Source organism: Luteimonas sp. Soil_N_1 (assembly GCF_057656255.1).
On sequence record NZ_JBDGKS010000001.1, the window covers coordinates 1,699,241 to 1,754,513 of the forward strand.

54 protein-coding genes, 1 tRNA gene, 1 pseudogene and 1 riboswitch (2 of these 57 cut by a window edge) are annotated in these 55,273 nt (G+C 68.3%); of the genes and pseudogenes, 21 read left to right on the forward strand and 35 right to left on the reverse strand.

The annotated features are described in order from the left end of the window. Together AC3A4E_RS07900 and gcvP are read right to left on the reverse strand one after the other, a co-directional pair. A protein-coding gene (locus tag AC3A4E_RS07900; protein ID WP_487630953.1) for a putative bifunctional diguanylate cyclase/phosphodiesterase crosses the window boundary here: on the reverse strand, positions 1-930 show its 5' end (the start). Its footprint begins 1,158 nt before the window's first position; 930 of the gene's 2,088 nt are visible here — the first part of the coding sequence; it begins with the start codon at positions 928-930; its stop codon lies off the left edge, out of view. A 163-nt stretch (positions 931-1,093) separates the two neighbouring features. Next, positions 1,094-3,982, reverse strand: coding sequence for an aminomethyl-transferring glycine dehydrogenase (gene gcvP, locus AC3A4E_RS07905; protein ID WP_487630954.1), 2,889 nt, complete (start codon positions 3,980-3,982; stop codon positions 1,094-1,096). A gap of 85 nt (positions 3,983-4,067) precedes the next feature. Beyond that, positions 4,068-4,175, reverse strand: a riboswitch (glycine riboswitch). A gap of 336 nt (positions 4,176-4,511) precedes the next feature. On the opposite strand from gcvP, the gene AC3A4E_RS07910 reads away from it, so the two are divergent. Further along, the gene (locus AC3A4E_RS07910) at positions 4,512-5,762 is read left to right on the forward strand and encodes a multidrug effflux MFS transporter (RefSeq protein WP_487630955.1); all 1,251 of its coding nucleotides are present in this window, start codon (positions 4,512-4,514) and stop codon (positions 5,760-5,762) included. A 69-nt stretch (positions 5,763-5,831) separates the two neighbouring features. On the opposite strand, the gene AC3A4E_RS07915 is transcribed toward AC3A4E_RS07910, so the two are convergent. From AC3A4E_RS07915 to AC3A4E_RS07940, 6 genes are all read right to left on the reverse strand, one after another. Continuing rightward, entirely contained in the window at positions 5,832-7,844 is a 2,013-nt protein-coding gene (locus AC3A4E_RS07915; protein WP_487630956.1) for a M2 family metallopeptidase, read from the reverse strand. A gap of 173 nt (positions 7,845-8,017) precedes the next feature. After that, positions 8,018-8,542, reverse strand: a complete 525-nt coding sequence (locus AC3A4E_RS07920; protein ID WP_487630957.1) for a hypothetical protein — start codon at positions 8,540-8,542, stop codon at positions 8,018-8,020. Positions 8,543-8,551: 9 nt separating this feature from the next. Continuing rightward, the gene (gene minE / locus AC3A4E_RS07925; protein WP_055248846.1) at positions 8,552-8,815 is read right to left on the reverse strand and encodes a cell division topological specificity factor MinE; all 264 of its coding nucleotides are present in this window, start codon (positions 8,813-8,815) and stop codon (positions 8,552-8,554) included. Between the two features lie 2 nt (positions 8,816-8,817). After that, positions 8,818-9,627: a septum site-determining protein MinD gene (gene minD / locus AC3A4E_RS07930; protein WP_487630958.1), complete on the reverse strand. Its 810-nt coding sequence runs from the start codon at positions 9,625-9,627 to the stop codon at positions 8,818-8,820. 24 nt (positions 9,628-9,651) lie between these two features. After that, positions 9,652-10,434 carry a septum site-determining protein MinC gene (gene minC / locus AC3A4E_RS07935; protein WP_487630959.1) on the reverse strand — a complete coding sequence of 261 codons (783 nt, stop codon included), beginning with the start codon at positions 10,432-10,434 and terminating at the stop codon, positions 9,652-9,654. Further along, the gene (locus AC3A4E_RS07940) at positions 10,434-11,027 is read right to left on the reverse strand and encodes a GNAT family N-acetyltransferase (RefSeq protein WP_487630960.1); all 594 of its coding nucleotides are present in this window, start codon (positions 11,025-11,027) and stop codon (positions 10,434-10,436) included. Before AC3A4E_RS07940 ends, minC begins: the two co-directional genes overlap by 1 nt. 167 nt (positions 11,028-11,194) lie before the next feature. Between AC3A4E_RS07940 and AC3A4E_RS07945 the strand changes: the two genes are divergently transcribed. From AC3A4E_RS07945 to AC3A4E_RS07960, 4 genes and pseudogenes are all read left to right on the forward strand, one after another. Further along, positions 11,195-12,409, forward strand: coding sequence for a sensor histidine kinase (locus tag AC3A4E_RS07945; protein WP_487630961.1), 1,215 nt, complete (start codon positions 11,195-11,197; stop codon positions 12,407-12,409). 19 nt (positions 12,410-12,428) lie between these two features. Further along, on the forward strand, positions 12,429-13,070 hold the full coding sequence (locus tag AC3A4E_RS07950) for a response regulator (RefSeq protein WP_232137691.1): 642 nt from the start codon (positions 12,429-12,431) through the stop codon (positions 13,068-13,070). Between the two features lie 366 nt (positions 13,071-13,436). Then, positions 13,437-14,591 (forward strand): annotated as a pseudogene (locus AC3A4E_RS07955) (polyketide cyclase); the annotation flags it as partial. Between the two features lie 240 nt (positions 14,592-14,831). Further along, the gene (locus AC3A4E_RS07960) at positions 14,832-15,203 is read left to right on the forward strand and encodes a DUF423 domain-containing protein (protein ID WP_487630962.1); all 372 of its coding nucleotides are present in this window, start codon (positions 14,832-14,834) and stop codon (positions 15,201-15,203) included. Positions 15,204-15,225: 22 nt separating this feature from the next. On the opposite strand, the gene AC3A4E_RS07965 is transcribed toward AC3A4E_RS07960, so the two are convergent. The 7 genes from AC3A4E_RS07965 to AC3A4E_RS07995 are packed head-to-tail and all read right to left on the reverse strand — an operon-like array spanning position 15,226 to position 18,885. Next, on the reverse strand, positions 15,226-16,035 hold the full coding sequence (locus AC3A4E_RS07965) for a M15 family metallopeptidase (RefSeq protein WP_487630963.1): 810 nt from the start codon (positions 16,033-16,035) through the stop codon (positions 15,226-15,228). 31 nt (positions 16,036-16,066) lie between these two features. Next, on the reverse strand, positions 16,067-16,456 hold the full coding sequence (locus AC3A4E_RS07970) for a DUF3887 domain-containing protein (RefSeq protein ID WP_487630964.1): 390 nt from the start codon (positions 16,454-16,456) through the stop codon (positions 16,067-16,069). A 52-nt stretch (positions 16,457-16,508) separates the two neighbouring features. Then, positions 16,509-17,336 (reverse strand): CPBP family glutamic-type intramembrane protease, encoded by an 828-nt coding sequence (locus AC3A4E_RS07975; RefSeq protein WP_487630965.1) that lies wholly within the window; start codon positions 17,334-17,336, stop codon positions 16,509-16,511. Beyond that, positions 17,333-17,512, reverse strand: coding sequence for a DUF4177 domain-containing protein (locus AC3A4E_RS07980; RefSeq protein WP_487630966.1), 180 nt, complete (start codon positions 17,510-17,512; stop codon positions 17,333-17,335). Before AC3A4E_RS07980 ends, AC3A4E_RS07975 begins: the two co-directional genes overlap by 4 nt. Continuing rightward, positions 17,505-17,696, reverse strand: a complete 192-nt coding sequence (locus AC3A4E_RS07985) for a type II toxin-antitoxin system antitoxin (protein ID WP_487630967.1) — start codon at positions 17,694-17,696, stop codon at positions 17,505-17,507. The genes AC3A4E_RS07980 and AC3A4E_RS07985 overlap by 8 nt, the downstream gene beginning before the upstream one ends. Continuing rightward, positions 17,693-18,034 (reverse strand): hypothetical protein, encoded by a 342-nt coding sequence (locus AC3A4E_RS07990; protein ID WP_487630968.1) that lies wholly within the window; start codon positions 18,032-18,034, stop codon positions 17,693-17,695. Before AC3A4E_RS07990 ends, AC3A4E_RS07985 begins: the two co-directional genes overlap by 4 nt. Further along, a complete protein-coding gene (locus AC3A4E_RS07995) occupies positions 18,034-18,885 on the reverse strand; it encodes an SPFH domain-containing protein (RefSeq protein WP_487630969.1) in 852 nt (283 codons plus the stop codon). The genes AC3A4E_RS07990 and AC3A4E_RS07995 overlap by 1 nt, the downstream gene beginning before the upstream one ends. Before the next feature lie 119 nt (positions 18,886-19,004). Here AC3A4E_RS07995 and AC3A4E_RS08000 point away from each other — a divergent pair, with 119 nt between their 5' ends. The 6 genes from AC3A4E_RS08000 to AC3A4E_RS08025 all read left to right on the forward strand — a co-directional run bounded on the left by AC3A4E_RS08000 (position 19,005) and on the right by AC3A4E_RS08025 (position 23,663). Continuing rightward, the gene (locus tag AC3A4E_RS08000; protein ID WP_487630970.1) at positions 19,005-19,625 is read left to right on the forward strand and encodes a CDP-alcohol phosphatidyltransferase family protein; all 621 of its coding nucleotides are present in this window, start codon (positions 19,005-19,007) and stop codon (positions 19,623-19,625) included. Positions 19,626-19,680: 55 nt separating this feature from the next. Then, entirely contained in the window at positions 19,681-21,222 is a 1,542-nt protein-coding gene (gene phaE, locus AC3A4E_RS08005) for a class III poly(R)-hydroxyalkanoic acid synthase subunit PhaE (protein ID WP_487630971.1), read from the forward strand. Positions 21,223-21,224: 2 nt separating this feature from the next. Beyond that, positions 21,225-22,292, forward strand: a complete 1,068-nt coding sequence (gene phaC, locus AC3A4E_RS08010) for a class III poly(R)-hydroxyalkanoic acid synthase subunit PhaC (RefSeq protein ID WP_487630972.1) — start codon at positions 21,225-21,227, stop codon at positions 22,290-22,292. 28 nt (positions 22,293-22,320) lie between these two features. Beyond that, a complete protein-coding gene (locus AC3A4E_RS08015; RefSeq protein WP_232137678.1) occupies positions 22,321-22,521 on the forward strand; it encodes a PspC domain-containing protein in 201 nt (66 codons plus the stop codon). A gap of 2 nt (positions 22,522-22,523) precedes the next feature. Continuing rightward, positions 22,524-22,970 (forward strand): hypothetical protein, encoded by a 447-nt coding sequence (locus AC3A4E_RS08020; protein WP_487630973.1) that lies wholly within the window; start codon positions 22,524-22,526, stop codon positions 22,968-22,970. Between the two features lie 213 nt (positions 22,971-23,183). After that, a complete protein-coding gene (locus AC3A4E_RS08025; RefSeq protein WP_487630974.1) occupies positions 23,184-23,663 on the forward strand; it encodes a hypothetical protein in 480 nt (159 codons plus the stop codon). Positions 23,664-23,726: 63 nt separating this feature from the next. Here the strand turns inward: AC3A4E_RS08025 and AC3A4E_RS08030 are convergent, their stop codons facing one another. Both AC3A4E_RS08030 and AC3A4E_RS08035 read right to left on the reverse strand, forming a co-directional pair. Then, positions 23,727-24,530 (reverse strand): NRDE family protein, encoded by an 804-nt coding sequence (locus tag AC3A4E_RS08030; RefSeq protein WP_487630975.1) that lies wholly within the window; start codon positions 24,528-24,530, stop codon positions 23,727-23,729. Between the two features lie 198 nt (positions 24,531-24,728). Further along, a tRNA-Leu gene (locus tag AC3A4E_RS08035) sits at positions 24,729-24,814 on the reverse strand. A gap of 207 nt (positions 24,815-25,021) precedes the next feature. Here AC3A4E_RS08035 and AC3A4E_RS08040 point away from each other — a divergent pair. After that, positions 25,022-25,468 (forward strand): hypothetical protein, encoded by a 447-nt coding sequence (locus AC3A4E_RS08040; RefSeq protein WP_487630976.1) that lies wholly within the window; start codon positions 25,022-25,024, stop codon positions 25,466-25,468. Positions 25,469-25,493: 25 nt separating this feature from the next. On the opposite strand, the gene AC3A4E_RS08045 is transcribed toward AC3A4E_RS08040, so the two are convergent. The 13 genes from AC3A4E_RS08045 to AC3A4E_RS08105 form a co-directional block, all read right to left on the reverse strand. Further along, positions 25,494-27,332, reverse strand: a complete 1,839-nt coding sequence (locus AC3A4E_RS08045; RefSeq protein ID WP_487630977.1) for a DUF885 domain-containing protein — start codon at positions 27,330-27,332, stop codon at positions 25,494-25,496. 114 nt (positions 27,333-27,446) lie between these two features. Continuing rightward, entirely contained in the window at positions 27,447-28,052 is a 606-nt protein-coding gene (locus tag AC3A4E_RS08050) for a cysteine dioxygenase family protein (protein ID WP_487630978.1), read from the reverse strand. 9 nt (positions 28,053-28,061) lie between these two features. Further along, positions 28,062-29,204: a homoserine O-acetyltransferase MetX gene (metX, locus tag AC3A4E_RS08055; protein ID WP_487630979.1), complete on the reverse strand. Its 1,143-nt coding sequence runs from the start codon at positions 29,202-29,204 to the stop codon at positions 28,062-28,064. Between the two features lie 34 nt (positions 29,205-29,238). Then, the gene (locus AC3A4E_RS08060; RefSeq protein WP_487630980.1) at positions 29,239-30,252 is read right to left on the reverse strand and encodes a tetratricopeptide repeat protein; all 1,014 of its coding nucleotides are present in this window, start codon (positions 30,250-30,252) and stop codon (positions 29,239-29,241) included. Beyond that, a complete protein-coding gene (locus tag AC3A4E_RS08065) occupies positions 30,252-30,695 on the reverse strand; it encodes a cytochrome c-type biogenesis protein (RefSeq protein WP_487630981.1) in 444 nt (147 codons plus the stop codon). The genes AC3A4E_RS08060 and AC3A4E_RS08065 overlap by 1 nt, the downstream gene beginning before the upstream one ends. After that, positions 30,692-31,249: a DsbE family thiol:disulfide interchange protein gene (locus AC3A4E_RS08070; RefSeq protein WP_487630982.1), complete on the reverse strand. Its 558-nt coding sequence runs from the start codon at positions 31,247-31,249 to the stop codon at positions 30,692-30,694. The genes AC3A4E_RS08065 and AC3A4E_RS08070 overlap by 4 nt, the downstream gene beginning before the upstream one ends. Beyond that, positions 31,246-33,171 (reverse strand): heme lyase CcmF/NrfE family subunit, encoded by a 1,926-nt coding sequence (locus AC3A4E_RS08075; protein ID WP_487630983.1) that lies wholly within the window; start codon positions 33,169-33,171, stop codon positions 31,246-31,248. Before AC3A4E_RS08075 ends, AC3A4E_RS08070 begins: the two co-directional genes overlap by 4 nt. Positions 33,172-33,207: 36 nt before the next feature. Beyond that, positions 33,208-33,690, reverse strand: coding sequence for a cytochrome c maturation protein CcmE (ccmE, locus tag AC3A4E_RS08080; protein WP_487630984.1), 483 nt, complete (start codon positions 33,688-33,690; stop codon positions 33,208-33,210). Further along, positions 33,687-33,866 (reverse strand): heme exporter protein CcmD, encoded by a 180-nt coding sequence (gene ccmD / locus AC3A4E_RS08085; protein WP_487630985.1) that lies wholly within the window; start codon positions 33,864-33,866, stop codon positions 33,687-33,689. Before ccmD ends, ccmE begins: the two co-directional genes overlap by 4 nt. Continuing rightward, positions 33,863-34,621 carry a heme ABC transporter permease gene (locus AC3A4E_RS08090; RefSeq protein ID WP_487630986.1) on the reverse strand — a complete coding sequence of 253 codons (759 nt, stop codon included), beginning with the start codon at positions 34,619-34,621 and terminating at the stop codon, positions 33,863-33,865. The genes ccmD and AC3A4E_RS08090 overlap by 4 nt, the downstream gene beginning before the upstream one ends. 130 nt (positions 34,622-34,751) lie before the next feature. Then, positions 34,752-35,438: a heme exporter protein CcmB gene (gene ccmB, locus AC3A4E_RS08095; RefSeq protein ID WP_487630987.1), complete on the reverse strand. Its 687-nt coding sequence runs from the start codon at positions 35,436-35,438 to the stop codon at positions 34,752-34,754. Next, the gene (gene ccmA / locus AC3A4E_RS08100) at positions 35,435-36,076 is read right to left on the reverse strand and encodes a heme ABC exporter ATP-binding protein CcmA (protein WP_487630988.1); all 642 of its coding nucleotides are present in this window, start codon (positions 36,074-36,076) and stop codon (positions 35,435-35,437) included. The genes ccmB and ccmA overlap by 4 nt, the downstream gene beginning before the upstream one ends. Before the next feature lie 73 nt (positions 36,077-36,149). After that, positions 36,150-36,632 carry a DUF3293 domain-containing protein gene (locus AC3A4E_RS08105; protein WP_487630989.1) on the reverse strand — a complete coding sequence of 161 codons (483 nt, stop codon included), beginning with the start codon at positions 36,630-36,632 and terminating at the stop codon, positions 36,150-36,152. 72 nt (positions 36,633-36,704) lie between these two features. Here AC3A4E_RS08105 and AC3A4E_RS08110 point away from each other — a divergent pair, with 72 nt between their 5' ends. The 3 genes from AC3A4E_RS08110 (at position 36,705) to AC3A4E_RS08120 (ending at position 39,305) form a co-directional block, all read left to right on the forward strand. Beyond that, entirely contained in the window at positions 36,705-37,850 is a 1,146-nt protein-coding gene (locus AC3A4E_RS08110; RefSeq protein ID WP_487630990.1) for a pyridoxal phosphate-dependent aminotransferase, read from the forward strand. A 128-nt stretch (positions 37,851-37,978) separates the two neighbouring features. Beyond that, on the forward strand, positions 37,979-38,545 hold the full coding sequence (locus tag AC3A4E_RS08115; protein ID WP_487630991.1) for an SCO family protein: 567 nt from the start codon (positions 37,979-37,981) through the stop codon (positions 38,543-38,545). Between the two features lie 112 nt (positions 38,546-38,657). Then, positions 38,658-39,305, forward strand: coding sequence for a response regulator (locus AC3A4E_RS08120; RefSeq protein WP_487630992.1), 648 nt, complete (start codon positions 38,658-38,660; stop codon positions 39,303-39,305). 303 nt (positions 39,306-39,608) lie between these two features. Here the strand turns inward: AC3A4E_RS08120 and AC3A4E_RS08125 are convergent, their stop codons facing one another. Next, on the reverse strand, positions 39,609-42,887 hold the full coding sequence (locus AC3A4E_RS08125) for an Rne/Rng family ribonuclease (protein WP_487630993.1): 3,279 nt from the start codon (positions 42,885-42,887) through the stop codon (positions 39,609-39,611). A 402-nt stretch (positions 42,888-43,289) separates the two neighbouring features. Between AC3A4E_RS08125 and AC3A4E_RS08130 the strand changes: the two genes are divergently transcribed. Continuing rightward, positions 43,290-44,249, forward strand: a complete 960-nt coding sequence (locus AC3A4E_RS08130; protein WP_487630994.1) for an RluA family pseudouridine synthase — start codon at positions 43,290-43,292, stop codon at positions 44,247-44,249. Between the two features lie 18 nt (positions 44,250-44,267). On the opposite strand, the gene AC3A4E_RS08135 is transcribed toward AC3A4E_RS08130, so the two are convergent. Both AC3A4E_RS08135 and AC3A4E_RS08140 read right to left on the reverse strand, forming a co-directional pair. After that, a complete protein-coding gene (locus AC3A4E_RS08135; protein ID WP_487630995.1) occupies positions 44,268-45,173 on the reverse strand; it encodes a DUF6624 domain-containing protein in 906 nt (301 codons plus the stop codon). Further along, positions 45,170-45,511: a 4a-hydroxytetrahydrobiopterin dehydratase gene (locus tag AC3A4E_RS08140; protein WP_487630996.1), complete on the reverse strand. Its 342-nt coding sequence runs from the start codon at positions 45,509-45,511 to the stop codon at positions 45,170-45,172. Before AC3A4E_RS08140 ends, AC3A4E_RS08135 begins: the two co-directional genes overlap by 4 nt. An 83-nt stretch (positions 45,512-45,594) precedes the next feature. Between AC3A4E_RS08140 and AC3A4E_RS08145 the strand changes: the two genes are divergently transcribed. Together AC3A4E_RS08145 and AC3A4E_RS08150 are read left to right on the forward strand one after the other, a co-directional pair. Continuing rightward, entirely contained in the window at positions 45,595-46,188 is a 594-nt protein-coding gene (locus AC3A4E_RS08145) for an NfuA family Fe-S biogenesis protein (RefSeq protein WP_487630997.1), read from the forward strand. Positions 46,189-46,216: 28 nt separating this feature from the next. Continuing rightward, positions 46,217-47,824: a hypothetical protein gene (locus tag AC3A4E_RS08150; RefSeq protein ID WP_487630998.1), complete on the forward strand. Its 1,608-nt coding sequence runs from the start codon at positions 46,217-46,219 to the stop codon at positions 47,822-47,824. Positions 47,825-48,817: 993 nt separating this feature from the next. Here the strand turns inward: AC3A4E_RS08150 and AC3A4E_RS08155 are convergent. Both AC3A4E_RS08155 and AC3A4E_RS08160 read right to left on the reverse strand, forming a co-directional pair. After that, positions 48,818-49,243 carry a c-type cytochrome gene (locus AC3A4E_RS08155; RefSeq protein WP_487630999.1) on the reverse strand — a complete coding sequence of 142 codons (426 nt, stop codon included), beginning with the start codon at positions 49,241-49,243 and terminating at the stop codon, positions 48,818-48,820. 8 nt (positions 49,244-49,251) lie between these two features. Continuing rightward, positions 49,252-49,647 (reverse strand): c-type cytochrome, encoded by a 396-nt coding sequence (locus AC3A4E_RS08160; RefSeq protein WP_487631000.1) that lies wholly within the window; start codon positions 49,645-49,647, stop codon positions 49,252-49,254. Positions 49,648-49,891: 244 nt separating this feature from the next. On the opposite strand from AC3A4E_RS08160, the gene AC3A4E_RS08165 reads away from it, so the two are divergent. The 3 genes in view from AC3A4E_RS08165 to AC3A4E_RS08175 are tightly spaced (each overlapping or abutting the next) and all read left to right on the forward strand, a layout consistent with a single transcriptional unit that may run on beyond the window. Continuing rightward, positions 49,892-51,013 (forward strand): efflux RND transporter periplasmic adaptor subunit, encoded by a 1,122-nt coding sequence (locus AC3A4E_RS08165; RefSeq protein ID WP_487631001.1) that lies wholly within the window; start codon positions 49,892-49,894, stop codon positions 51,011-51,013. Continuing rightward, complete coding sequence (locus AC3A4E_RS08170; protein ID WP_487631002.1) at positions 51,013-54,519, forward strand: efflux RND transporter permease subunit; 3,507 nt, start codon at positions 51,013-51,015, stop codon at positions 54,517-54,519. Before AC3A4E_RS08165 ends, AC3A4E_RS08170 begins: the two co-directional genes overlap by 1 nt. Next, a protein-coding gene (locus tag AC3A4E_RS08175; RefSeq protein WP_487631003.1) for an efflux RND transporter permease subunit crosses the window boundary here: on the forward strand, positions 54,516-55,273 show its 5' end (the start). Its footprint extends 2,326 nt past the window's final position; the window shows 758 of its 3,084 coding nt (coding positions 1-758); the start codon lies at positions 54,516-54,518; its stop codon lies off the right edge, out of view. The genes AC3A4E_RS08170 and AC3A4E_RS08175 overlap by 4 nt, the downstream gene beginning before the upstream one ends.

A 55,273-nucleotide genomic window follows, 5' to 3' on the forward strand; every position in this document is an offset into this window, starting at 1 on the left:
GAACAGCAGGGCGAAACGGTTGCCGTTGCGCACTGCACGGCGGATCGCATGTTCGAGGCGATCCTCCAGCAGCAGCCGGTTCGGCAGCTTGGTCAGGTTGTCGTGCAGGGCGAGGTAGGTCAGCTCCTGGTTCGCCTTCTTGAGCGAATCGCTGAGCAGGGTGGTGCGTTCCTGCAGGCGGCGGTCGAGGACCGACGTCGTCAGTGCCATGCCGAGGATCGCGAACGTCGTCGCGCCGACCAGGCTCGCCAGCCATTGCGGCGAGATGCCGCCTGCGATCGCCGCGCCGCAGATGCTGCCTTCGGGAAAGCCCGCCGCGGCCATGCCGGTGTAGTGCATGCCGACCACGGCCACGCCCATCACGAGCGCCGCCAGGCTGCGTGCACGGACCACACCGGCACCCTCACGGCGCAGTGCGAATGCGATCCACAGCGCCGCACCGGCGGCGCTGACTGCGATCACGATCGACAGCGCGAACCAGCCCGGGTGATAGTCGATGCCCGGTTGCATCTGCATGGCTTCCATGCCGACGTAATGCATGGCGGCGATGCCTGCACCGAGGATCAGGGCCGCGATGCCGAGCTTGCGTGCGGGGAGATCGCGTCCCGACACCACGTGCAGCGCATAGGCCGAACTGCAGATCGCGATCAGCAACGAGTACAGCGTCACCGCGAGGTCGTAGCCCTGCGGGATCGGCAGCTGGAAGGCGAGCATGCCGAGGAAGTGCATCGACCAGATGCCGAATCCCATCGCCACCGCGCCGCCGATCAGCCAGCTGCGCGAGGTCAGGCCGTCGCTTGCGCTGATCCGGCCGGCCATGTCGAGTGCGACATAGGACGCGAACGCCGCGACGACGTAAGAGATGACAACGAGGAAGGGGTTGTAGGTGCCGACGAGCATGCGACTGGACCAGGCGGGGGGCTGCTCCATGGAAGCAACGCGCATGCCAACGTTCCGCAGCGGGAACGCACGCGGTAGCGCGGTGGAAACTGAACGGACTGCGCGCGGCGCAGGCGCGCGCACGCAGGCGCGTCAGCTTGTGACGCAACGCGCGGACCGACCGGCGTGACGCCGGTCGGTCCGATGCGATGGATCAGACGACGTCGGGCTCGCTGAAGGCTTCGGGTTCGTCTTCGGCCGAGCCGATCGGGATGCAGCTGCAGAACACGTTCTTGTCGCCGTGCACGTTGTCGACACGCGCGACCGGCGGCCAGTACTTCGTGTGGCGCAACGTCGCCAGCGGGAACGCGGCGAGTTCGCGCGGGTAGGCGTGGGTCCACTCGCTGGCGGTGACCTGCATCGCGGTGTGCGGTGCGTGCTTGAGCGGGTTGTCCTCGCGATCCAGACGGCCGTCCTCGATCGCGCGGATCTCGTCGCGGATCTGGATCATCGCGTCGATGAAGCGGTCGAGTTCGTGCAGCGATTCGCTTTCGGTCGGCTCCACCATCAGCGTGCCGGTGACCGGGAAGCTCAGCGTCGGCGCGTGGAAGCCGAAATCGATCAGGCGCTTGGCGACGTCCTCGGCGCTGATGCCGGTGACGTCCTTGATCGGACGCAGGTCGAGGATGCACTCGTGCGCGACCAGATCGTTACGGCCGGTGTAAAGCGTGGGGTAGTGCGGCGCCAGACGTTTGGCGATGTAGTTGGCATTGAGCAGCGCGACCTGGGTGGCGCGGCGCAGACCGTCGGCGCCCATCATCGCGATGTACATCCAGCTGATCGGCAGGATCGAGGCCGAACCATGCGTCGCCGCCGAGACCATGCCCACTTCACCGTCGCCGCCGAGCGCGCGCGGCAGATACGGCGCCAGATGCGACTTGACCGCGCACGGGCCGACGCCCGGGCCGCCGCCGCCGTGCGGAATGCAGAAGGTCTTGTGCAGGTTCAGATGGCTGACGTCCGAGCCCCACTTGCCGGGCTTGGCCACGCCGACGAGGGCGTTCATGTTGGCGCCGTCGGTATACACCTGGCCGCCGTGCTGGTGGACTATGTCGCAGATCGCGACCACGTCTTCCTCGAACACGCCGTGCGTGGACGGGTAGGTGATCATGATCGCGGCGAGACGATCCGAATACTTCTCGGCCTTGGCGCGGATGTCGTCGACGTCGACGTTGCCGTCCTTGTCGCAGCGGGTCACGACGACGGTCATGCCGACCATCTGCGCCGACGCGGGATTGGTGCCGTGCGCGGATTCTGGAATCAGACAGATGTCGCGATGGCCCTGGCCCTGCGCCTGCTGATAGGCGCGGATTGCGAGCAGGCCGGCGAACTCGCCCTGCGCGCCCGAGTTGGGCTGGAAGCTCACCGCGTCGTAGCCGGTGATCTCGACCAGCATCGCTTCCAAGCCGTCGATCAGCTCGGTGTAACCCGCGGTCTGGTCGGCCGGCGCCAGCGGGTGGATGTTGCCGAACTCGGGCCAGGTGACCGGAATCATCTCGGCGGTCGCGTTGAGCTTCATCGTGCACGAGCCCAGCGGGATCATCGTGCGGTCCATCGCCAGATCGCGATCGGCCAGCGTGCGCATGTAGCGCAGCAGTTCGTGTTCGCTGTGATGCGTGTTGAACACCGGGTGGGTCAGGAACTTCGTGTCGCGCGCGAGCGTCTTCGGCAGCGCGTCGGTGGTCGCGGTGTCGAGTGCTTCGATGTCGATCTCGGCGCCGAAGAGCTTCGCCAGCGCGACGACTTCGTCGCGGGTCGTGGTTTCGTCAAGGCTGATGCCGACCGACGACGCATCGATCGCGCGCAGGTTGAAACCGGCATCGCGCGCCTTGGCGTGCAGCGCATCGGCGTCGACGCCGGTCACGTGCAGCGTGTCGAAGAACGCATCGCCGACGGTGACGCCGGCCTTGCCGAGCGCGGCGGCCAGGATCGACGCGAAGCGGTGCGTGCGGCGGGCGATGCGGGTCAGGCCGTCGGGCCCGTGGTAGACGGCGTACATCGACGCCATCACCGCCAGCAGCACCTGCGCGGTACAGATGTTGGACGTCGCCTTCTCGCGGCGGATGTGCTGTTCGCGGGTCTGCAACGTCAGGCGGTAGGCCTGGTTGCCGGCGGCGTCGACCGATACGCCGATCAGGCGGCCGGGCATCGAACGCTTGTAGGCATCGCGGCAGGCCATGAAGCCGGCGTGCGGACCGCCGAAGCCGAACGGCACGCCGAAGCGCTGCGAGTTGCCGACCACGATGTCGGCGCCCCAGCGGCCCGGCGCCTGGATCAGGGTCAGCGCCAGCAGATCGGTCGCGACCGCGACGATGCCGCCGCGCGCGTGCACGGCGTCGGCGACTTCGGCGTGGTCACCGATGCGGCCGAAGGTGTTCGGGTACTGCAGCAGCACGCCGTAGGTGTCGGCATCCTTGGCATCGGCAGCGGGGCCGATCAGCAGTTCGATGCCGAGCCCGTCGGCGCGTGTGCGCAGCACGTCGAGCGTCTGCGGATGCAGGTCGTCGGCGACGAAGAACACGTTGGACTTCGACTTCGCCGAACGCTTGGCCAGCGTCATCGCTTCGGCGGCGGCGGTCGCCTCGTCGAGCAGCGAGGCGTTGGCGATATCCATGCCGGTCAGGTCGGTGACCATCGTCTGGAAGTTGATCAGCGCTTCCATGCGGCCCTGCGAGATCTCCGCCTGGTAGGGCGTGTACGCCGTGTACCAGGCCGGGTTCTCGAGGATGTTGCGCAGGATGACGTTCGGTGTGTGGGTGCCGTAGTAGCCCTGGCCGATGACGCTGCGCAGCACGGTGTTCTGCGTCGCGACGCCGCGGATCTTCGCCAGCGCTTCGACTTCGGTCATCGCATCGGGCAGGGCCAGCGGCGCGCGGGACGCGATCTTGCCGGGCACGATCGCATCGGTCATCGCGTCGAGCGAATCGTGGCCGACCACGCCGAGCATGTGGGCGATCTCGGCGTCGTTCGGGCCGATATGGCGTTCGACAAAGGCCGAGTGGTGTTCGAGGTCGCGCAGGGTCGGGGCGGTCATGGCGGGCATCCGGAAAAGGCGGGGCTCTGGAATGCCGGCGCACGCCTGCGTCGATCCGCTCGGGTCGATGCTGGCGCAAGACCGCCGGTCTTCCGCGTGCCCCTCTGTCCTTTTGCCTGAGAGTTTGGAAGCGATGCGCTTCGTGCCCCTTCGGCGCCGGATGCGCCCTTGACGGGCCTCCGGTCTCTCCAGAGTGTTGCCGCTGCAGCGGTACTGGGCCTGAGCGATTCCGGGCGGTTGCGCCTACGGCAGGGACGCTCACGAGGAGCGCCCGCTTCTCCCACTGCATACACGGCGCAGTATACCGGCCACTCCACTTACCCGCGCGTGCTGCGAAGGGCTGGCGGAACGCGCCGTTGCCGGGGCGTCGGCATCGACCGGCCTATGATGTCGCGCTTCTGAGCGGCGCCTGCGCCGCGCCCGGTCCGTGAATGCGGACGTCTGCCGGTGTCCCGATGTCCGAATCCTGTTGCCCTGCCGTCGCCTGCGCATCGGCGCCTCCCCATGCATTCGCTGCACGCGCGTGGCAGGTGTCCGCATGAGACAGCCGCGCATGCCGTCGATCCGCACGCTGGCCCTGCTGCTGGCGGGCCTGGCGATGTTCGGGCCGTTCTCGATCGACACGATCTTCCCGGCGTTCCCCGCGATGGGCAGCGATCTCGATGCCGACCCGGCAGCGATGCAGCAGACGATCGCGGTGTATCTGATCGCGTACGCGCTGATGAGCATCGTCCACGGGCCGCTGTCGGACGCGATCGGCCGGCGCGCGGTGATCCTCGGCGGGCTGGCGATCTTCGTGGTGGCTTCGGTGGGCTGCGCGCTGTCGACCGATCTGACCACGCTGCTGTCGTTCCGCGCGCTGCAGGGCCTGTCTGCCGGCGTGGGCCTGATCGTCGGTCGCGCGGTGATCCGTGACGTGCTGCAGGGCGATGACGCCCAGCGCCTGATGAGCCAGGTCATGATGATCTTCAGCATCGCGCCGGCGATCGCGCCGATCATCGGCGGCTGGCTGCTGGGCTGGGGCCGCTGGCCGCTGATCTTCTGGTTCCTGGTCGCGTTCTCGCTGGTGCTGCTGGTCGTGGTCTGGTTGTGGCTGCCGGAAACCCATCCGCGCGAACACCGGATCTCGCTCGCGCCGCGGCGGTTGCTGCGCGATTACGTGTCGATCGTCGCGAACAGTCGCTTCCAGCGCATCGCCGCGGCGGGTGCGTTCAATTTCTCGGCGCTGTTCCTGTACATCGCCTCGACGCCGGTGTTCGTCGTCGACGTGCTGGGCCTCAACGAGCGCCAGTTCGGCTGGTTCTTCGTGCCGATGATCAGCGGCATGATGATCGGCTCCTGGGTCTCCGGGCGCGCGGCAGGGCGGATCACCGGCACGCGGCTGGCCAACATCGGCTTCGCCTGCAGCGGCGTCGCGGTGGCGTTGAACGTCGCCTACAACCTGCTGGTCGATCAGCCCGCGATTCCGTGGGCAGTGATGCCGGCGATGCTCAATTCCTTCGGCATCGCGCTGACGTTCCCGATCCTGACCCTCGCGATCCTCGACATGTATCCGCGCCAGCGCGGTTCGGCATCGTCGTTGCAGGCGTTCACCGGTCTGGTGCTCAACGCGGCGGTCGCCGGTCTGCTGTCGCCCCTGGTCAGCCACCAGCCGCTGATGCTGGCGGTGACGTCGGCTGCCTTCATGCTGGTCGGCTGGATGTTCTGGCGCTGGGAACTCTCGCGCGGCACGCGACCGCCGGGGTGTCCGCGCGATCCCGCATCGCTGGAACCGACCGACCAGATGTGAGTCCGGTGGTCCGCTGAAACGAAGAAGGGCCGGCGAATGCCGGCCCTTCTTTGACTTCCACGCGGCGTATCAGCCCTGCGTCGGCGCCGGTGCGGCCGGCTGCGCGGCCGGTGCAGGTGCGGGCGACTGCGCGACGGCCGGCGTGGTCCAGCCGCAGGTCTTGCCTTCGTTCTGCTGGGTGAGCCACGTCTGCAGCGGTGCGAAGTATTCGAGCACGGGCGCGGCGTCCATCTGCTCGCCGCCGGTCAGTTCCTTCAGCGTCTGCTGCCACGGCTGGCTGTTGCCCTTCTCCAGCATCGCCCAGAACTTCTCGCCGGCGGCCTTGTTGCCGTAGAAGCTGCACTCGTTCAACGGACCGGTGTGGCCGGACGCATCGCACAGCGCCTTGTAGAACTGGAACTGCAGCACGTGCGACAGGAAGTAGCGCGTATAGGGCGTGTTGCCGGGCACGTGGTACTTGGCGCCTGCGTCGAAGAATTCCTCGCCGCGTGCGGTGGCCGGGGCGACGCCCTGGTACTGCGCCTTCAACGACCACCACGCGCTGTTGTAGTTCTCCGGCGTGATCGAGCCGTCGAACACGCCCCAGCGCCAGCGGTCGATCATCAGGCCGAACGGCAGGAACGACACCTTCGCCAGCGCCATGCGCATCTGCGAATTGACCAGCGATTCCTGCGACTGCTGCTGCTCGCCGACCAGGCCGATCGACTGCAGGTACTGCGGCGTCATCGACAGCACGATGGTGTCGCCGATCGCCTCGTGGAAGCCATCATGCGCACCGTTCTGGAACAGCGGCGGACGCCCGTTGTAGGCGAGGTAGTAATAGACGTGGCCGAGCTCGTGGTAGATCGTCGTGAAGTCTTCCTCGTTCGGCTTGGTGCACATCTTGGTGCGCACATCTCCGGCCATGTTCATGTCCCAGGCACTGGCATGGCAGACCACGTCGCGATCACGCGGCTTGATGAACTGGGTATTGGTCCAGAAGCTTTCGGGCAGCGCGGGCATGCCGAGCGAGGTGTAGAAATCCTGCGCGCGTTCATTCATGCGCTTGGCGTTGTCGAGCTGCGCGGCATGCGCGATGTCGGCGCGACGATCCGAATCGATCAGCGCGTTCTCCTTGACCATCCGCTCGTTGAGCTGCGCCTGATAGTTCTTCTCCAGCGCACCGGTGATGTCGAGGTCGCCGGCGTTAGGGTAGGGCTGCAGCACGTCCCACAGATTGCCCCAGTCCTGCTGCCACATGTTGCCCATCAGATGCGCCGGCAGCAGACCGCCGTCGACGGTGCCGCGGCCGGGATAGCGTGCCTCGAGGCGCGTGCGCGTGTAGCAGTGCAGCTGCTCGTACAGCGGCTTGACCTGGTTCCACAGGCGATCGGTCTCGGCGGCGAGTTCGGCCGGCGGCATGTCGTAGCCCGAGCGCCAGGCTTCGCCCGCATCGGCGAAGCCGAGATCGCGAGAGCCTTCGTTGACGAGTTCGACGAAACGCGTGTAGTCGGCGCGCATAGGCTGGGCGATCGTGTGCCAGCCCTGCCAGGCGTCGAGCTGCGCGTCGTAGTCGCGGCTGCTGCGCAGCACGTCTTCGAGCTGGCCCAGCTGGCGGCAGCTGCGCGCTTCGCCTTCGCCGGTGCAGTACTGGCCGGCGCCATAGGTGCCTTCCATCTTCGATGCGAGCTTGGTCAGTTCGGCGAGGTGTTCGGGATTGCGCGGCGGCGGCATCGACGCGCCGAGCTTGAGCAGGTTGATCGCGCGCGCGGTCTCGGGCGACATCTGCTGGCCTTCGAACTTGCGTGCCTGTTCGATCCAGCTGTTGAGTTGGCCGAGATAGCGTTCGTTGTATTTGGCGGCCAGCAACTGGCTGTCGGCGTTGATGTAGGTCGCCGACAGCCACTGCGAAGCGGTCAGCTCCGGCATCAACGTGCGCACTTCTTCGTTGACGCGGGCGATGAACTGGTCGGCGGTTTCGCCGGCCGGCGCCGCGGCAGTGCCTGCCGGCGTCGCGGTATCGGGGGATTCGGACCGGTTGCAGCCGGCGAGCGTCAGGCTCGCGGCCACGGCGAGGGCGAGCAGGGCGTGGCGTTGTTTCACGGACAGCTTCCGGTCAGCAAGGGAAGAGGGAGGCTAGTGCGCTGCCATCGGCGCTGCAAGTGTCGTTGTGCCCGGCGCGAATGCCGTATCGCCGTGTTCCAGACGTGCGTGACACGCGTCTGCGGGCTGCGACCGCGTGCGGACGGGCGCGTGCCTGTCGCGCCCCGGAGCACTCAGGAAACGGCCGTGTCCGGATGGTCCGCGACAGGCAGCAGATCGCGGGCGATCAGCCAGTCGCGCGCGTCTTCGGCATCGTGCTCGAACCAGGCGCGCGTCGACCCCAGGCGGAAGGTGTAACCCCAGGTGTCCATGTCCGCCATCAGGCGGTCGCGGCCGACGCCCGGCAACGCGTCGGCGAGCACGATCTGCAGATAGCAGGTCGCGTCTTCTTCTTCGACCGAATCGGTCGCATCGGTGTGCACCGCGGCGCGGCGTTCGGCCGGCAGCACGATCAGATGGCCGGCTTCGTGCAGCAGCGAATGCACCGGCGTATCGCCGCGTGCATGCACGTCGACGCCGATGATCCCGGCCTCCGGCGCGCCCCAGTAGCTGCCCGGAATCGGCGCGCCGTCCGGCACGCGATGCAGGGTCAACCCGTAGCGGGCGAGCAGGGCGGCGGGCGCATCGAAACCGGTGTCGGACAGGCACAGCACGTCCGTGCCCGCACCGGTTGCATCGGCGCTGCGATCCGCGTCCACCGGCAGGCCTCAGGCGGTGGCCTGACGCTCTTCGGGCAGCGCGACCGAGATGTCGAGCACGTCGTGGTCGCCATCCTTGACCAGATCCACCTTCACCGCTTCGACGTCGATGCTGACGTACTTGCGGATCACCTCGAGCAGCTCGCGCTGCAGCAGGGGCAGGTAGTCGGGTGCGCCGCGATTGGTCCGCTCCTGCGCCACGATGATGCGCAGTCGATCCTTGGCGATCGAGGCGGTGTTCTTCTTCGGCTTGAGGAAATCGAACATGCCCATGATCAGCCTCCGAACAGCTTGCTGAAGAAGCCCTTCTTCTCGTTTGTGGTGAAGCGCATCGGGCGCTCCTGGCCGAGCAGGCGTGCGACTGCATCGTCGTAGGCCTGGCCGGCGTTCGATTCGGCCGACAGGATCACCGGCTCGCCCTTGTTGGACGCGTTGAGCACGTCGCCCGACTCGGGAATCACGCCGATCGTCTTCAGGCCCAGCACTTCCTCGACGTCGGTGATCGACAGCATCTCGCCGGTCTCCACGCGCGCCGGGCTGTAGCGGGTCAGTAGCAGGTGTTCCTGCACGCGCTCGCCGTTCTCGGCGCGGCGGGTCTTGGACTGCAGCAGGCCGATGACGCGGTCGGAGTCGCGCACCGACGAGACTTCCGGGTTGACCACGACAACGGCGCGATCGGCGAAATACATCGCCAGGAACGCGCCCTTTTCGATGCCGGCCGGGGAATCACAGACGATGTATTCGAAACCGTCGTCGGCGAGTTCCTTGAGCACACGCTCCACGCCGTCGGTGGTCAGCGCATCCTTGTCGCGGGTCTGCGAGGCGGCCAGCACGTAGAGGTTGTCGAACCGCTTGTCCTTGATCAGCGCCTGCTTGAGCGACGCTTCGCCCTGCACCACGTTGACCAGGTCGTACACCACGCGGCGTTCGCAGCCCATGATCAGGTCGAGATTGCGCAGACCCACGTCGAAGTCCACGACCGCCGTGCGCTTGCCCTGACGGGCGAGGCCGATGGCGATGCTCGCGCTGCTGGTGGTCTTGCCGACGCCGCCCTTGCCCGAGGTGACTACGATGATTTCAGCCAAAACACATCTCCTGGTGTGTCGCCGTCACTCGAGTGCGGCGATCTTCAATTCGTCATGCTCCAGCCAGACCTGGACGGCCTTGCCATGGAGTTCGCGGGGAATATCGTCCAGCACTTTGTAGTGGCCCGCTACTGCGACCAGTTCGGCGTGGAAACTGCGGCAGAAGATACGCGCAGTCGCGCTGCCCTGTGCGCCTGCCAGTGCACGGCCGCGCAAGGGGCCGTAAATATGGATGGAACCGTCGGCGATGACTTCGGCGCCGGCGCCGACCGACGACAGCACGGTCAGGTCGCGGTTCTGGGCGTAGAGCTGCTGGCCCGAGCGCACCGCAGCGGCCTGGACCAGGCCGGGTTCCACGGCGGCGGGTGCCGGCGCAGCCTTCACAGGCACGGGCGCTACGGCCTCCGGTGCCGACGCCGCGCGCGGCGCAGGTGCGGGGGCGGCTTCGGTGCTTTCGTACTGGGCGCGGAACTTCGACAGCACAGGCAGATCCAGCGCTTCGGCCAGCGCGGCGTTGGCCGGGCTGCCCCAGGCCAGTGCCACGGGCAGCGCGCCGGCATCGCGCAGGGCGTCGATCAGGGCCTGCGCCGTGGTCTTGTCGGGCAGATCTGCCAGTCCACCGAAATCCAGGATCACCGCGGCCCGGTCGAACAGCTTGGGCGCGCGCGTCACGCGGCTGCGCATTTCCTCGGCCAGGCGTGCGACGTCGAGCGTGCGTACGCGCAGGTTGGCGATGCCGACCTGGCCGATCTTCAACTCGCCGGCCGGTTCGAAATCGGTAGCGGCGGGGGCAGGGGCGGACGCCATCAGGCCTGGGTCTCCTCGGTATTGCGGCCCGGCGCGCGGGGGCGGCCCAGCCAGGGTTCGTCGGGCAGCGTGCCGCCGTAGGTCTCGCGGACCCAGGCAAAGCTGCAGAGGTCCTTGACCAGCATGGACGCGCGGATGTCGGTCGACGGCATCACGTGCTGGCCGACCTCGCGGAAGCCGAAGCTGCCGTGGAACAGGCGCACCGGGTCGTTGTCGTGTTCGAGGAACACTTCGCAGGTCAGCAGCGGATGGCGGACTTCGGCATAGCTCTGCACGTCGGCATAGAACGCGCGGCCCACACCACCGCCGCGGCGGCGGCTGGCCACCACGATCCGGTCGATATAGAAGAAGTCGGCGTAATGGGACTCGAACCAGCGGAAGTTGCTGCTGTCGTGGCCGCTGCCTGCGCCGAACCCGATCAGGAACCCCACCATGACGTCATCGCGTTCGGCGACCCGGAAGTATTCCGCGTGGTCGTACAGGTGACGGAGGCGGACCGCGTCCAGCGGCAGGATCGAGGGACCGGCGGCGTTGTTGAGTTCGAGGATGGAATCCAGCTCGTGCTCGTGCACGTCGCGGACGACGATCGACATTCCAGACTCCAGAGGACTACCCGTGGCGCGCGGCATGCACCGTTTCCGACGCACCTGCCGCAGCACTTCGCAGGGAGGCGATTATTGCATGCCGATGCCGTCCAAGGGACCTCCGGCATGACTTCAGGCCCGTCCGGGACGTCCCTTGATGTGCCTAACATGCAGGCATGCTCCGTGATCTGAACTCCAATCGACTGCTGCGCGTCGCCGGCCTGTTCACCTGGGGCGTGATCGGCGTGCCGCTGCTGATGCTGTCGCTGGTGCCTGTCGACCAGTTGACCGGTGGCGGCGTGCGGATGGCACTCGACAGCTGGCCCAGTTGGCTTGCATGGACGGTCTTCGGCCTGAGCTACGCATGGCTGACCCGGAGACTGGGGGCGCGCCGCGTCAGCCTCTTCGATCAGATGCTGGTGCTGCTGCTGGCCGGCAGCGCGATCGCGATCAGCTATTACAGCCAGAGCGGTCTGGGCAGCATCCTGCTGATGGTGGTGGCCTGCGTGCTGCCATGGCTGCTGCCGCTGTGGCTGGGCGTGGCACTGCTGGTGGCCTGCGAGTTCGTCATCGTGCCGGTCTACGTGCGCGGTTTCGATTTCACCTGGGCCGAGGCGGTGCTGCAGGCCGCGCTGTATGTCGGCTTCACCGGTTTTGCCTTCGTCACCGGTCTGGTTGCGCGCCAGCAGGCGCAGGCGCGCGAGGAGCAGCGGCGGCTCAATACCGAGTTGCGTGCGACCCGGGCGCTGCTGGCCGAAAGCGTGCGCGTCAACGAGCGCGTCCGCATCTCGCGCGAGCTGCATGATCTGCTCGGCCATCACCTCACTGCGCTGAGCCTGAACCTGGAGATCGCCAGCCATCTGGCCAGCGGTCAGGCCCAGGAGCACGTGGGGCAGGCGCAGACGCTGGCCAAGCTGCTGCTCAGCGACGTGCGCGAGGCGGTGAGCCAGTTGCGCGATGACGATGCGATCGACATGCGCGCGACCCTGCTGCCGCTGGCCGAGCACGTGCCCAGCCTGCAGGTCGACATGCAGCTGCCGGTGCAGTTCGTCGTCGACGATCCCGAGCGCGCGCACGTGCTGCTGCGCTGTACGCAGGAAATCATCACCAATGCCGTGCGCCATTCCGGCGCCAGCCTGCTGCGCCTGCGCTACAGCCAGGACCGCGACATGATCCGTGTCGACGCACGCGACGATGGTCGCGGCGCGGAGGCGGCGCGCATCGGCAACGGCCTGACCGGCATGCGCGAGCGTCTGGCGGCCTACGGCGGCACCTTGCATGTGGAGACCGCGCCCGATCGCGGTTTCGTGTTGAAGCTGGAACTGCCGCTGGCGGATGCGACCGGGCTGCGCGATGCTGCGCGCCGGGGCGAAGCGCAGTCGCCGGCATGAATCCGCAATGGGAGGCACCATGATCCGAGTCTGCCTGGTCGACGACCAGACCCTGGTGCGCCAGGGCATCCGCTCGCTGCTCGCGCTCGACGGCGGCATCGAAGTCATTGCCGAGGCCTCCGACGGCCGCCAGGCGGTCGAGACCATTCCCGAGTGCAAGCCCGATGTGGTGCTGATGGACATGCGCATGCCGGCGATGTCCGGGTTGGAGGCGATCCAGGCGCTGTCGCGCGCGGGCACGCTGCCGCCGACGATCATCCTGACCACCTTCGACGACGACCAGCTGGTGCTCGCAGGTCTCAAGGCCGGCGCGAAGGGCTACCTGCTCAAGGATGTGTCGCTGGACCAACTGGTCGGCGCGATCCGCACCGTCGCCGGTGGCGGTTCGCTGGTGCAGCCGGCGGTGACCCAGCGCCTGCTGACTGGCCTGGAGCAGATGCGCAACGAGTTCGTCAGTCTCGACAAGCCGGATCCGCTGACCGATCGCGAGACCGAGATCCTGCGGCTGATGGCCGGCGGTTTTTCCAACAAGGAGATCGCCAACTCGCTGGGCGTTGCCGAAGGCACGATCAAGAACCATGTGTCGAACATCCTTTCGAAGCTGGGTGTCCGGGATCGCACCCGTGCGGTGCTCAAGGCCTTCGAACTGCAGCTTGTCTGAGTGCAGGTGACCCGGCCGGTGCAACGCACCGGCCGCGGAATTCGCGCGATCTGTCCGGCGCCGTCGTTCCGGATCGCTCCCGGCGCGTGTGATCGCATCGGACGGCAGCGGCCTCGCTGGAAGCGCACGTCTGCAGACTCGCAGGCAGCCCTGGACGCCGGTTCTGTTTCGCGTGCTTCACCCGTTTCCGACACCGGTTTCCTGAAGGTGCCGCGGCTGGCGTCACGGCCGACGTGCATGCGCCTGTCCGATGCGCGGGACAGCGCATCGCATCGATGCTCGATTGGACTCGCCCGGCCACACGCAACTTGATACGATTGCCGGTCTGTGCCGCCTCAGGCCGGATTTGGTCCTGGAGAACTCTGAATGACCCGTCTGCTCGAACTGCTGATCTCTTGCGTCATCGTCGCCGTGCTGTTCCTGGTGGTGGCCGTTCTGCTTCCCTCCAGTCGCACGCTGACCGAATCGGTGGAGACCAACCGTCGCCAGACGATCGTGTTCGACACGGTCAACGCCGTCCGCCGGTTCAAGGACTGGTCGCCGGTCACTGCGTACGACCCGAATGCCCAGCTGACGACCTCCGGTCCCGACGCAGGTGTCGGCGCCAAGATCGCCTACGACTCCAGCATCAAGCGCGTCGGCGCGGGCAGCTGGGAGATCACCGAATCCGAGCCGGGCACGCGCGTGGTGTACGCCGTCACCGACCCGACCCGCGGTGACAACAAGAAGATGACCTTCGCGCTGAAGCCGACCGGTCGCAACAACCGCAACATCGAGATCACCCAGACCTACAACGTCGATTACGGGTGGGATCTGCTCGGCCGCTTCGCCGGTCTGTACGTCAGCCGCAACGTCGGTGACGGCATCAAGCTGGGCCTGGGACGTCTGTCCAACCTGCTGGCTGCCGTGCCGAACGTCGACTACCGCGCCGAAGGCACCACGCTGACCGATCTCGCCGAGGCGGATCGTCCGGCAGAGAACCTGCTGGTCGTCAGTGCCGGCGCCGTCGAGCGCAACAACCAGATCATCCAGGACTCGATGAAGGCCAACCTGGAGTGGATCAACCGCACCATGGCCGCCAACGAGCTGGAAGCTGCCGGTCCGCTGCGCATCATCACCACCGAACTGGGTCGCGAGAACTACACGTTCGACGTCGCCATGCCGGTCCGCAAGCGGGGCACCGGCCCGGCCGCGCCCGCCGCACCGGCGGCAACCGCCGACGGCGAGGGTGAAGAGACTGCCGCTGCGGCGCCGGTTGCTGCGTCCACCACCGATGCCGTGGAGCTGACCGGTCTGGAACTGCTCGGCCCGGTGAAGGCCGTGTTCCTGCCGCGCGCACGCGTTGCCAAGGCCAGCTACACGGGCTTCATGGCCGAGCTGGACAACGTCCGCAATGCCGTTCGCGCCTGGGCGCTGACGCAGGGTCTCGAAGTGACCGACCGTCCGTACGAGAGCTACCGCAACGGCGTCGATGCGGCGTTCACCGAGAACGGCGAGTTCGAAGTGTTCTGGACGCTGCGTGATCCGAACGCGGCACCTGCCGCAGCGGCACCGGCGGCAGCGCCGGCGCCGGCCGAAGCCCCGGCGCCCGCCGAGGCGGCCGAGGCACCTGCGGCGGCTCCGGCCGAGTAAGCAGGCGCACCCGCGCTGGTTGTGCATCGCACGCCGCATCCTCCGGGATGCGGCGTGTGTCGTTTCAGGGTCGCCGTTCTTTCAGCGCGCGGTCCGCATCGCGCCGCAAGCGCGGCATCGGAGCAGGCAATGGGCATCGGATCCGGACGCAATGCACGGCACATCGGTGGGCTGGTCGCGGCTGGCGCGCTGCTGGCCGGCGTGTCGGTCGGCCTGTCGGCCTACGCTGCACACGCGGCCGATGGCGATGCGCGTGCCGCATTGCAGACCGCGGCGGTGTTCGCCTTCGGCCATGGCATCGCGCTCGTGCTGCTGGGTCGCGCCGTGCGGGGCTCGCTCGAACTGGCCTCTCTTGTCGCGTTGCTGATCGGCACGCTGCTGTTCGCCGGCGCGCTGGTGTCGCGCCACCTGTTCGACGGGCCGGCGTTCTTCGCGCCCTGGGGCGGCATGCTGACGATGCTCGGCTGGCTGCTGCAGGCCGTGGCCGCATTGCGGCGCTGATCGCGGCCAGGCAGCCGGGCAGTCAGTCGGCTGCGGGCCGGTACCGCCAATGCCACGGTTCGTAGACGATGCCGTGCGGGTTGTCGCGCGGATAGCTCATCGTGAAGCCGTGATCGGCAGCGTGGCGCGTCAGCCACTCGAACGCTGCCGTCTTCTCGAAAGATGCCTCGGCAGCCGGCTCACCCGGCGCGCTGATATCCAGCGCGCTGCCGGCGTGGTGTTCGCTGTAACCGGGCGCCGCATTGACGGCGAGGATCGCGTCGAGCGTCAGGCCGCGCGCGCGTTTGCGATCGAAGATGCCCAGCTGGTAGTCGTGGCTGCGATAGCCGGACACTGCATCGAGCGCGACATCGTCGCGTGCGGCTGCGGCCTGCAGCGCCTGCCAGGCGCGGGCGGTCCCCGCCTCCAGCCACAAGGGCCGGCGATAGCGGTCGAAACCGGCCAACGCCAGCCACGCGGGCTCGGCGACAAGGTCCAGGCCGGTGCGTGCGGCGTATTCGTCGGCGTCGAGACCCAGTGCTTCGAGCCGGGCCTCGACCTGCGACACGGGCAGGTCGGCGGCCGGCGCATGCGGGGCGTGCAACGCGCCCGCATCGATCAGGTCCAGCGCATCATCGATGCCGGTCTCGCGCTGCCAGCGCGGCAGCAGGCCGATGACGCCGTCGGGCAACACCGCGGCGAGATACGCGCCATCGCGCTTGCGTCGCAGCACCTGTGTCGAACGCGACAGCACCCGTGCATCGCGATTGCTGCGCGCACGCAGCAGTCGCGCGGGCCAGAGTTCGACGTCCGGCGTGTTGAACAGGCAGCGGGATAGCGGATTGGCGTGCATGCCTGCAGCTTAGCCGCGCCCGCCTGCCACGTCAGGGGCGCGCGGCGGCCTGTGCGAAATGCAGGCCGGCAACACGACCCTCGGCGTCGATCGCGACGGTCGCATCGAGACTGGCCTGCGCGCGATGGATGCGGGTGACCACGACCGTCATGCCCTGCTGCTGCGTGACCTGCGGTGCATCGCGTGAGGTGACCGGACCAGCGGCCTCGATCTGCGTCTGCACCTGCCGCAGCGCGTCGGCATCGAGCGCAGCGGTCATCTGCGGATCGAACGTGGCGGTGACCGCTGTGTAATCGCCGGCATCCATCTGTTCGAGCACGCGCGTGGCCGTGGCTTCGGCATCGCCGGTGGCGGTCTGGGCGATCGCGCTGCCCGTCGTGGCGCAGAGCAGGGCGGCAAGCAGCAGGGAACGGATACGCATGATGGAGTCCTTTCGTTGGCGGTTGAAAATGGAATGTGACTGACGTGCCCGTCTAGAGCACGCCCTGCGGCAGCAGCAGCGGCACCAGTGCATGCAGCACGAGATCGGCAGCGAAATGCGACAGCACCGCCATCTCGAAGCCGCGCTTCCAGTACAGCCAGCCGAACACGACGCCGCCGATGCCATTGAGCAGGAGGGTGCGCACGACGACGCCCGCATCGAGGCCCCAGACCATCGATGCGGTCGGCAGATGGCCGAGTCCGAACAGCAGCGCGGCGATCAGGATCGCGGCCCATGCGACACGCGGCGATAGCGTGCCGTCGAAGCCGGCACGCCTGCGCAGCAACCAGGTCGCGGCCCATGCGATCAGCGTCATCAGGAACAGGCGCAGCTGCAATTCTTCGACGATGCCGCCGTAGAACGACGCCATCAGACCGTACAACGCACTGCGTGCGCCGGTGATGTCAGTCATCTGGACGTCGGTGTCCGGCAACAGCAGCGGATCGAACACGCGCGACAGCACGAGGATCGCGATCGCCGCGGCGGCACCGAGACCGATCGCCTGCAGGGGTTTGCGATCGCGGATCCGCGCATCGCCATGGCGGCTGACCCAGTACTGCAGCAGCGGTGCGCCGAGCCCGACGCGGTGTCCCATGCGCAGACCGCTCCAGGCGAGCAGCGCACAGAGGATGAACATCGACATCGCCTGGATCGCGACCAGCGCCGGCAGCGCGATCGCGCCGCCGCCGGTCATGCGCCCGGGATCGATCTGCAGCAGATACGGGATCACCGCAAGCGTGGCGACCGCGCCGGCAGCCGCGAGCAGCACCGCGATGCGCAGGTCCTGCCTGGGACGCGGTGTGGTCAGGGGCGCGTTCAATTGCGGCGCTTGAGGAACAGCAGAGTGGGGCCGACCGGTGGGGCGTGCACTGCGTTGACCAGTTCCCAGCCCTGCAGGCCCAACGACTGCAGGCGTTCTTCGATGGCCGCCGGCTTGATGCCGCCCAGCAGACTCACCTTGATTTCCTCGACCTTGTACTGCCAGCGCTCACTCATGATCTGTGTCCTTCGAAACTTCGGATTCGGATGCCGGCGCGATGCGGCCTGCGCGTCGCAGCGCATCGCGCAGCAGGAATTCGATCTGCGCATTCGCACTGCGCAGATCGTCGTCGGCCCAGCGCTGCACGGCCGCGAGGATCGCGGCATTGATGCGCAGCGGATAGGCCTTCTTGTCGCTCACCCGCGACCGCCTCGCGCGCGGCGCTTGGCGCTGGCCACGGTGAAGATGCACGCGGCCGCGAGGCCGTTGACTGCGAGAAACATCACCACGATCAACGCGAGCAGGCGCCGTTCCTGATCACCCCACAGCGCAAGACCGAGCGCGGTGGCCAGCATGGCCAGACCGATCATGCGCAGCAGGCGGGCGAGCGTGTTGTCGAGCACGGCCTTGTCGCGCACGGTCATGCCGCTGCTGCCACCCGACAGCGGCAGACGGCCCTGCACGAGCCAGCGCGCCGATACGAAGGCCGGCACCGCCATCAACGCGAACACCAGTGCGGCGAGATGGTGCGAGGCCATCAGTACAGCGAGCCCGTATTGACGATCGGCTGGGTGCCGCGATCACCGCACAGCACGACCAGCAGGTTGCTGACCATGGCCGCCTTGCGTTCCTCGTCCAGTGTGACGACGCCGCTCTTCTGCAGTTCCGACAGCGCCATTTCGACCATGCCGACGGCACCGGCGACGATGCGCGTACGTGCGGCAATGACTGCGTTCGCCTGCTGGCGCTGCAGCATCGCGTGGGCGATTTCCGGCGCGTAGGCGAGATGGCTGATGCGCGCGTCGAGGACATCGACGCCGGCTGCGGTCAGGCGCTCGTCGAGGTGTTCCTTCAGGCGATCGGAGATCTCGGTGGGATGGCTGCGCAGCGAGATCTGGTCGTCCTCGTGCTGGTCGTAGGGATAGCTGGTCGCCATCGCGCGCAGTGCCGCTTCGGACTGGATGTGCACGAAGCTTTCGTAGTCGTCGACGTTGAACACGGCTTCCGCCGAATCGACGACGCGCCAGACGATGACCGCGGCGATCTCGATCGGACTGCCTTCGAGTTCGTTGACCTTGAGCCGGCCGCTCTCGAAGTTGCGCACACGAAGGGACACTTTCTTCTTGGTGAAGAACGGGTTGTTCCAGCGCAGGCCGGCGTCCTTGACGGTGCCGACGTACTTGCCGAACAGGCTCAGCACAGCCGCCTGGTTCGGCTCGATCATGTAGTGGCCGATCAGGGTGAACGCGGTCGCCAGTGCGATGAGGATCGCGACGACCGGCAGCACGCCGCCGATGGTCAGGAACGCCCAGGCGCACAGCGCGAGCACGAGCAACTGGGCCAGCAGGACCGGAATGCCGGGCAGGGATCGGATCGGGTTCTCTTGCATCGCGGCATCCTCGGATGGGTTTTCAATGTGATATCTAATTGATATCGTCATGTCAACACTCACGCGGTCGCATGCGCCGTCCCGGCACCATCGCCCGACGCCGTTCTCCTGGAGCCCCGATGTCCCGACCCCGCCACTTTTCGATGCTCCGCGACTTCCAGCTGGCCGACTGGTTCACGCTGGGCAATGCCTTCTGTGGCACCGGCGCGGTCTTCGCGGCGATGCGGTATCTGCAGGACGGCAGCGTGCGTGATCTGCTGCTCGGCATGGCGCTGATCCCGCTGGCTTTCATCTTCGATGCGCTCGATGGCCGCATCGCGCGCTGGCGCAAGGTCGCCTCGACCCTGGGACGGGAGCTCGATTCGTTGGCCGACGTCATCTCCTTCGGCGTGGCGCCGGCCGCGCTGGCCTACGCCTGCGGCATGCAGGGCGGGTGGGACGTGCTCGTGCTCGCCGGCTTCGTCTGCTGCGGGGTCAGCCGCCTCGCGCGCTACAACGTGACCGCCGAGACCCTGTCCCAAGGCAGCGACAAGGTGAAGTTCTTCGAAGGCACGCCGATTCCGTCGAGCCTGCTGCTGGTGGTCCTGCTCGCGGTCGCCGCCTGGCAGGGCAGCATCGGCGAAGCGCTGTGGCTGGGCGAAGTGCGCCTCGGACCGTGGCTGCTGCATCCGCTGGTGCTGGTCTTCGCCGCGTCCGGCGCGATGATGGTCAGCAAGACGCTGCGCATTCCCAAGTTCTGACCCGTTGGCGCCGTGCGGCGTTGCTATGATCGAACGCGGTTCGCAGGAGTCGACGATGTTCAACATGGGACAGGGACCGGACGCGCAGGTCGCGGATCTGGAGCGCCTCGCGCGCCGCTACTGGGACGCGTGGCGTGACGCCTTGCAGCGCACGATGCCGGGCAACGACTGGAATCAGATGGGTGCCGCTGCAGCGGGCGCAGGTGCGCCGCCGTGGGGTGATCCGTCGCAATGGTTCAAGGGCGCCCCACAGCCGTCCGATGCCGGCACCGATGCATTGCGGCATCTGCAGTCGATGGCGGGGCCCTGGCTCGAACAGATGCAGCGCGTCGCCGCGGGATTCGTCGGCCGTGAGGCATCGCCCGAAACGATCACCGCCGCCTGGCGCGAGGCGATGGGCGGCAACCCTGTCGGGAAGATGTTCGGCAGCCTGCAGGGGCCGGGCATCGAAGGCTGGGAGACCTGGCTGCAGCGGCTCAAGCCCTTTCTCGACGCCGCCGGCGCGAGCCAGGCAATGGGCGGCGGTGGTCGCGACGCGTTTTCGTTGCCGACCTTCGGTCTGACCCGCGAACACCAGGAGCGCTGGCAGCACCTCGGCCGCGCGTTCGCCGAGTACCAGCGCAGCCAGCAGGACTACCAGACGTTGCTGATGCAAGCCTCGACGGCCGCGTTCGGGATCTTCGAACGCAAGCTCGCCGCGCGTGATCCGGCGACGCCGATCGAAACGCCACGCGCGCTGTTCGACCTGTGGATCGACGCCGCCGAAGAAGCCTATGCAGACGTTGCGCTGTCGCCGGCGTTCCGCAAGGCCTATGCCGACATGGTCGGTGGCCAGATGCGTCTGCGTCAGGCCGTGCAGCGCGAGGTCGAACAGGCCTGCCGTGTGCTCGACCTGCCGACGCGCACCGAACTCGATGGCGCGCATCGCAAGATCGCCGATCTCGAGCGTGCGCTGCGCCGCGTGCGGGATCGCCTCGATGCCGTGGATGGTGCGGGCGCGCATGCAACCGCCTCGTCGACTGCGCCGCCGCGTCGCCCTGTGGGGCCAACGCGTGTCGTGACGCCGGCGCCCGATCCGGTGGCGTCCAGGCCGCGTGCTGCGGCAGAGGACCCAGCGCCGGCACAACCGGTTGCGAAGCGGGCAACCGCGAAACGGGCGCCTGCGAAGAAGTCGGCGGCGAAGAAAGTTGCGGTCAAGAAGACTGCAGCCAAAAAAGTCGTCGCGAGGAAGGCCGCGACCAAACGCGCCGTCACCAAAGCACCTGCCAAGAAAGTCGCACCGGCTAAGAAGGCACTCGCGAAGAAAACACCTGCGAAGACGGCCGTCTCGAAGCCCGCGCCGGCTGCGAAGTCGCGTTCGGCAGCCAGCACCCGCGGTCGCATTCCTGCCGCGGCCACGAAAACGTCCGCGCGCAGCACGCGATCCGCCCGTCGCGCGACGCCGGCACCTGCGACACCGGCCCGCGCGTCGCGCAAGACAGCACGGTCGCCGACACGCGTCGCCAGCCTGCCCAACCTCGGTTTCATCTCGCCGATTCCGATCGCACCCGAGCCGCTGCAGGGCAAGGGCGGCAAGCCGCGTAAAGGGAAGCGCTGACCATGACCGGACCACTGCACATCACGCCCGATCGCATCGCCGACGAAGCCGCACGCGTCCAGCAGAAGCTGGGCGCCGGCCTGCGCACGCTGCGCGAGGTCGGGGACTTCGATTACGGCGCGACGACCAAGCAGGAAGTCTGGCGCGACGGCAAGGTCGTGCTGTACCGCTTCATCGGCGAGAAGGCGCCGACCGCGCGCGTGCCGCTGCTGATTGCTTATGCGCTGGTCAACAGGCCGTATATGGTCGACCTGCAGCACAACCGTTCGATCGTGAAGGGTCTGCTGGAGCGCGGCGAGGATGTCTACATCCTCGACTGGGGCTACCCGGACCGCTCCGATCGCTTCCTGATGCTCGAGGACTACATCGAACGCTTTCTCGGTGGCGCGGTGGATCACCTGCGTCGCAGCGCGGGGCTCGATGCGATCAACCTGCTCGGTATCTGCCAGGGCGGCACCTTCGCCCTGAGCTACGCCGCGCTGCATCCCGAGCGCGTGCGCAATCTGATCACGATGGTCACGCCGGTGGATTTCCACACCGACGACAACATGCTCGCGCACTGGACGCGCGATCTCGACGTCGATCTGTTCGTCGACACGCTGGGCAACGTGCCGGCCGACATGATGAACGCGTGTTACCTCACGCTGAAGCCGTGGCGCCTGCTGGTGCAGAAATACGTGGGCGTGGTCGACATCCTCGACGATGCGCCGGCGCTGGAGGATTTCCTGCGCATGGAGAAGTGGATCTTCGATTCGCCGGACCAGGCCGGCGAAACCTTCCGCCAGTACATCAAGCAGTTCTACCAGGGCAACGGTTTCGTCAATGGCGGCATCGTCATCGGCGATCGCGAGGTGCATCTGGGGCTGGTCGAAATGCCGGTGCTCAACATCTTCGCCGAGCAGGATCATCTGGTGCCGCCGGACGCGTCGCGTGCGCTGCGCGGGCTCGTCGGCACGCAGGACTATTCGGAACTGTCGTTCTGTGGCGGGCATATCGGCATCTACGTGTCGGGCCGCGCGCAGACACAGGTGCCTTCGGCGATCCACGACTGGCTGGCGCAGCGCGCATGACGCGCCTGTGTCCCGGGTGCGCGCGCTGATGGCGACGTCGCCCACCTTGAGCCGCACGCGAGAGGATCGCGTGCTCGCCGGCGTCGTCGGCGGCATCGCCCGTCGCTTCGACTGGAATCCGACCGTGGTGCGCGCGCTGTTCGTCATCATCTCGGTGGTGTCGGCCGCATTCCCCGGCCTGTTCGTCTACCTGCTGCTGTGGATGCTGATGCCGGAAGGCGAGGGCTGAGCGTGCATCCGGCGGTGCGCGTCGCGGCACTGGTGCTCGGCGCAGTGTGGACGGTGCCCAACACGCTGATCGGAATCGTCGGCGGCATTGCGGGGCTGCCGTTCGGTGCGCACTGCCGCTGGCGTCGCGACGACCTCGCACTGGTGTTCGACCGCTGGCCCTGGGGGCCGGGCGGGGCGATCACGTTCGGCAACGTGATCCTGCACACCGGGGATTCGCTGGACGTGCGCTGCACGACCTATGCGCACCGCGCGGCCTGGTGCGAAGACGCGCCGATCCAGCTGGCCGATCACGAACGCGCGCACGTCTACCAGTACATGGTGCTCGGGCCATTGTTCCTGCCGATGTATCTGCTGTTCGGCGGGGTGAGCGTACGCAACCGCTTCGAGCGTGCCGCCGATCGCTATGCCCTGACCGGGCGCGGCTGGTGGCCGTGGCCGCGTCCCTGAGCGTGCCGATGGACGGTCGCCGGTTCTGACGGCTCTGTAACGGATCCGGCGCTACGTTCAAGGCGTCGAAGCGGAATCCGGAAGGCGCTACGCCAACTGCAAACGCTCCGGCACGGGAAGGCCCGGCCAGCCGGAGAAATCCGGCAGACTGGGCCTTTCGCATATCCGGCGTTCCGACAGGCCGGTGTGTCCACGAGGTCTCTGGAGTGTTCGATGCGCTACGACCGTGATGCCGTATCCCCGTGGTCCTTCTTCCTGCCGGTTGCGCTCGCCGTGCTGGTGGGCAGCCTCGTTGCCGACGCCATCGGGCATACCCTCAGAGATCGCTTCGCAGCGACACCCGTCGCGGTGGTCGAAACACCGGTTGCAGTGGCCGCTCCTGTTGCAACGCCGACAGTGGAGGCCGCAGTCGCGCCCGAAATCTCTCCACCGGTCGCGCCTTTGCCGCAGGCTGTCGAAGCGCCGCACCCCGACGCGGCCCTGCTCGCGGAGCCGGCCGGCACCGGTGCATCGCCGGCGATCACGGAGGCTGCAGACGCAGGCGTCCGCCGGCTGTCCGGTCCGATCACGGCGCGGCAGGCAGGCGAGAGCGAAAGCTGCATCAACAACACCGTGGCCACGCGCAGTCCGAACGGTTGGGAGCAGGCGCTCGAGAACGATGCCCCGGTGCGTTGCGAGGCATCGTCGAACTGATGCGGTGTGTGCGGGCCGCATGACGATAGTCGCCGGCAGCTTCCGTACGAGGTTCTTGACCGTCTAGCGCACGCGTGTCCGCAGGTGCTCGTGTGAGGTTCCAGCCAGTTGGCCGGACGGCGCGAAACGTCGTTCGTCGAACCGGATGCCGTCCCGGTCGACGAGAACCACGCTGCTGCAGCGTGTGCCGTAGACCGCGTCCTCGATGAAGGGCGGCGACAGCCTTCGTTCGAGGACCAGGCCAACGCCGGTATCCGGCAACGCGGCGTCGGGCGCGGCCTGCGTGTCACGCAGGCCGGCGAACAAGCCGTCCACGGATCGGACGAGTGGTTGCACAGGAGCGGAAGCACCTGCAGCTGCATCCAGCCAGTCCTCGAGCGTCCGTGTCGCTGCCAGGCTTTTCGGCCACGCGGCATCGAATGCGCCATTGGACATCGCGTGCAGTCCGGGCACGACCGGTGCGGCCGCGAAGCGGGGATGGTTGCTGGCGAACCAGAGGGCATCCCCGTCCCAGACCAGCAGGTTGAAGGGGCCGTATTCCGATGCGGTCCGCGCGAGCGCGTGTGCGAAGTCGCCTGCGGACACGTCGCCGCGTGTGAAATCGCGCACGAGCCAGCCGCGCGAACGGTCTGCGGCGGGGCGCGCAGCGGTACCGGTACGCACGTTGGTGACGGCCGCCAGTCGGCGCCGTGTCGATGCCTGCAGCCAACTGCCGCCCTGCACGAGATCGCGGCCGCCATAGACATCCGGTGCATCGGGATCGAATCCGGCTGGCGCGGTCGGCCGCGCATGGAACTCGTCGCGGTTGGCGATCAGTGCCAGCGGCAGATCCGGGCGGGTGTTCCAGGCAACGGAGATCAGACACATGCGCACATGCTAACGGAGCGAAGGCGGCGCAATGCGCCGCGGGCAGCAAGGCGCACGTGCCATCGCATCGGCTGCAGACGGTGCCGGGTAATCGCATCCGGCGCGGGCGTCAGGCGCATGTACGGCTGTCGGTTTCCGTTATTGCAGACGTTCCCGGAAGCCCCACACGACAACGGCCCGCATGCGCGAGCCGTTGGCTGGTACCGGAGGCGGGACTCGAACCCGCACGCTTTTAAGGGCGGCGGATTTTGAATCCGCTGCGTCTACCATTCCGCCACTCCGGCGCGGACGCGGGAGTATAGCGGAACCGGGCTCCAGGGCGCCTTTGCGTTCTCCGAACATATGCGCCTGCATCATGCGCGGGCCGGCGCGTGGCCGGGAGTGGGGGAGAAGACATGCACGATCGAACGCTGCCGCAGCCGACGACGCTCCGGTGCCCTGCGCACCCGCGCGCATCGACCGGGTGGGCGCGACGGGTGCGGATCCTGTCGGTGGCAGTGCTGCCGCTGGTCATGGCCGCCTGCACGAGCGGACCGGACCCGCGTCCGGTCGATGCCGAGCCGGTCGCCGAACGCGAACTGGCCCTGCCACCGTCCGGCGCCACCGTCCCCGCACAACCCGGTGGGCAGGTCACTCTGGCCCAGGGCGTGTTCCGGGTGCACCTGAGCAATATCCGCTGCGTACGCGCGCCATGCCCGAACGGCTACATGGTGTCGAACATCGAGGGCCGCCCGGCTGCGCTGCGGCCCGACGTGCCGCAGCCGGTGTCGCGGATGCCCGAACAGGTGCGTTTCGACGCCGCATCGGGCGGCGCCATCGAGGACGGTCTGGTGGACCGGGCCCACGTCGGTGACGGGGTCGTCGTCGAAGGCCGAGCCTGGCTGATCGAAGGCGGCCGCACGCTGCGGGTCGAAGTGGCGCGGCTGCTCGACGACTGAAGCGGGTCCGGACGACGCGGTGCGCTCAGCCCGCGTCAGGTCCGTTTTCGGTCTTCGACGCGTCGATCCAGGCGTCGACCGCGCCCGACACCACGTCCAGTGGCAGCGCACCGTTCTCCAGCAGCACGCCGTGGAAGGCGCGGAGGTCGAGGCGCCGACCCATCGACTGGCGCGCGTGTGCGCGCAATGCGAGCAGGGTGTGCAGGCCGACGGTATGCGCGCAGGCGCGTCCGGGCCTGACCAGTTGGCGCTGGGCCTCGTTGCGGGCCTCCGCCTCCTGCATGCCGGCGACCTCACGCAGATAGGTCGTCGCCTGGGTCAGGGTCCAGCGCTCCGAATGCAGCCCGGTGTCGACCACCAGACGCGCGGCGTGTACCAGTTCGGCGCGCAGTCGGCCAAGGTCGCCGCGGGGGTCCTGGTCGTAGACACCCATTTCGACGGCAAGCCGTTCGGCATACATCGCCCAGCCTTCGGTGAACGCCGTGGGCGCGAGGCTGCGGCGCAGCCGCGGCAATGCGAGCTGCGCCTGGGCAAGGCCGACCTGCAGATGATGGCCGGGCAGACCGTTGTGATAGACCAGCGTCGGCAGTCCCCCGTCCGGCAACGCGCGGATCCGGGCCGGGTCGAGCACCAGTGCGCCGGGGCGGACGCCGCCACCCGGTGGGACGTAGTAGACAGCCGCAGTGCCGCCTGCGTCGGGCGCCGCCAGCCGGACCTCGAGCGGCTGTGCGGGCAGCGCGGTGAAATAGCCGGGCAACAGGGCGCCGATTGCGTCCAGCCGCTCCTGGACCGCGACCCGGAGGGATTCGTCGTCCGCGGCCATCGTCACGCCGGTGGCGGTAACTGCGGCGGGATCCTCTGCCGCGTCGACGGGTTCCCGGGGGAGGCGGTCGCGTTCGATGGCCGCCATCTCGTCACGGATGCGCTGGACTTCCGCATGCCCGAGCGCGTGCAGCTGCGCGGCGTCGAGACCGACACCGGTGTTCCAGCGCAGCGCAGCGGCGTAATAGGCATCGCCGTCAGGAAGTGCCCAGACGCCGTCGTTGCGGTCCTGGGTGGCGATCGCGGCCTCGATGCGTGCGAGCAGGCGGCCGTAGGCCGGCAGGGTCGCGTCCTCGACCGCCGTGCGTGCCTCGTCGAGCAGTTCCCGGCGCAGCGCGTCATCGATGCCGCTGGCGCCGTCGAGCTTGCGGATGAAGGGCTGCAGGAACGGACTGTCGTCGACGCCGGCGCGGGCCAGATCGCGGATCTGCAGCGCTGCGCCTTCCAGCGCAACGCGGGGTGGGACGACGCCGTGGCGTGCCTGCTGGTCGAGATTGTCGCGGACCTGGTCGAGCTTGGTCGCTGCCGCATGCAACCGGGCCACGTAGTTGCGCGCCTCGGCGGCGCTGGTGACGGGCTGTGCGCTTGCGAAGAAGCCGGGCAGGGTGGTCGGGATGCTCGACAGCTGGTCGACCGCATAGGGATTGCTGCCGAGCGGCAGCCATGCCGGCGCCCAGTCGAATGCAAGCAGGTCAGCCTGGCTGCGATAGAACCAGTGCGCCATCTCGAGCGTGCGCTGCTGCTGGGGCGCGAACGCGTCGTCGTCGATGTCGTCCAGCGCGGACAGGTTCGCTGCCAGCGCGTCGCGCAGGGCGGCGCGGTGCAGCAACGAGGCATCGGTCAGGCGCCCGGCGGTGACGCGCGCATCGGGGCTGTCGATGCCGAGCACCGTCATCGCTTCGGGATCGTGGGCCAGAAGCGCGTCGAACTGGGCGTCGACCAGCGCATCCACAGCGCGACCGTCGGCGTCCGGCAGGACGGGAGACTGCCCGCAGGCAACCAGCAGGGTCGCCAGAGCGACAGTCAGTAGCGAACGGGTCATCGGCCTCGCGGGGGGAAACGGAGAGCGCGGTCACTGTAGCCGCTGCGGTCGCGGGATGCGCGCTCCTGTTCACGTTTTCAGGGATGCGGGCATCCGCCCCCGTCCCACATGCGATCAGTCGACGGTGTCGACGGCGAGTGCAGCGTCGTGGCGCAGGTACCAGTCGCCCGCATCGGGCCGGAAGCGCGCGCAGTGCTCGATCGGACCCTGGTAGATGTGCAGCGACACGGCCACCGCGTCGTCGCTCGCGTTGCGGATCGTGTGGTACTCGTGCGGCGGAATCAGGCTGCCGGCGCTGCCGACACCGGCCTGCATGCCCGAGGCCGCGCGGAAGCGGAAACGTGCGCCTTCCGATTCGAGCAGTTCGTACTGGGCGATCTCCAAAGTGCCGCGCCAGATGCCTTCCACGCACCACAGACCGTCGTGGTCGTGGATCGGCGTGCCCTGTCCGGGCGCCCAGGTCATCGCGACGATGCTGTAGCCGTGCGCGGGGCTGCGATAGAGCTCGCGGCGGGCGTAGTGACCGTCGACCGGCATGTGTACGCAGGCGGGCAACTCGACTGCGGGGTCGCGGATCAGCGCGCACATCGCGGTCCGCAGCGCGGCGGTGACGGCGTGGTCGTCACCGGCGGCAATGGCTGCGTCGACGGCGGCCACGACACGTTCGCGACCCGGGAACGGCACGTCGGGCAGACCGGCGGTGTGGGGTTGGGGACACATCGTCCGAGTCTAGCCCGCGCGGGCGGCGGCTGCAGGTGGCAGCGCAGCAAGAAAATCCGCCACCGCAGGCCCGAAACGCGCGATGTCGACGAGAAACGCGTCGTGCCCCTGCGGCGATTCCAGCGGCAGGAAGCTCGCGTCGATGCCGCCGGCGCGCAGGCCATCGGCGATCTGCTGTTGCTGCTGCAGCGGGAACAGGATGTCGGTGTGCACGCCGATCGCAAGCGCACGTTCGACGCGCAGTGTCGCCAGGCCGTCGTCGGTGCTGCCGCCGCAGCTTTCGCCGATGTCGAACCAGTCCATCGAGCGGCTGAGGTAGAGATAACAGTTGGGATCGAAGCGGCGCACGAAACGGCGTGCGTGACCTTCGAGATAGCTCTCGACTTCGAACTCGAGGCCGAACGGCTCCTCGTCCTCGCGGCGATCGGATTCGAGTCGCACGCGGCCGAAGCGGCCGTCCCATTCCAGCGCCGAGCGATAGGTGATCACGCCGAGCTTGCGCGCCATGCGCATGCCGCTCTCGGGGTACGCGGCATCGGTGTAGGCGCCGTTCTGCCACATCGGATCGAGGCGGATCGCTTCGCGCTGCAGCGAGCGGATCGCGATCGAGAACGGCAATGCGCGCGCGGCGCCGCAGATGTTGATGTGCGTGCGCGCGAGTCCCGGAAACCGTGCGAGCAACGCGAGTGCGGTCATGCCGCCCATCGAATTGCCGATCACGCAGGCCAGGCGTTCGATGCCGAGCGCGGCGACGACGTGCGCGGCGGCGTCGGCGCCGTCTTCGACCGACAGTTCCGGAAACGCGAGCCGGTACGGCGCGCCGGTATCGGGATTGTTCGACGCGGGGCCAGTGGAGCCCTTGCAGCTGCCGAGCGAGTTCACGCAGATCACGAACCAGCGGTCGGTATCGATCGGCTTGCCGGGGCCGAGCATCGCCTCCCACCAGCCGGGTGTGTCGTCATCGGCGTGGCTGGCGGCATGCGCATCGGGCGACAGGCCGGTGACGATCAGGATCGCGTTGCCGCGTTCGGCGTCGGGCGTGCCCCAGGTCTCGTAGGCCATGCGTGCGCCACGGAGCGCGCCGCCGCGCTTCATCGGGAACGGCGAGGGCAGGTCGATGAAGCGGCTGCCCGGCGGGATGAATTCGGTCATCGCGCCAGTGTAGCGACTCGGTGTGTTGCGACGGTCAGGGCGCCGCGGCGGCGGGCACGACGAGCTCGACAGGATCGCGCGCCGGCAACGTGACCCGCACCGGTGCGGATTCGAGGTCCCCGTCGCTGCGCGATGCGTCACCGCTGCGCGAGATGCGCGCGATGATCTCGACAGAATCGAATGCCGACAGCGGCTGGGTCGGCATCGGGCTGTCGCCGTCGCCCAGCACGATGTCGAGCGGCAGTGCCGAGACCGGATGGCGCTGCACCGCGACCGGCATCGGCGGACCGCCGGGCTGGCGGGCAATGACGAAGACCGTCGCGTCGCCGGGCAGCGTGGCGCCGGCGGGATCGAGTCGTACGCGAACGCGTAACGCATGCGTGCCGGGTGCCGGGGCTGCGGTGGTCCCCGATGCGTCGTCGGCAGGCATGCCGGCGGCAGTGCGCGCGACAGCGATCTGGGTGCGCAGTGCGTCGGCGGCGGTGCCATCGAGCAGGGGCAGCAAGGGTGTCCAGGTCGCGACCGCGCCCGTATCGTCGCCGGCCTGACGCTGGGCGATGCCCAGATACCAGCGTGCGTGCTGATGCTCGGGGTTGCGCGCGAGCACATCGCGCAGTGTCTGCACCGCAGCGGCATCGAAGCGTCGATCCGGCGCCGCGCGTGCGCTGGCCTGCGCGGCTTCGACCTGCACAGCGTCGTCCTCGGGCAGCAGCCTGGCCGCGCGTTCGATCGCGTTGCGCGCGTCGGCGTAGCGTTCCAAGCCTGCGTATGTGCGCCCCAGCAGCAGCCAGCCTTCGGGCTGCCGCGGGTCGCGCTGGAGATCGGTTTCCAGACGCACGATCGCATCGTCGAGCGAATCGGGTGCTGCGAGCTCGGCGGGATCGAGCGCCTGCGGCGTGCCGACCAGCATGTACATGCCGGCCACGAGCACCGGCACCAGCAGGGTCACCGCGATCGCGACCCGCGACGCGCCACGGCGTAACCCCCAGGTCAGGGCGACGACGGTCGCCAGCGTCAGCACGATCGCGAGCACGACGAACAGCAGCATCACCAGGTCTCCGTGTCGTCGGGCGGCAGCGGCCCGGCTTGTCGGCGCGAGGCGACGACGCGCCAGATCACCACGCCGCCGGCGCCGAGCAGCAGCAGCGGGCCGAACCACAGCAGCCATGTCGACGGGCCGACCTGTGGGCGATACAGCACGAACTCGCCATAGCGCGCGACCAGATGCGCCTTGATCGCCGCATCGTCGTTGCCTTGGCGCATCAGCGTCAGCACTTCGCGGCGCAGGTCATGGGCAATCTGCGCGTTGGAATCGGCCAGCGACTGGTTCTGGCACATCACGCAGCGCAGCTCGGCGACGAGGCTGTGGAAACGGCGTTCTTCGGCCGTGTCCTCGAAACGCAACGGCGCGGCGTCGACGGCGACCTGCGCGCGCGTGACCTGCGGCCACGTCAGGCACAGCAGCAATGCGAGCACCGCGGCGCGGATCACTGCGCCTCCAGTCGTTCGACGAACGGCATCAGCTGCTCGCGGATCGTCGCATCGGTCATCGGGCCGACGTGCTTCCACAGGATCGTGCCGCCGCCATCGACGAGGAAGGTTTCCGGCGCGCCGTAGATGCCCCATTCGATCGCGGCCTTGCCGTCGTAGTCGGCGAGCACGAGGTCGTAGGGATTGCCGAACTGCGCGAGCCAGCGCGTCGCGTCTTCGGGCTCGTCCTTCCAGTTGAAGCCGATCACGCGCACGCGGCCGGTCCTGGCGAAGGCGTTGACCACCGCGTGTTCCTCGCGGCACCCCGGACACCAGCTGCCCCAGACATTGAGCAGGTACGGCGCGCCGCGCAGATCGGTCTGCGTGACCAGGCGTTCCGGTGCGCCGAGCACCGGCAGCTGGAATGCCGGCGCCGGTTTGCCGATCAGGGGCGAGGGCAGGGCGTCGCGATCCGGACTGCGGCTCAGCCACACGCCTGCGGCCAGCAGCGCGAGGATCACGCCGAATACCGCCAGCGGCAGCCAGCGGGCGCGCGATGCGCGTGGCGCGCTCATGCGGTCTTCTCGCGACGCGGCCGGCGGAAGCGGCGATCGGCGGCGGTGACGAAACCGCCCAGCGCCATCAGGAACGCGCCCGCCCAGACCCAGCGCACGAAGGGTTTGATGTGCACGCGCACCGCCCATGCATCGCCACCCAGTGGCTCGCCGAGCGCGACGTACACATCGCGCAACACGCCCGGGCGGATCGCGGTCTCGGTCATCACCTGGCCGCCGCTGGCATAGGTGCGCTTCTCGGGATGCAGTGTGGTCACCAGCCGGTCGTCACGGAACATGCGCACCGTGCCGCGATCGGATTCGTAATTGGGGCCGACGTGATGCGCGACGCCGTCGAGCACGAAGGCATCGCGGCCGATCTCCAGCGACTGCCCCGGCAGCAGCGCAACCTCGCGCTGCACGTTGAGTGCTTCGACGAGCAGCGCACCGACCAGGAACACCGAGATCCCGAGGTGTCCGAGCACCATGCCGGTCATCTCCGCGCCCATCCGGCCACTCGGCGCACGCAGACGTGTCCAGACGAATCGTGCGGTGCCGCCCGCCACCCACACCGCACCGGCCACGCCCATCGCGACCTTCCACGGGCCCTGCGGCGCGGTGAAGAATGCGAGCGTCGCCGCGATCAGCGCGAGTACCGCCCACGGCAGCAGCATGCGCAGTGGCCGTGACATGTCCTCGTTCTGCCAGCGGGTCAGCGGACCGAACGGCAGCAACAGCACCAGCGGTGCCATCAACAACAGGAACAACAGGCCGAAGTAGGGCGGACCCACCGAAATCTTGCCGAGATTCAGTGCATCGGCCAGCAGCGGATACAGCGTGCCCAGCAGCACCATCGCGCAGGCCGCGACCAGCAGCAGATTGTTCGCGAGCAGCAGCGTTTCGCGCGAGGTCGCGGCGAACGGTTTGCCGTCGCGACCATCGGGTGCGCGCAGCGCGTAGAGCAGCAGCGAACCGCCGACGACGAGGCCGAGGAACACCAGGATGAAGAGCCCGCGCGTGGGATCGGCGGCGAAGCTGTGCACGCTGGTCAGCACCCCGGAGCGCACGAGGAATGCGCCGAGCAGCGACAGCGAGAACGTCGCGATCGCCAGCAGCAGCGTCCAGCCGTGGAAACTGCCGCGCTTCTCGGTCACCGCTTGCGAGTGGATCAGCGCCGCACCGGCGAGCCACGGCATGAAGCTCGCGTTCTCGACCGGATCCCAGAACCACCAGCCGCCCCAGCCGAGTTCGTAATACGCCCACCACGAACCGAGCGCGATGCCGATCGTCAGGAACGCCCACGACACATTCGTCCACGGCCGCGTCCAGCGCAGCCAGTGCGCGTCGACCTTGCCGTCGAGCAGGGCGGCGATCGCGAACGCGAACGGCACCATGAAACCCGAGTAGCCGATGTAGAGCATCGGCGGGTGCACGATCATCCCCGGATCCTGCAGCAGCGGATTCAGATCGCGCCCTTCGAGCGGCATCGGCAGGATGCGTTCGAACGGATTGCTGGTGAAGATCAGGAACGCGAGAAAGCCCAGGCACACCGCGCCCATGATCGCGAGTACGCGCGCCAGCACCACGTCCGGCAACGAGCGCGAGAACCACGCCACCGCCGCGTTCCAGCATGCGAGCACGAACACCCACAGCAGCAGCGAACCCTCGTGGCCGCCCCAGACCGCGGTGAAGCGGTAGACCATCGGCAGCAGCGAGTTCGAGTTCTCGGCGACGTAGCGCACCGAAAAATCCTGTTGCACGAACGCGGCCGTCAGCGCCACCCATGCGAGAAACGTCAGTGCCCACTGCGCATACGCGGCCGGTCGCGCGGTCGCCATCCACGGCGCGAGACCGCGCTGCGCACCGAGCAGCGGCAGCACCGTCTGCAGCGTCGCGGCGACCAGCGCCAGCAACAACGCGATCTGGCCGAGCTCAGGGAGCATCGGCGACTCCGGCATGCGCGCCACGCACGACTTCGATCACTGCGCGGCGTCCGCGTCGGCCGGCGTCACGATGCCGTGCTTGTCGTGCGCAAGGCCCATCTTGTCGGCGACCTCCTTCGGCACATAGGTCTCGTCGTGGCGCGCGAGCACCTGTTCCGCAAGGAAGGTGTCGCCATCCATGCGCCCGGTCGCGATCACCGCCTGGTGTTCGCGGAACAGGTCGGGCAGCAGCCCGGTGTAACGCACCGGCAGTTCGGCATCGCCATCGGTCACGCGGAAGCGCGCTTCCATCGAGCCTTCGGCGCGCGAGAACGAACCACCGGCGACCATGCCACCGAGCCGGAACCGCGCCTCGCCCGACGACACCGCGGCGCCGGCGATGCCGCCCAGCACCTCGTGCGGTGTGTACAGATAGGACACGTTGCGCTGCAGGGCGAACGCGATCAGCGTCATCGACAGCGCGCTGGCCGCGACGATCGCGACGACGAACAGCAGACGGCGGCGGCGGACCGGATTCATCGGGTCAGCTCCGCGGCGTCATCGGCGGCCACCGTCGTCGCCGCGGCGCGACGCGCCGCCACGAGGCGCACCGCGCGCAGCAGCTGCGCGGTGCGGATGCGCGGCGCGACGAAATCCCAGGCCAGCACGGCGGCGAACACCGCATAGGCGGCGACGACGTATTCGATATAGGTCATGCGCGATCTCCGGTCGGCGCGGCCAGCGCCCGCACCCAGTCCTTGCCCGCTTCGCGGCGCAGGTTGTCGGCGCGTGCGCGCGCCAGCAGCGAGCCGACGAACCAGAACTTGGTGCCGACCACCATCCACAGCAGCGGCCACAGCATGCTGCCGTCGATGCTCGACTCGCCGAACACGCGGATCGTCTGGCCCTGGTGGAGCGAATCCCACCACACCACCGAGTAGCGGATCACCGGCAGCAGGACGACGCCGACGATCGCCAGCAGTCCGGCCGCGCGCGCGGCGGTGCGGCGGTCTTCGATCGCGTGGTAGAGCCCGATCACGCCCAGATACAGGAACAGCAGAATCAGTTCGGTGGTCAGGCGCGGATCCCAGTCCCACCAGGTGCCCCACATCGGCCGGCCCCAGATCGAACCGGTCGCGAGCGTGATCACGGTGAACGCGGCGCCGATCGGCGCGCAGGCCATCGCCAGGATTTCGCAGAGCTTGATCCGCCAGACGAGTGCGATCGCGGCGTAGATCGCCATCGCCGCAAACACGGCCAGGCTCATCCACGCGCTCGGCACATGGATGTAGAGGATGCGGAAGCTGTCGCCCTGTTGGTAATCGGCGGGCACCACGTACAGCGCGCCGTATAGGCCGACCGCCATCGTCGCCAGGCCGAGGCCGAACCCCCACGGCGCCCAGCGCCGCGCGAAGCGGTCGAAGGTGGGGGGCGAACCGAGTTGATGGAACCAGAGGAGGACAGAGTTCATTTAGGCGTGCGGGTCGCTGGCTTGCGGTCTCGGAGCGCGCATGGCGGGCATGCGGTCGCGGGCGTGGCGCGGCGTTGCGGGACGGATTGCACGTCGGCGACGGGGCCCTCCAGACCCGTCGCGGGGCCGGTCAATTGAGTGCGATGCGGATGGCGGTCGCCGCAGCGACGGGTGCCAGCACGAGCGCGGCGGCAAGGCCCGCGGCGAGCAGCAACAGCCCGCCGGATGGATCATGCCCCTGCGCCGCGATCGCGACGCTGCCGGCACCGAACACCAGCACCGGAACGTACAGGGGCAGGGCAAGCAGTGCCAGCAGGATACCGGAACGGCGCATGCCGATGGTCAGCGCGGCGACCACCGCGCCGAGCAGGCTCAGCAGTGGCGTGCCGAGCGCGAGACCGGCCAGCAGCACCGGCAGCTGGGCGCGCGGCAGGCCCAGCAGTTCGGCCAGCAGCGGGGTGGCGACCAGCAGCGGCAGGGTCGTCGTCGCCCAGTGCACGGCCGTGCGTACCAGCACCAGCCAGGCCAGCGGCACGGGGCTGAGCATCCATTGTTCGAGCGAGCCATCCTCCGCATCGCCGCGGAACAGGGTGTCGAGCGCGAGCAGGCCCGCGAGCAGCGCCGCGACCCACAACACGCCGGGCGCCACGGCGCGCAGCGTCCCGGGTTCGTTGCCCAGCGCCAGCGCGAACAGCACCACGACCAGCAATGCGAACAGCGCCGGCTGCAGGGCATCGCCGCGCCTGCGCCACAGCAGACGCAGGTCGCGGGCGATCAGCGCGGACGCGCTGCCGGGCAGGGTCGGGTGCGCGCTCATGCGGCCGCGTCCAGCACCAGTTCGCGGGTGCGCACCGCCGGCGCGGCGTAGGCGCCGTGCGTGGTCACCAGCGCCGCGCCGCCGTCTTCGAGCTGGGCGCGGACCATGCGGTTGACCAGTTCGATGCCCTGCAGATCGAGATTGGCGTAAGGCTCGTCGAGCAGCCACAGCGGTGCCGGCGACATCCACAACCGCGCCAGCGAGAGTCGTTTCTTCTGCCCGGCCGACATCTGCCGCACCAGCAGATGCGCATGCCCGGCCAGTCCGACCAGAGCGAGCGCGCGTTCGGCGGTCTGGCTGGCGCGGCAGCCCTGCAGGCGCGCGAGGAACTCCAGGTTCTCGATCGCGTCGAGATCGGCCTTCAGACCAGGTAGATGGCCCAGATACGCCATCGTGCCGGCGCGCATCGCGCGGGCGACCGGGGCGCCGCCGACCTCGACCGTGCCGCCATCTGCTTCGAGAAGGCCGGCCAGCACGCGAAGCAGCGTGGTCTTGCCGGCACCGTTGCCGCCCTGCACCAGCAGGGCCTCGCCAGCAGCGACGTCGAAATCGAGCGGTCCGAACACCGGTCGCGCGTCGCGCAGGAAGCACAGACCGCGGGCGGCGAGCAGTGGCGGGACGGAAGCGGACTCGGACATGCGGCAGCGATGGGCCCACGGGCGCGACCCCTTCGGTCGCGCGGCCATCCTATCCGCAGCGACGCGGTTTGCGTCAGCGCAACCAGTCGACGTGCTGGTCGCCTTCCAGGCCGACCGGACGCGCCGCATCCATGCGCAACCGTACCGGCGTCTCGCGCGGCCACCACAGCGTGCCGAGCTGGCCGTAACGACGCGCCATGTCGTCGAACGCGCCGGCCTCCATGCCGAACACGATCCAGCTCGGCTCGCGCCAGCTGCGGTCGGAGGCGCTGGCGAACGCGGGCATGTGCGGCAGTCCAAGCGCTCGGAGTTCGGCCTCCAGCGCGCGATCGGCGCGGCGGTTCTCGGTGGACGCGCGCATCTCGGACATCGGGTTCCAGGCCGACAGGCACCCGTAGCCCGGGGCGTCGGGATACCGCAGGTCCAGACCCGGCGTCGGCAGGCCGATCACGATGTCGTGCCAGTCGTCCCGGTGCTGCCAGCGATACCGGGCATCGAGATAGGCATGCAGCAGCGCGACCAGCCGGGTGTCGTCGATGGGATGCTGGTGGTTCATTGGCGGCGGTTTATCCCTGTGGTTCCCGTCCGTACACTCGTGGCCCCCCAGATTGCCAACGGAATCCAGGCGATGATCCGGACCAAGCTCCCCAAGGTCGGCACCACGATCTTCACCGTGATGTCGCAACTGGCGGCCGAACACGGCGCCGTCAACCTCGGGCAGGGCTTTCCCGATTTCGACGTGCCGCAACGCCTGGTGGACGCACTTGCCGCGGCGATGCGTGCCGGGCACAACCAGTATGCGCCGATGACGGGCATCCCGGCGCTGCGCCAGGCGATCGCGGAGAAGACCGAACGCGTCTACGGGCATCTGCCCGACGCCGATGCGGAGATCACTGTCACCAGCGGCGCCACCGAAGCCCTCTTCAACGCGATCCACGCTGTGGTGCGCGCAGGCGAGGAGGTCATCGTTCTCGACCCCGCCTACGACAGCTACGAGCCGGCGATCGAGCTGGCCGGCGCGGTGGCCGTGCACGTCCCGCTGGATCCGGTGACGTTCGCGCCCGACTGGCAGCGCGTGCGCGATGCGGTCACGTCGAAGACGCGGATGCTGATCGTCAACAGTCCGCACAATCCGTCCGGCGCGATGTTCGGCGCGGCCGACATGCAGGCGATCGCCGAGCTGCTGCGCGATACGGGCATCTATCTGCTGTCGGACGAGGTCTACGAGCACATCGTGTTCGACGGCGCACGCCACGAGTCGGCGCTGCGCTGGCCGGAACTGCGCGAGCGCGCATTCGTCGTGTCGAGCTTCGGCAAGACCTACCACTGCACCGGCTGGAAGCTCGGCTACTGCATCGCGCCGCCTGCGCTGAGCGCGGAGTTTCGCAAGGTGCACCAGTACAACGTGTTCTGCACCTTTGCGCCGGCGCAGCATGCGTTCGCGGAGATGCTGCGCGAAGAACCGGAACACTACGAGCAGCTCGGTGCCTTCTACCAGGCCAAGCGCGACGCCTTCGCCGCGCAGCTCGCCACCACGCGGCTGCAGTGCCTGCCGGTGCCGGGCGGTTATTTCCAGCTGGTCGACTATTCGGCGGTCAGCGATCTCGACGACGCCGAATTCTGTCGCTGGCTGACGATCGAGAAGGGCGTCGCCGCGATTCCGCTGTCGCCGTTCTATGCGGCGCCGCCTGCCGGACAGCGCCTGGCGCGGCTGTGTTTCGCCAAGAACGACGCGACGCTGGCTGCGGCGATCGAGCGCTTGCAGACGCTCTGAAAGCGCGCTGCGACGTTCGGTCGCGGCGGACCTTCAGCGAGGCATCGCTAGACTTGGTACGTGCGAATCCCGCGCCCGTGACTTCGACTGACTGTCCGACCGTGTCCTTCCGCCTCGCCGCCATTGCCGTGTCTTTTCTGCTGCTCGCTGGCTGCAGCGCGCCGCCGGCCGGCCCGTACACGGGCACCGATCTGACGGGCGTCTCCTACGGCCGCAGCCTCGATCTCGAGGACGCACAGGGCCAGCCGCGCGGACTCGGTGATTTCCGCGGGCGTTACGTACTGCTGTCGTTCGGCTACACGCATTGCCCGGAAGTCTGTCCGACCAGTCTGCTGAAGGCTTCGCAGATCCGACGTGCGCTCGGGGAGGACGGTGAGCAGTTGCAGATCGTCTTCGTCACCGTGGACCCGGCGCGCGACACCGGCGAAATCCTCGCGCAGTACGTCGGTGCGTTCGGCGGCGACATCATCGCCTTGCGCGGTGACGACATGCAGACGCGGCTTGCCGCGCAGTCGTTCCGCGTGACCTATCGCCAGGTGCCGACGAGCTCGTCGTACGCGATGGACCACACGATGGTGAACTACCTCATTGGCCCCGATGGCCGGCTGAAGCTCGCTTTCCAGTACGATCAGCCCGTCGACAGGATGGTCGACGACATCCGGTACGCGATGACACAGGGCCCAGTGACCGGATGACGTAGACGCAGGCTGCGGGATGACCGCGTGCTCAGCATTTTCCGACTTGCGATCCGTTGCAGACGCAGCGTAGCCTCGGATACAGGGGAAAGGATATCGGGAGGGAGCAGGGATGACGATTCGTGTGTTCATGGTCGATGACCATGCACTCGTCCGCACCGGCATGCGCATGATCCTCGCCGGAGAAGCGGATATCGAGGTGGTCGGAGAGGCCGACAGTGGCGAGACCGCGCTACCGCTGATCCGCAAGCTCAAGCCCGATATCGTGCTGTGCGACCTGCACCTGCCCGGCGTCAGCGGGCTCGAGGTCACCGAGCGCGTCGTTCGCGGGCAGCCGGAGACGCGGGTGATCGTGGTGTCCATTCTCGAGGACGGCCCGATGCCGCGCCGGATGATCGAAGCGGGCGCCTCAGGCTACGTGGGCAAGGGAGGCGATGCCGCCGAACTCGTCCGCGCAGTGCGCGACGTCGCGCGCGGCCGCCGTTATCTGGCCAGCAACATCGCGCAGAACCTCGCCCTGTCGGGTATCGGCGGGAACGAAACGCCGTTCGATGCGTTGTCGCCCCGCGAGATGGAAGTGGCCATGCTGCTGCTGCAGGGCCTGCGGCAGGAAGACATCGCGCGTCGCCTGAGCCTCAGTGCCAAGACGGTGAACACGCACAAGTCGCGCCTGTTCGAAAAACTGCAGATCAAGGACACGATCGCCCTGGCGCGACTGTCCCGCCAGTACGGCGTGGCGCCACCGGAACTCGCGGTGTAGCGATCGCCTGGGGCGAGCGGCTGTGCCGCTCGTGCCAGGCGTCGTGGTCAATCTTCCGGAAATTCCTGCTGCACAAAACCGGGCTCAGCCAGGGGCGGCCACAGCCGCCCCGCGGTGACCCGATTGCACTTGTTGCGGCATCTGCCAGGCGGATGTGGCAACCATGGCTCGCACATGCGGTCCGCGGTGCGCGCGGGAGGCTCAGTCCGTATCCGGGCGCTGCAGCAGCGTTTGCGATGACCCCCAAAAGAAAACCCCGGCCGAGGCCGGGGTTTTCCCAGAAGCAGATGCCGGGTGCGCCGATCAGACGTCCTGCGGACGTGTCCGTTGCGGATCGACCTCAGTCTCCGATGCAACTTCCGTATCCGCCTCTTCGTCGACAACGGGTGCGGCCGGCTCGACCGGCGCCGTGTCGGCATCGATCACGTCCGCAGGCGCCGCTTCGTCACGGGTGGCCAGCGCGGTGTCGCCAGGTGCGACGCCAGTGGTCTCGGGCTCAGCGGACGGCGTGTCGACAGCAGGCTCGACGCGGTGCGCAGGCGCGTCGAACAGGCTCTGCGTGACCGGCGTCTGCGCGGCGGCAGGCGTGGGCGAAGGCTGGGGTGCTTCCGTCGCCTCTGCTTCGACCGGCGTTGCGTGCCCGCTTTCGATCGCAGTGGTGACGACGGTGGGCTGGGCCCGGGTCGCCGCCTCGATCGCGTCAGTCGCGGCATCAGGCTGGACATCCGGAGTCTGCGCCTCCGCCTGCGCCTGCGGCTTCACGGTGACAGGCGCGGGGGCGTCGGTCTGCACAGTCGAACCTTCGTCCGGTGCCTGGATCGCAACGGGTGCGGTCTCGACCGCAGGCTGGGTCGCGATCTCCGTCTCGACGGCCGATGCCGTGCGTTCGAATGCCGATCCGGAAACGACGTCCTCACGCGGCTGGGCCGGCGCTGAAACGGGCGTGTCGCTGCGAGGCGTGTCGACAGCGGATGCCGCCACTGCCACGGTCGCTGCAGCGACTGCCGGACGGCTGGTGTCCGCATCGATGTGGCGCTGGCGCTGGGGCTCGACGGGGGCGGGCAGGTCGTCGAAGTCGAACTCCGGCTGGCCGTGTCCGTTGGCGACCGCCGTGTCCTCGTCGCCGGCATCGTCGGCGTCCAGCGGATTCTCTTCACCGTTGGCGGTGTCACCGGCCTTGCCGCGGCGACGGCGGCGACCACCGCGACGGCCACGACGTCGGCGTCCGTTGCCACCATCCTCGTCGCCGACCGCGTCACCGTTGGCATCGACCTCGACTTCGTCGGTGTCCGCAACGTCCGCCTCCGCGACCTGGACCGACGGCGCCGCATGCTGCTGCGTGACGTGAGCTGCCTCGGTGGACGGGTTTGCATCGGGCCCGGATGCGGCAGTGGATCCTGCTGCTGGCGCCTTGTGCTCGACCTCTGCAGGCGTGGTCCGGGGGGCATCCAGCGTCACCGCGGCTGCTGCGGCCGGCGCGGCAGCTGCACTGCCTGCCTGCACGTCGAGTGCCTCGCCTTCCTGCTTCGGACGCTGGCCACGCTGCTTCTGCCGCTGGCGACGTTCCTGCTGACGCTCCTTGCGCGCGCCTGCATCTGCGGTCGCGGCCTGCTCACGCTTCGGCTCGCGCGCTGCGTCCTCACGGACCGGCTGCGCCGCGGGCGTGGCCGGCTTGGCCTCCGCTGCACCCTGGGTCTGACGGTTGCCACGACGATCGCGACGCTGGCCATTGTTGCGACCACCACGCTCGCCGCGGTTCTCACCGCGCGGGCTGCCGTCGCGTGCCGGACGCTCGCCCTGGGGGCGGGCCGGTGCAGCAGGTGCGGGTGCAGCAGGCGCTGCGAACAGGGTGCGGATCCACCCCATGAAACCGCCACCGGCGGCCGCGGCTGCGGCGGCGGCTGGTACGGGAGCAGGCTGCGGCGCCGGTGCCGGCGCGGCGACCGGTGCGGCAACCTCGGGCCTCGGCTCGCGGACCGGCGCGGGCTGCGTCGGACGCACGTTGGTCACGGCGGGCGGCGGCACGTTGAGGTTGTTCTTGCTCAGTGCGATCGTCGCGACGCGACGCGGCGTGCCGCGCTGGTAGCTCGGGCGGGCGGTTTCCTCACCGAGTTCGTTCTCGCGGATGCGCGAGACCTCGTAGTGCGGCGTGTGCAACTGCTCATCGGCGACGATGATGATCGGTGCGTCGTGGCGCTTCTCGATTTCCTCGAGCGCGCTGCGCTTTTCGTTGAGCAGGTAGTTCGCGATCTCGACCGGGGCCTGCACCAGCACCTGTCCGGTGTTGTCCTTCATCGCGTGCTCTTCGGCGACGCGGATGATCGACAGCGACAGCGACTCGATGCTGCGCATACGGCCATGGCCTTCGCAGCGCGGGCAGACGATCTGGCTCGACTCGCCCAGCGACGCACGCAGGCGCTGACGGCTCATCTCCAGCAGGCCGAACTTCGAGATCTTGTTCTGCTGGACGCGGGCGCGGTCGTACTTGAGCGCGTTCTGCAGCTTGTTCTCGACGTCGCGCTGGTGCTTGTTCGACGACATGTCGATGAAGTCGATCACCACCAAGCCGCCGAGGTCGCGCAGGCGCAGCTGGCGGGCCACTTCCTCGGCCGCTTCCAGGTTGGTGTTGAACGCGGTCTCCTCGATGTCGCCGCCCTTGGTAGCGCGGGCGGAGTTGACGTCGATCGCGGTCAGGGCTTCGGTCTGGTCGATGACCAGCGCGCCGCCGGACGGCAGACGCACGGTGCGCTCGTAGGCGCTCTCGATCTGCGACTCGATCTGGTAGCGGTTGAACAGCGGCACATCGTCGGTGTAGTGCTTGAGCTTGCGCAGGTTGTGCGGCATCACCTGCTCGACGAATTCCTTCGCCTCGGCGTACATCTCCGGCGTATCGACGAGGATCTCGGCGATATCGGCGCGCATGTAGTCGCGCAGTGCGCGGGTGATCAGACGCGATTCCTGGTAGATCAGGAACGGCGAGGGCTTGCTCAGCGCGGCTTCGGCGATCGCGCGCCAGATGCTCAGCAGGTAGTCGAGATCCCACTGCAGCTCTTCAGCGTCACGGCCGACACCGGCAGTGCGGATGATCACGCCCATCTCGTCAGGGATGTCGAGCGCGTCCATCGCCTTCTTCAGCTCGGCGCGGTCTTCGCCCTCGATCCGGCGCGACACGCCACCGGCGGTCGGCGAATTGGGCATCAGCACCATGTAGCGGCCGGCCAGCGAGATGAACGTGGTCAGGGCAGCGCCCTTGTTGCCGCGCTCTTCCTTGTCGACCTGGACCACGACTTCCTGGCCTTCGCGCAGGAGTTCCTTGATGACGCCCTTGTTCGGGTCGGCACCGGCCTGGAAGTAGTCGCGGGAGACTTCCTTCAGCGGCAGGAAGCCGTGGCGGGCGGCACCGTATTCGACGAACGCGGCCTCGAGCGAGGGCTCGATGCGGGTGATCCGGCCCTTGTAGATGTTGGACTTCTTCTGTTCCCTGGACGGCTGTTCGATATCGATGTCGTACAGGTTCTGACCATCAACGATGGCGACGCGCAGTTCTTCTGCCTGCGTCGCGTTGATCAGCATGCGCTTCATGGTGGACGTTCCTTAGCGCGCTCTTGCGCGCGGAACGCCGGGGCGTTTCGCCTGGATGAGGCCTGATGCCGCCGCGCACGCGCAGCGACGAACCGGTTTTTCCAGCGCTACGACACCACGGCGGGCCGCGGGAGCGCTCGTTGTTTCCTGGGGTGTTGCGGGCCGCGGGCGGCGCGCGAAACGTCCCATGGACGGTCGCGCACGCCTCGCGGGACGTGTTCAGCTCCGATGCCAGGCATCGGGCGATGGCCGGTACTGCCGAACAGCCGCTAACATGGCCGCCCCTGGGGCGGTGGCCGCGCACTGTCCGGGAGCCTTTGAAAGGGGGCTTTCGGCCCGGGTTCTTCCAAAGAAATCAGCACCTTAGATCGCGGCCCGAGTGTAACAGATAAATAAGCGACGATGACTGACAACGGTTCCGGCAACACCGGCGGCGTACGACTGGTCCGGGTTCCGGATGATCGTGACGGCCAACGGCTCGACAATTTCCTGCTCGGCCAGCTCAAGGGCGCGCCGCGGTCGATCATCTACAAGATCGTTCGCAGCGGGCAGGTCCGTGTGAATGGGGGGCGCGCCAAGCCTGAGCGCAAGCTCGACGCCGGCGACGAGGTCCGCATTCCGCCCGTCCGGCTGGAGACACCGGGCGAAGCCGGCACGCCCTCGAAGGGTCTGCTGGCTGCGATGGACACCAGCATCGTGTTCGAGGACGCCCGCCTGCTGGCGATCAGCAAGCCGTCCGGCGTGGCCAGCCACGGGGGCAGCGGCATCAGCTTCGGGGTCATCGAGACCCTGCGGGCGCTGCGGCCGAACCAGTCGCTGGAACTGGTCCACCGCCTCGACCGGGACACTTCGGGCTTGATGGTGCTGGCCAAGAAGCGGTCGGCGTTGACCCAGTTGCAGGCCCTGCTGCGCGAGGACCATGGCGCCGGCATCCGCAAGCGCTACCTGACGCTGCTGTCCGGACGCATGCCCGACGGCACGATGAGCGTCGATGCCCCGCTGCACGTCGGCCTGCGCCAGGGGGGCGAGCGTCACGTGCAGGTCAACCCGCAGGGCAAGGTCTCGCTGAGCCATTTCGGCGTGCTGGAGCGGCGCGGTGGCCAGTCCTATTGCGAGGTCCGGATCGAAACCGGCCGCACCCACCAGATCCGTGTCCATGCCCAGCACATCGGTCATCCGGTCGCCGGCGACGACAAGTACGGCGACGGCGAGGTCAACAAGCGCATGCGCGAGCAGATCGGACTCAAGCGCCTGTTCCTGCATGCGGCGTCGCTGGAGTTCACTCTCGACGACGGCGAGGCCTACGTCCTCAACGCGCCGCTGGCCGACGATCTGCGCGAGGCGCTCGACCGTCTCCGCTGAGCCGGGCAGGGCGGGCGTTCAGTCCACTTCGCGGCCGTAGCCCTCGCGCAGCATCTGCCGGTAGTCGGCCATCGGGGGCAGGTGCATCGCCGCGCGACGTGCATCGAGCCCGCCCATGTCTTCGACCGGACGCAGGCGCATGACGCCGTCCTCGCCGGTTTCGAACTGGGTGCCGTAGACCTGTGCCTGCCCATCGGCGACCCGGACGCGATCGGTCAGCAGTGCGAAGTGGCTGCGGTCGGCGCGGCCGGCTTCGACCGCAGGCTGCATCCGCGCCAGTGCGAGTCGCTGGAACGCCGGATCGTGGTCGGCGTGCTGCACCAGCATCCAGGCGGCCTGGGCGCCGTCGACGCCCACCCGTTCGCTGTCAGGCCATCCGGCCGTTTCGAGTACCTGCTTGAGCCAGGTGGTGTTGTCACGGTCCACGTCCGCCATCCGCGCCTGTGCACGGGCGTCGACCGTGCCGTCGCTGCGGAACACCGCGCGCCTGGCGTCCTGGTCCACTTCGGCACGTCGCAGGAGTTCTTCACGGAGGGGCGCGTCGCGCTTGCCCGCCAGTGCCGTCTCCTGGACACGCGCCTCGGCCTGCAGCGTCGTCCAGCCGGGCTGCAGGCGCAGGGCATCGAGCCCGGGGCGCGACTTTCCGGTCAGTTCGTCGAACGGGATGCGACCCTGCGGTACCTGTCGATGCAGATAGGCGAAGGCCTCATCGAAGCGGCCGGCGGCCGACAGGCACTCGGCCGGCAGCAGGGCGGCCCCGCCGGGCAGCGGCTCGCCGGCGGCTTCGATCGCCAGCAGCACGTCGGCGCAGCGGGCCGGATCGCCGGCGCCGTAGGCAGTGAAAGCGTCCATCACCGATGGTGGATTGGCGCCCGCCGTCGAGACGCATGCGAGCAGCGCGAGGCCTGCGCTGCGCGCGCTCATGCGACCAGCTGGTCGGCCTTGGCCGCGCAGATGAAGTCGTTCTCGCTGAGGCCGCCGACATCGTGGGTCGAATAGCGGACTTCGACACGGTCGTAGTGCACGCCGAGATCGGGGTGGTGGTCTTCGCGATGGGCGACGAACGCCAGCGCGTTCACGAAGGCCATCGTGCGGTGGTAGTCGTCGAAACGGAAGGTGCGGGTCAGCGCCTGGCCGTCTTCGGCAAGCGTCCAGCCGGCCAACTGCGGCAGCAGTTCACGCACACGTGCTTCGGGCAGGCGGTGTTCGTCGCCGCGCCGGGGAACGCAGTGCGCATCGCTGAGGGAAACAAGGTCGGACATCGTGGAATCTCCTGTCGAGGGCCGTTCATGCGGCAGACGGCGACCGGCGTGTGCACGGGCGCGGGGCCGCTAGAATACGCCGCATGATCAACATCTCCGAAACCGCGCAGACGCATTTCCGCAAGCTGATCGAGCGCGAGACGCTGCCGGGTCTGGGCGTGCGGCTGTCGGCCGTGCATGCCGGTACCCCGCGCGCCGATGTGCGTCTGGAGTTCGCCGGCAGCGACGATCTGCAGGGCGACGAGTGGGCGATCGATTGCGAGGGCTTCACGTTGTGGCTCGATGCGCCGAGCGTGCCGTACCTCGATGGTGCCGAGATCGACTACGAAAGCCGTGCCACTGGCGGCCAGCTGCAGATCCGCGCGCCCAAGATCAAGGGCGAGGCACCGCCGGAAGCCGCATCGCTGGTCGAGCGCGTGCGCTGGGTCGTCGAGCAGGAGGTCAACCCGCAGCTCGCCCAGCATCGCGGCCACGTCAGCGTGCAGGAAGTGACGGCCGAGGGCGTCGTCGTGTTGCGCTTCGGCGGCGGCTGCCACGGGTGTGGTCTGGTCGACGTCACGCTGAAGCAGGGCATCGAAAAGACGCTGATGGAAAAGGCGCCGGGTGTGACCGCGGTTCGCGACGCGACCGATCACGACACCGGCGACGCGCCGTACATGCCGCGCGACGCGGCCTGATTCTTCCGCAACCGGCGGCCGTCCCCGGATGTTCACTGCTGCCGACCTGATCGACGTATTGCGCCGCCGCAGGCGCCGCTCGATCCGGCCGGAAGATGTGCCCGAAGGCTTTCCCCCGGCTTGGACCCGCTGGTTCGAAACGATGCGCGCGCGCGTCGGCGCGGTGACCGGCGCGACCGCGGACGCGATCGTAGCCGTTCTGGCCGCGCGACCGGCGCCACCGCGACCCAGGGGCCGCGTGCCGGCGAACGCACTGGCGGCGTGGGTCAGCCTGCTGCATCCGCGCTGGGAACCGGAACCCGGGGACCACCGGGGCCCGAAGCGGGTCTCGATGGTGCTCGCGCTGCTGGCGCAGGTGCTCTGGGTGGGCGGCCTGCTGTTCCTGACCCAGGCGCGGTTCGCATCGCCGGCGCCAGCGGCGCAGGGCGAAGAACACGTGGTGCAGGCCGTCTTCATCGGCGACGGCACACTGGAGGATGCGGGGCCCGGTGACGCGGGTGAACCGGAGCCGGTCGCAAGGGTCCAGGTACCGCCGGCTCCGACGTCGACGCCTGTGCCGGCGGAACCGCAGCCGGCACCGACCGCGACCCAGGACACGTCCGCCGCGCAGGACGCCACGGTCGCCACCGAGCCGGTCGAGCCGACCGAGCAGGTGTTGCAGGTCACGCAGACACAGGTCCCGGATATCGATTTCACCCTGCCGCCGCCACGCCCGGGTGCCGCGCCTGAAGTGGTTTTGCGCGACCGGCAGGTGCCGGAGGCGCAGTTGCAGGCTGTCGAAGTACCGGCCCTGCGTACGCCCGCGCCGCTCGCGGAGATCACTGCGCAGCGTCGCGAGGTCGACGTCGAGATCCGAGAGCGCAGCGTGCCGCAGCCTGTCGAATCCGCGCGTCTGCCGACCCGGGACGCGCCTTCCGTCGTCATCGACGCGCCGGAGGTGCCGCCTCGGCCGGTGGCCGATGTGGTCGCGCGCGAACGCGCGGTCCCGATGCGCGAGGCGCCCGCGCCCGCACCTGCCCCACAAGCGCCTGCGCCGGCCGCGCCGGTGGCGGCGTCGCCATCGCCCACACCTTCCGTGACCGCCGGAACGCGCACGCCTGCGCCGGGCCCGACGCCCGGGTCCGTCGGTCCGCGTGCGGGCATGCCGCCGGGCGCCGCGCCTTCGACGCGCGCGGCTGACGACTGGGGTGACGGGGCCACCGCACGCGAGGGCGGAGAGCCCGGCAGCCCGTCGGGCCTGCTGGGTGCCGACGGTCGACCGCGTCTCGCCGGGGACGGGCGGGTCGGCGGCGGCCTGCCACCGGGCACGATCACCGAGGACTTCGCCCGCATCGATCGCGAAGGCACCTGGCTCAAGCGGCCGCCGACCGATTACGAGCCGACCAGCTTCGACCGCTTCTGGACGCCCAGCGAAACCCTGCTGCAGGAGTGGGTGCGGCGCAGCGTCAAGACCGTGCTGATTCCGATCCCGGGCACCAGCAAGACCGTGCAGTGCAGCGTGGCGCTGCTGATGTTCGGCGGCGCCTGCGGCATCACCGATCCGAACATGCAGGACGTTGAAACCGACGGTCGGCCTCCGCCGGATGTGCCGTGGAAGCCGGAGTTGCAGGAAGATCAGGACAGCCTTGGCGGCTGATTGAGTTGCGCTCAGCGACTGTGTGCCATCGCTTCCTCTTGTTGTTCTGATTCCTTCACTCCCGCGCAGGCGGGAGTCCATGGACGTTGCTTCGTTCTCGCTTTAGCTGCGGCTCTGGCGTTGCTTTCGCTTTCAGCTTTGGATTTCAATCGAGCCGTAAAGCGAGCCGAGCATCGCAGGGCGGCGGGGTCGAAGAGCAGCCCATGTCTGAGCGCAGCGAGTTTGGGCTGCGGAACCGTGAAGGTCCCAATGTGCCCCGTCGTCCGAGAAGCGCAGGGGGCCGCCGCGGCTGTATCGCGGCGGATCGCGTCCGGCGAAGACGGTTTGACTCACGCCTTCGGCGCTCGCCCTTCGGGCCGGCTTCGCCGTTCGCCAGTGCAGTCGCACTGGCGTGCTTACTTTTGCCAAGACAAAAGTAAGCCGCGCGACAGCGCGGAAGTCCTGTACTTGATCTTCGCTCATGCGATTGATTCTTTGCTTCGAACATCAAGGTCGCACAGCGACAAGCGAAGAAGCTTGAGCAAGTACAGGGCTTTCGCTCGCTGCGCGTGCGAGTCCCTTTTGGAGGGACCCAAAAGGAACCAAAAGGTCCCTTCGCCGGACGCGAGCCGACGCGATGAAGCCGCGTCGGTTCCCTGTGCTCCTCGCCTGACGCGGCACATTGGGACCTTCACGGTTCCGCAGCCCAAACTCGCTGCGCTCAGACATGGGCTGCTCTTCGGCCACGCCAGGCTCCGGTGCTCGGCTCGCTTTACGGCTCGATTCAAGTCAAAGGCTGAAAGCCAAAGCCAAAGCCAAAGCCAAAGCCAAAGCCGGAGCCGGAGCCGGAGCCGGAGCCGAGCCAGTGCAGAAAAACACAGGCACGCCTCGGGACCAGGCCGAAACCTGGTCAGATCAAATTAAAGAACGCCCGGTCGGGGAGTGACTGGCGCATGCCCACCAGAACGGACACGCGACATCAAGCGGCGCGAACACAGCGCCGCCCAAACGACCTCAACGGTCGTGCGCCCCGCGCAGGTCACGCAGCTGGCTCGGCTGGGCCGCAAAGTACGCGGCGAGATCGGCGATCTGCTGGTCGCTCAAGCCGGTGGCCTGCTGCGACATCAGCGCGTGTTCGCGGTCGCCGTCGCGGTAGGCCTGCAGCGAGTGGGCGAGGTAGTCGCGGAACTGGCCGCCGATCTTCGGGTAGGTCGGATCGATCGGTGCGTTGCCGCCAGCGCCGTGGCAGTCGATGCAGGTCTGGCCGGTGGCCGCGCTCTTGACGTTGGCAGCCTGTTCGCCGGCCTCGCTGGTCCCCGAGGGCAGGCCGGCGGACGAACTGCGTGCGGGCTGGGCGTCGGGATCGTGCGACTGGCCGCCGCAAGCGGCCAACAGGCCGAGCAGCACGAGGGCGGGCAGGGTGCGGATGGATCGGGTCATGGCGCCGCTCACTTGGTCAACTCCGACAGGAACGCGGCGATGTCGGCGATGTCCTGGTCGGTGAAGCTCTGCGCCTGGGCCTGCATCGTCGGATGCCGGCGGGTGCCGCGCTTGTACTCGTGCAGCGCATTGACCAGGTACTCGGGTGACTGGCCGCCGATCTTCGGCACGTGATAGTGCGGATACACGTTGCGGTAGCCCTCCACGCCGTGGCAGCCCTGGCAGGTATAGGTGAGCTGGCGGCCCGTGTCGGCATTGCCGGCCAGCGGCGCGTTCGTCGCCTCCGGTGCCGCCGGCGCCGTCTCCGGGGTGGGCGCAGCAGGTGCGGGCGTCTCCTGTGCGGAGACGACCGACACGGGCAGGGCAAGGGCGAAACAGGCGGCGAGCGTCAGCAGTCGCGTCATCTGGGTATCCGCAATCCTGAATGGCTGAAAGTGCTGTCTGGGAAGCGTGATGCGGTCGCGCAGCCGGGTGGCACTGCATGAACCGGCGCACAACACGGCCAGTATAGCCACGCCCGGAAGGCAAACCCAATGCGGTGCAGCAAAGGCCTGCGTGCCCGGACGTCACCATGACCAATGGCGGATGGGATGTCATGTCTGGGTGATATACCTTCCTACTACACCGTAGGGGTCACATCGAATCCACATGTACACACCGCATGCCTTCGCGTCCGCCGGACGCGTTCTGACCGGCGCCATCCTCGTCGCCGCCGCCCTGGGTCTCTCCGCGTGCAAGGGGGGTGGCGACGCCCAGGCGACGCCCGGAGATGCCACGCCGGCGCCGGTTCCGGTGGAGACCGAGGCGGTCGTGCGCCGCAGCGTCGCCGCAAGCTATGTGGGCACTGCGTCGCTGGAAGTCCCGCGCGGCGCTGATGTGGTCGCCAAGACCTCGGGGATCGCGCTGGAGGTGCTGGTCGAGGAGGGCGACACGGTCCGTGCCGGGCAGCAGCTCGTCCGGCTCGATCCCGATCGCGCGCGCCTGGCGGTCCTGCAGAGCCGTGCCACGCTGGGCAAGCTGGAGAACAGCTACCGGCGTGCGCAGCAGCTGGTCGGCCAGCAGATGATCAGCGCCAACGATCTCGACCAGATCAAATTCGATCTCGACACCGCGCGTGCGCAGCACGAGATGGCGCAGCTGGAACTCTCCTACACCGCTGTCACGGCGCCGATCTCCGGGGTGATCTCGCAGCGCATGATCCGGACCGGCAACTTCGTTCAGATCAATACGCCGATCTTCAGCATCGTCGACAACGCACGCATCGAAGCGACGCTCAACGTGCCCGAGCGCGAACTGCGCGTCCTCAAGCGTGGCCAGCCGGTGCGCCTGAGCGTGGACGCGGTGCCCGGCGAGACGTTCGAAGGCGTCGTCGAGCGCGTCGCGCCGATCGTGGAATCGCGCAGCGGCACCTTCCGCGTGGTCACCGCATTCGCCGGTAACGAAGCGCTGCGTGCGGGCATGTTCGGCCGCATCCACGTCGACTACGACCAGCGTGCGGATGCGCTGGTGATTCCGCGCAGCGCACTGCTCGACGATGGCGACGAGACCGCGGTGTTCACCGTGCGCGACGGCAAGGCCGTGCGGGTGCCCGTGGAACTGGGCTACATCGACGGCAACCTGATCGAAGTCCGCAGCGGCCTCGAACAAGGCGATCCGGTGGTCACCGCCGGCAAGGTCGCGCTGCGCGAAGGCAGCACGGTGCAGGTGATCGGTGAAGCACCGGTTGCCGCAGCGCCTGCAGCCGCCGAAGCCAAGAGCGACGCGAAGTAATGGCCGGCGCGCCGCACGACGGCCCCGCCGGCGACGGCCCGGCCGCGGATCCGCACGCCGCACCGCCGGGACGTTTCGATCTCGTCGAGTTCTCCACGCGTCGCCGGGTGACGGTGTGGATGGTAGCCATCAGCCTGATGCTGTTCGGCCTGATCGCGTTGACCAACCTCAAGGTCAACCTGCTCCCCGACCTCAGCTATCCCACGCTGACGGTGCGCACCGAATACACAGGCGCGGCGCCGTCCGAGATCGAGACGCTGGTCAGCGAGCCGGTCGAGGAAGCTGTGGGCGTGGTCAAGGGCGTGCGCAAGCTGCGCTCGATCTCGCGTACCGGCCAGAGCGACGTGGTACTGGAGTTCGCCTGGGGCACCGACATGGACCAGGCGAGTCTGGAGGTGCGCGACAAACTCGAAACCCTGTCACTGCCGTTGGAAGTCACGCCGCCGGTGCTCCTGCGCTTCAACCCGTCGACCGAGCCGATCCTGCGCCTCGCGCTGACGGCAGGCGCGGACGGTGGCGAGGTCGATGCGCTCACCCGCATGCGCCGCTACGCCGACGACGATCTCAAGAAGAAGCTCGAACCGGTGATCGGCGTGGCCGCGATCAAGGTGGGCGGTGGCTTCGAGGATGAGGTGCAGGTCGATCTCGATCTGCAGCAGCTGGCGCGCATCGGTCTGCCGATCGAAAACGTGATCCAGCGCCTGCAGCAGGAAAACATCAACCTGTCCGGCGGTCGGCTCGACCAGGGCACGCAGCGTTACCTCGTGCGCACGGTCAACCAGTTCTCGAGCATCGAGCAGATCGGCGAGATGCTGGTCGCCACGCAGTCGGGCGGCGACAACGCGGCCGCCAGCGCGGCGCAGCAGATGGCGGCGATCGCCGCGGCCAGTGGTTCGCAGGCAGTGCTGGCGGCAGCGGCATCGGTGCAGAGCGCGTCGGGTGCCGACGGCGCTTCGATCGCGGGCGGCCGTGCGATCCGCCTGCGCGATATCGCCACCGTGCGGCAGGGGTTCAAGGAGCGCGAAAGCATCATCCGGCTCGGCGGCGACGAAGCGGTCGAGCTGGCGATCTACAAGGAAGGCGACGCCAATACGGTGTCCACCGCCGATGCGGTGCAGGCGCGGCTGGACGTCATCCGCAAGGACCTTCCGTCGGGCATGACCCTGACCGTCGTCGACGACCAGTCGAAGTTCGTGCGCGCGGCGATCAACGACGTGCGGACCGATGCGCTGATCGGCGGCACGCTGGCGGTGCTGATCATCTTCCTGTTCCTGCGCAACGGCTGGAGCACGCTGGTGGTGAGCCTGTCGCTGCCGGTGTCGATCATCACCACGTTCTTCTTCATGGACCAGCTGGGGCTGAGCCTCAACGTGATGTCGCTGGGCGGACTCGCACTGGCGACCGGTCTGGTGGTGGACGACTCGATCGTGGTGCTGGAAAGCATCGCCAAGGCGCGCGAACGCGGGCTGGGAATTCTGGAAGCGGCGATTACCGGCACCCGCGAGGTCGGTATGGCGGTCGTGGCATCGACCCTGACGATCATCGCGGTGTTCCTGCCGCTGGTATTTGTCGAAGGCATCGCCGGGCAGCTGTTCCGCGACCAGGCGTTGACCATCGCGATCGCGGTCAGCGTGTCGCTGCTGGTGGCGCTGACGCTGATTCCGATGCTGGCTTCGCTCAAGGGACGGCCGCCGATGGCGTTCCCGGAAGAACCTGCGCATCCGCAGTGGCGCCCCGAAAGCCGTTGGCAGAAGCCGGTCGCGGCGACCGGCCGTGGCGTCGGCGCCGGTATCCGCGGCCTGCTGTTCGGCATCGTGTGGCTGGTGATCCGCGCGTGGCGCGGCGTGTCGCGTGTCGTCGGTGGCGTGATGGGACGCGCCAGCGATGTGGCGATGGCGCCCTACAACCGCGCCGAACACGGCTACCTGCGGATGCTGCCCGCTGCGCTCGCGCGGCCGTGGCTGGTCCTGGGGGCCGCGACCGCGGTGTTCCTGGTCAGCCTGCTGGCAGTGCCGCTGCTCGGCACCGACCTGATCCCGCAGCTGGCGCAGGACAGGTTCGAGATGACCGCCAAGCTGCCGCCCGGCACGCCGCTGCGCGAGACAGACCGCATCATGCGCGAGGTGCAACAGGCGCACGCCGGCGACGAAGGTGTGGAGCTGCTGTTCGGTGTCAGCGGCAGCGGCACCCGCCTGGACGCGAATCCGACCGAGAGCGGTGAGAACATCGGCAAGCTCAGCATCGTCATGAGCGGTGGCGGCAGCCGCGAGTTCGAGGCGCAGCAGAGTGATCGCCTGCGCGAGACGATGCAGCAGTATCCGGGCGTCGCGGTCGACTTCTCGCGTCCGCAGATCTTCAGCTTCTCCACGCCGCTCGAAATCGAGCTGCGCGGGCAGGATCTCGACGGTCTGGCCCGGGCGGGTCAGCGTATGGCCGAGCTGCTGCGTGCGAATCCGCACTACGCCGACGTCAAGAGCACGGTGGAGCAGGGCTTTCCCGAGATCCAGATCGTGTTCGACCAGGAACGGGCCGGCGCCTTCGGCCTGACCACGCGGCAGATCGCGGATGCGGTGGTGCGCGCGGTGCGCGGCGAGGTGGCGACGCGCTACAACTTCCGCGACCGCAAGATCGACGTGCTGGTGCGTGCACAGGAAAGCGAACGCGATTCGGTCGACCGCATCCGCAATCTCATCGTCAATCCGGGCGGCGGTTCGGCGATCCGGCTCGACGCCGTGGCCGATGTCATCGCCACCATCGGCCCGAGCGAGATCCACCGCGCCGATCAGGGTCGCGTGGCGGTCGTGTCGGCCAACCTGCGCGGCATCGATCTGGGCACCGCGATGGACGAAGTGCGGAAGATGGTCGCGGAGAATCCGCTCGGTCCCGAAGTCGGCATGCACATCGGCGGACAGGGTGAGGAACTCGCCGAGTCGATGCGCTCGCTGCTGATGGCGTTCACGCTGGCGATCTTCCTCGTCTATCTGGTGATGGCGTCGCAGTTCGAATCGCTGCTGCACCCGTTCGTGATCCTGTTCACCATCCCGCTGGCGATGGTCGGTGCGATCGGCGCACTGCTGCTGACCGGCAACACGATCTCGGTGGTCGCCTTCATCGGTCTGATCCTGATGGTCGGGCTGGTGGTCAAGAACGCGATCATCCTGATCGACAAGGTCAACCAGTTGCGCGAGGCGGGTGTCGCCAAGCGCGAAGCGCTGGTCGAGGGCGCGCGCTCGCGCCTGCGGCCGATCATCATGACCACGCTCTCGACGCTGTTCGGTTTCCTGCCGCTGGCGCTCGCGTTCGGTGACGGTGCCGAGGTGCGCTCGCCGATGGCGATCGTGGTCATGGGCGGTCTCGCGGTGTCGACGGTGCTCACGCTGCTGGTGATCCCGGTCGTCTACGACCTGCTCGATCGCAAGTCCGATGCCTACTACGCCGAACGCGGCCGCCGCGCACGACTGGGCGCCGCTGCCGACCTCGCCGGACCGGAGACCCGCGCGTCATGAGCATCGCCGAGCTGAGCCTGCGTCGCCCGGTCACCACCATCATGTGTTTCATTTCGATGGTGGTGATCGGCCTGATCGCATCGGTGCGCCTGCCGCTGGAGGCGCTGCCGGACATCTCGATGCCGATCCTGTTCGTGCAGCTGCCGTATGCCGGCTCCACGCCGGCCGAGGCCGAACAGAACCTGCTGCGTCCGGCGGAAGAGACATTGGCGACGATGAGCGGCATCAAGCGCATGCGCGGCCAGGCGAATGCCGATGGCGCAAGCGTGCTGCTCGAGTTCAGCGACTGGGACCGCGACATCGCGATCGGCGCGGCGGAAGCCCGAGAACGCATCGATTCGATCCGCGGCGATCTGCCTGACGATTTCCGCCGCTACTTCGTCTTCAAGTGGTCGAGCAGCGACGAGCCGGTGCTGCGGTTGCGGCTGGCGGCGAACGTGGATCTGTCGGGCAGTTACGAGATGATCGACCGCCAGCTCAAGCGGCGACTCGAACGGGTACCGGGTGTCGCGCGCGTGGAGATCAGCGGCGCGGCGCCGAACGAGGTCGAGATCGCCGTCGAGCCCGATCGTCTGACCGCGCACGACATCGCGCTCGACGAGCTGGCCACGCGCCTGCGCGCGCTGAATTTCTCGGTGTCGGCGGGCCAGATCCTCGATGGCGGCCAGCGCCTGCGCGTGCAGCCGATCGGCGAGATCGCCGACCTGCAGCAGCTGCGGGACCTGGTGATCAACCAGCAGGGCCTGCGTCTGTC

Coding starts and splice junctions, on each gene's coding strand:
- AC3A4E_RS07995 (WP_487630969.1), bottom strand. CDS start 18,885: ATGCAAGAGAACCCGATCCGATCCCTGCCCGGCATTCCGGTCCTGCTG.
- AC3A4E_RS08110 (WP_487630990.1), top strand. CDS start 36,705: ATGATCCGGACCAAGCTCCCCAAGGTCGGCACCACGATCTTCACCGTG.
- AC3A4E_RS08135 (WP_487630995.1), bottom strand. CDS start 45,173: ATGAGCGCGCGCAGCGCAGGCCTCGCGCTGCTCGCATGCGTCTCGACG.
- AC3A4E_RS08105 (WP_487630989.1), bottom strand. CDS start 36,632: ATGAACCACCAGCATCCCATCGACGACACCCGGCTGGTCGCGCTGCTG.
- AC3A4E_RS08045 (WP_487630977.1), bottom strand. CDS start 27,332: ATGACCCGTTCGCTACTGACTGTCGCTCTGGCGACCCTGCTGGTTGCC.
- AC3A4E_RS08075 (WP_487630983.1), bottom strand. CDS start 33,171: ATGCTCCCTGAGCTCGGCCAGATCGCGTTGTTGCTGGCGCTGGTCGCC.
- AC3A4E_RS07970 (WP_487630964.1), bottom strand. CDS start 16,456: ATGCGTATCCGTTCCCTGCTGCTTGCCGCCCTGCTCTGCGCCACGACG.
- AC3A4E_RS08120 (WP_487630992.1), top strand. CDS start 38,658: ATGACGATTCGTGTGTTCATGGTCGATGACCATGCACTCGTCCGCACC.
- AC3A4E_RS08145 (WP_487630997.1), top strand. CDS start 45,595: ATGATCAACATCTCCGAAACCGCGCAGACGCATTTCCGCAAGCTGATC.
- AC3A4E_RS07910 (WP_487630955.1), top strand. CDS start 4,512: ATGAGACAGCCGCGCATGCCGTCGATCCGCACGCTGGCCCTGCTGCTG.
- AC3A4E_RS07965 (WP_487630963.1), bottom strand. CDS start 16,035: ATGCACGCCAATCCGCTATCCCGCTGCCTGTTCAACACGCCGGACGTC.
- AC3A4E_RS08070 (WP_487630982.1), bottom strand. CDS start 31,249: ATGAGCGCGCCACGCGCATCGCGCGCCCGCTGGCTGCCGCTGGCGGTA.
- ccmA (WP_487630988.1), bottom strand. CDS start 36,076: ATGTCCGAGTCCGCTTCCGTCCCGCCACTGCTCGCCGCCCGCGGTCTG.
- AC3A4E_RS08140 (WP_487630996.1), bottom strand. CDS start 45,511: ATGTCCGACCTTGTTTCCCTCAGCGATGCGCACTGCGTTCCCCGGCGC.
- AC3A4E_RS07950 (WP_232137691.1), top strand. CDS start 12,429: ATGATCCGAGTCTGCCTGGTCGACGACCAGACCCTGGTGCGCCAGGGC.
- minE (WP_055248846.1), bottom strand. CDS start 8,815: ATGGGCATGTTCGATTTCCTCAAGCCGAAGAAGAACACCGCCTCGATC.
- AC3A4E_RS08155 (WP_487630999.1), bottom strand. CDS start 49,243: ATGACCCGATCCATCCGCACCCTGCCCGCCCTCGTGCTGCTCGGCCTG.
- AC3A4E_RS07945 (WP_487630961.1), top strand. CDS start 11,195: ATGCTCCGTGATCTGAACTCCAATCGACTGCTGCGCGTCGCCGGCCTG.
- phaC (WP_487630972.1), top strand. CDS start 21,225: ATGACCGGACCACTGCACATCACGCCCGATCGCATCGCCGACGAAGCC.
- AC3A4E_RS08150 (WP_487630998.1), top strand. CDS start 46,217: ATGTTCACTGCTGCCGACCTGATCGACGTATTGCGCCGCCGCAGGCGC.
- AC3A4E_RS08000 (WP_487630970.1), top strand. CDS start 19,005: ATGTCCCGACCCCGCCACTTTTCGATGCTCCGCGACTTCCAGCTGGCC.
- ccmD (WP_487630985.1), bottom strand. CDS start 33,866: ATGACCTATATCGAATACGTCGTCGCCGCCTATGCGGTGTTCGCCGCC.
- gcvP (WP_487630954.1), bottom strand. CDS start 3,982: ATGCCCGCCATGACCGCCCCGACCCTGCGCGACCTCGAACACCACTCG.
- ccmB (WP_487630987.1), bottom strand. CDS start 35,438: ATGAGCGCGCACCCGACCCTGCCCGGCAGCGCGTCCGCGCTGATCGCC.
- ccmE (WP_487630984.1), bottom strand. CDS start 33,690: ATGAATCCGGTCCGCCGCCGCCGTCTGCTGTTCGTCGTCGCGATCGTC.
- AC3A4E_RS07940 (WP_487630960.1), bottom strand. CDS start 11,027: ATGTCGATCGTCGTCCGCGACGTGCACGAGCACGAGCTGGATTCCATC.
- AC3A4E_RS08165 (WP_487631001.1), top strand. CDS start 49,892: ATGTACACACCGCATGCCTTCGCGTCCGCCGGACGCGTTCTGACCGGC.
- AC3A4E_RS08060 (WP_487630980.1), bottom strand. CDS start 30,252: ATGCTGCTGTTCGTCGTGCTCGCGATCGTGCTGACGCTGGCGACCGTC.
- AC3A4E_RS08170 (WP_487631002.1), top strand. CDS start 51,013: ATGGCCGGCGCGCCGCACGACGGCCCCGCCGGCGACGGCCCGGCCGCG.
- AC3A4E_RS08025 (WP_487630974.1), top strand. CDS start 23,184: ATGCGCTACGACCGTGATGCCGTATCCCCGTGGTCCTTCTTCCTGCCG.
- AC3A4E_RS07990 (WP_487630968.1), bottom strand. CDS start 18,034: ATGGCCTCGCACCATCTCGCCGCACTGGTGTTCGCGTTGATGGCGGTG.
- AC3A4E_RS07980 (WP_487630966.1), bottom strand. CDS start 17,512: ATGAGTGAGCGCTGGCAGTACAAGGTCGAGGAAATCAAGGTGAGTCTG.
- metX (WP_487630979.1), bottom strand. CDS start 29,204: ATGACCGAATTCATCCCGCCGGGCAGCCGCTTCATCGACCTGCCCTCG.
- AC3A4E_RS08090 (WP_487630986.1), bottom strand. CDS start 34,621: ATGAACTCTGTCCTCCTCTGGTTCCATCAACTCGGTTCGCCCCCCACC.
- phaE (WP_487630971.1), top strand. CDS start 19,681: ATGTTCAACATGGGACAGGGACCGGACGCGCAGGTCGCGGATCTGGAG.
- AC3A4E_RS08050 (WP_487630978.1), bottom strand. CDS start 28,052: ATGTGTCCCCAACCCCACACCGCCGGTCTGCCCGACGTGCCGTTCCCG.
- AC3A4E_RS08130 (WP_487630994.1), top strand. CDS start 43,290: ATGACTGACAACGGTTCCGGCAACACCGGCGGCGTACGACTGGTCCGG.
- AC3A4E_RS08160 (WP_487631000.1), bottom strand. CDS start 49,647: ATGACGCGACTGCTGACGCTCGCCGCCTGTTTCGCCCTTGCCCTGCCC.
- AC3A4E_RS08015 (WP_232137678.1), top strand. CDS start 22,321: ATGGCGACGTCGCCCACCTTGAGCCGCACGCGAGAGGATCGCGTGCTC.
- AC3A4E_RS07960 (WP_487630962.1), top strand. CDS start 14,832: ATGGGCATCGGATCCGGACGCAATGCACGGCACATCGGTGGGCTGGTC.
- AC3A4E_RS08125 (WP_487630993.1), bottom strand. CDS start 42,887: ATGAAGCGCATGCTGATCAACGCGACGCAGGCAGAAGAACTGCGCGTC.
- AC3A4E_RS08030 (WP_487630975.1), bottom strand. CDS start 24,530: ATGTGTCTGATCTCCGTTGCCTGGAACACCCGCCCGGATCTGCCGCTG.
- minC (WP_487630959.1), bottom strand. CDS start 10,434: ATGGCGTCCGCCCCTGCCCCCGCCGCTACCGATTTCGAACCGGCCGGC.